The organism is Rhizobium sp. BK316 (assembly GCF_014193695.1).
GTDB lineage: Bacteria > Pseudomonadota > Alphaproteobacteria > Rhizobiales > Rhizobiaceae > Rhizobium.
The window spans coordinates 1,754,927-1,812,597 of record NZ_JACHZR010000001.1; the positions used below are offsets into that span (position 1 = coordinate 1,754,927).

Genomic DNA, 57,671 nt, shown 5'->3' on the forward strand with positions numbered 1-57,671 from the left:
TGTAGGAACCGAAGCGGCGACTTCCGTTGCCGTGAAGGCGCCGAAGGAATTATGCGCCACCCAGCCGGCGGCGAGCAGCACACCAACGGCAGCGATGCGCTGCATCGAATGCAGGATGCGGCCATAGGAAAGGCCACGTTCCAGCCTGCGGGCGGCATCGCGCGTCTCGGGGTGGCCGAAGGCGCTTTCGCCGGCGAGCGCCAGGCGCAATTCGCCCTTCACGCTGAGATCGGCCATGACCTTTGCGGCAATCGCCGGGTTCTCGGAGAGGTAGGATTCCACCTGAATGCGCCGTGCGACATCGAGCTCGCCGTCCACATAGGCGTCGAGATCGGCATCGATGATTGGATCAATCGCCTTCATTGCCGTTCCCTCCAACTAATTTCAGATGCGCAATGCGCGGCATTTTCTCCTCGAACTCCCGCAACTGGGCGCGGGCGCGGGAAATGCGCGACATCAGCGTGCCGACAGGAATGCCGAGCGCATTGGCCGCTTCCTGATAGGATAGGTCCTCGATCGCCACGAGATGCAGCGCTTCACGCTGCTCTTCCGGCAGATCGAAAAAGGCGTTGCGCACCTGCTGCAGGCGCACCGCATGCTCCTGGCCTGCGGGCAGCGACTGCTCCGCCTCGACTGCCGCTTCATCATGGCGGCGTGTCAGCGAGCGGGACTGCCGCACGCGGTCGATATGCGCGTTGTGCAGAATGGAAAGCAGCCACGTGCGCAGGTTTCCGCCGCTGCGGAAGCTCTTGCGCTTCTCGAAGGCCCGCACCAGTGCATCATGCACCAGATCCTCCGCCTCGTCCGAATTGCGCACCAGCGAGCGCGCGTAGCGACGAAGCGCTGCGAGCTGACCGATGACATCGAATGGGCGTTCTTTCCGTTCCATGATTGAGTATACGAAAGCATCGCAGATTTTATTCCGTGCCGATGCGGAATTTTTTTCGAGCGGCCGGAAAGGGCATGCCGGTTTTCCGTAAACGCCAAAAACCTCCGCCACTTGCCATGGCGGAGGTGGTGTTTTGCAGCCTCAATACAAGGGATCAGCCCTTGGGCATGATATTCCGGGGTCAGCCCTCGGGCATGATCCCCGGCTGGTCGGCGGGGAATTTCGCAATATCCTGGACGCTGACATTGAGGTGCTGGGCAACGAGGGCGGCCGGCGTATGGGTCAGCCACGAGGAGAGCCCGACTTCCTGATATTCGGCGACCTTGAAGACGGCAACGAATTGCAGGTCGGTCTTGCCGGTATTCTCGATGATATGGCCCTGGCTTCTTTTGACATAGCCAATGTCGCCGGGCCGGAAATCGGCGGTCTGGCTGCGTGGTCCGGCATCGAACACCGTCATGCGGCCTTCGCCCTTGATCCAGTACTGCCATTCGTCGGCATTCGGATGCCAGTGCATTTCGCGCACGCCGCCGGGCTTGATCGTTTCGATCGCAGCGGCAATCGTCTTGGAAACCTTGAAGATGCTGCTGTCGGCAAGCTGGATCGTGCCTGATGCATTCTGCTTCAGCGGCGCCGATGCCGCCAGCCGATAGGTGAAGGGGTAGGGCGGCAGGCCGGCGGAAGCTACGGCCTCCTGGTCGGCCGAAAGCGGACCTGGCTCCTTGCCCTGGAAGATCCAGAGATCCTGCAACGGGATGTTCTTGAACGTGTCCTGCGGCACGCCGAAATTCTTGGCGAGCAGTTCCGGCGAGGTATGCGCCAGCCAGTCGGTCAGGAGCAGGGTGCCATATTCGGACTGCTCGCCCTCATCGAAGACGAGGACGAATTCGGCGCCTTCAGGCCCGAGACCTTGCAGCGAGTGCGGGTAACCTGCCGGAAAATACCAGAGATCGCCGGCCTCGACGTCCTGCACATAGGCCCGCCCCTGCGGATCAAGCACAGTCACCCGGCAGCGGCCGTTTGTCATGATCGCCCACTCGGCAGCCCGGTGCCAATGCATCTCACGGATGCCGCCGGGGCCAAGGCGCATGTTGACGCCGGAGACCGCTTCGGAAATTGCAAAATCGGATTGCGTCACTTGCCGTGCCCAGCCGCCGTTCTGAATGCGCTTCGGCGCATTGTTGAACGACCCCCAGAAGAGCTGCATATCGCCGACATCGGTTGCCGGCGGATTGCCGAATGAGGGGAACTGGTCATTAAGGGCGGGGTTCTTCGGACCGGGATCGGAGAGCCCGGCAGGATTGGCGTTGATTGCGCCTTCTGCCGGCTGATCGGGATTGCCGAAGCTCGCTGCGTGCGCCGCACCCGCCGCAAGTGCCGTTCCGCCCATCGCTCCGAGCGCTAGAACCGTGCGTCTAGAAAGAGGTTCCATGGTTTTAATCCTTTCGTGTCGATTGGGAGGGTTATTCCGCCGGGGCTTGGGTTGGGGCGCCGGTGGTGGCGTGCCGTCTGCGGCTGACGAATTCGCTCAGTTTTTCCAGGTAGAGGTAGACGATAGGGGTGGTGTAGAGCGTCATCACCTGGCTGATGAGCAGGCCGCCGACCATGGCATAGCCGAGCGGCTGGCGCAGCTCCGAGCCGGTGCCGTGGCCGAGCATCAGCGGCAGGCCGGCAAGAAGTGCCGCCGATGTCGTCATGATGATCGGGCGGAAGCGCAGGAGACAGGCCTGGCGGATCGCGTCTTCCGGCGACAGTCCCTGCTCGCGCTGGGCGGCGATGGCGAAGTCGACGATCATGATGCCGTTCTTCTTGACGATGCCGATCAGCAGGATCACGCCGATCAGCGCGATGACGGTAAAGTCGAAGCCGAAGACCCAGAGCATGGCGAGGGCACCAAGACCGGCAGAGGGAAGCGTCGACAGGATCGTCAGCGGGTGGAAATAGCTCTCGTAGAGCACGCCGAGGATCAGATAGATCACGGCAATGGCTGCAAGCACGAGCAGCGGTTCGCTTGCAAGCGAACTCTGATAGGCCTGCGCATTGCCCTGGAAGGTGCCGATGACGGTTGCCGGCTTGCCGAGATCGGTCTCCGCCTTTCCGATGGCGGCGACCGCCTGGCTGAGTGCGGTACCCTTTGCCAGGTTGAACGAGAGTGTGACGGCCGGGAACTGGCTCTGGTGGTTTACGGCAAGCACAGCCGTCGGCTCCGTCGTCTGCTTGACGAGCTGGTTCAAGGGAACCTGCTCGCCGGTCAGCGGCGATTTGATATAGAGACCGTTGATCGCCAGCGGCGACTTCTGGAACTCGGGGGCGAGTTCGAGAACCACATGGTAGCTGTTCAGGTCGGTGAAATACTGGGTGACCTGGCGCTGACCGAAGGCATCGTCAAGCGTGTCGTCGATTGTTTGCGGCGCAATGCCGAAGCGCGATGCTTGGTCACGGTCGATCGTAAGCGTGACAGTAGCGCCACTATTTTGCTGGTCGGTGGCGACATCTGTCAGTTCCGGCAGCGTCTTGAATTTTGCGAGCAGCTTTGCTGCCCAGTCGTTCAGCTCGCCGGCATCACCGTCCTGCAGCGTATATTGGAACTGCGTGGCCGATGCGCGTCCGCCGACATTGATATCCTGCGCCGGCTGCAGGAAGAGTTCTGCACCCTGCATCTGCGCGAGTTTCGGACGAAGCCGGTTGATGATCTCGCTTGCCGAGGCATCTCGTTGATCTTCAGGCTTCAGCGTGATGAACATGCGGCCGTTATTGATAGTCTGGCCTGCGCCGCTGCCGACGGCCATGCCGACGGTCGCAACCCCGGGATCGCCGGCAACGATTTTGCCTGCCTCGAGCTGGTGGCGCGACATCTCAGCGAAGGAAATATCCTGGGCGGCTTCGAGTGTACCGGTGATGAGACCGGTATCCTGGATCGGGAAGAAGCCCTTGGGAATATTGATGAACAGGAAGCCGGTTGCGGCGAGCGAAGCGAGGAATACCATCATGGTCAGCCGGTGATGGCGCAGCGCTATATCGAGTGTGGAGCGATACGCCGCAAGAAGTCCGTCGAACGCCTTCTCGCTCATGGCATAGAGCCTGCCATGGCGAGCGTCTTTTTCCGGCTTCAGGAAGCGGGAGCTCATCATCGGCGTGATGGTCAGCGAAACGATCGCTGAGACGACGATCGTCATCGTCACTGTGATTGCGAATTCCCGGAACAGTCGACCGACAATACCGCCCATCAGAAGCAACGGAATGAAGACGGCGACGAGAGAGATACTGATCGAAATGATAGTGAAGCCGATTTCGCGCGCGCCGTCGATTGCCGCCTGTTTCGGCGTTTTGTCCATCTCCATATGGCGATGGATGTTCTCGACCATCACGATCGCATCGTCGACGACGAAGCCGACGGCGATACTCAAGCCCATCAGCGAGAGATTATCGAGGCTAAAGCCAGCGACATACATCAGCGCCAATGTGGCCAGGAGCGCCAGCGGCACGGTGACGCTCGGGATCACCGTCACCCAGACATTGCGCAGGAAGATGAAGATCACCATGACGACGAGGGCAATGGTAATGACAAGCGTCGTTTCGACATCCGCCACCGAGGCGCGGATCGTGGTCGTCCGGTCGCTGAGGATGGAGAGGTGGAGGGCGGCCGGTGCGATCGCTTGCAGCTGCGGCAGGGCCGCGCGGATCGCACCGACCGTATCGATGATGTTGGCGCCCGGGAGCTTGAAGATCGGCAGGAGGATCGCCCTCTTGCCATCGGCCCAGGCCGCCAGCTGATCGTTCTCCGGTCCGTCGATCGCCTGGCCGATATCGCTGATGCGGACCGGAGCGCCGTCGCGATAAGCGACGATCGAATCGTTCCAGGGGGCGGCCTTCAGGAGCTGGTCATTATCATAGATTGTGTAGGTATGCTCTCCACCCTGCACGCTGCCTTTCGGTGAGTTGCTGGTGATGCTGGTCACGGCGCTGCGGATATCCTCAAGCGAAAGTCCCATCTCGGCGATCTTGCCGGGATCGATCTGCAGGCGCACGGCCGGCTTCTGCTGTCCGAAGATCAGAACCTGCGAAACGCCGTCGATCTGGCTGACATGCTGCGCGAGCACGCTTTCGGCAAAATCGTCGACTTGCGTCAGCGGCAGGGTATCCGAAGTGAGCGCAAGAACCATGACCGGCGGATCGGCGGGATTGACCTTGCGATAGGTCGGCGGTGAAGGCAGGTCCGTCGGCAATTGCCCCCCGGCTGCGTTGATTGCGGTCTGCACGTCCTGGGCGGCGCTATCGACGTCGCGTGACAGATCAAATTGCAGGGTGATCGCGCTCGAGCCGAGCGTGCTCGTCGAGGTCATCTGGGTGACGCCCGGGATCTGGCCGAACTGCCGCTCCAGCGGCTGGGTGACCGCCGATGCCATGGTCTTCGGATCGGCGCCGGGAAGCTGCGTCGAGACCTGGATCGTCGGAAAATCGACCTGCGGCAGGGGTGCCACCGGCAGGAGAGGGTAAGCGACGATACCGATGCCGAAAAGGCCTGCCATCATCAGCGAGGCGGCGATTGGCCGCTCGATGAACCAGGAGGAGACGGACATAGCCTACTCCTTGCTGGCGGCTTGCGCAGCGGCCGCCTGTTGGATGCTGACATGGGTGCCGACGTCCAGGCGATACTGGCCCGATGTCACGACCTGTTCGTTGCCGGTTAGGCCCTTTTCGATGACGGCGCGGCCATTCTCGATCGGGCCGGGGGTGACCTTGCGCACGGCAGCCGTACCGGCAGCGTCGATGATGTAGACGAAGAAGCCGTCTTCTCCGCGCTCAAGTGCTGCGGAAGGAATGGTCACGGCCTTCTGGAGCGTCTGCTGCTTGACCCTCAGCGTCACGAATTGACCGGGCCACAGCGCATCGTCCTTGTTCTGGAAGATCGATTTGATGCGGATCGTGCCGCTTGCCTGATCGATGACGTTGTCGATGAGTGAGAGCGTGCCTGACGCAAGCTGCTGCGACTGATCCATCGACATCGCCGTCACGTCGACCGGGCCGGCCTTCAGCGCGTTGCGCACTGCGTCGAGATCGTCCTCACGCAGCGTGGAGATCACAGTGATCGGCTGCGTCTGGGTGATGGTGACGATCGGTGTCGTGTCGGTCGTCTGGACTTCGTTGCCGGGATCGACCCGACGTATACCCGTGCGGCCGTCGATCGGTGAGCGGATCTCGGTATAAGAGAGCGACACGTCAGCGGCCTCCTTGGCCGCCTGATCCTGCGCGAGCTGTGCCTGTGCACTTGCCACCATGCTTTGCTGCTGCTCGACGGTTTCCTGCGTGACGATCTGCTGCTGGCCCAGTTTCTGGTCCTTGCCGAGCAGATATTGGGCATTGGCGAGATCGGCCTGGTCCTGCTTGATCTTGGCGGCCGCCTGATCGTCGGCTGCCTGGAAAGGGCGAGGGTCGATGATGGCGAGCACATCGCCCTTCTTGACGGCCTGTCCCTCGTCAAACATCACGCTCTGGAGTTCGCCATCGACACGTGTCGTGATATTGACCGTATAGTTCGCCTGCACCGTGCCGAGACCGTCGAGATAGACAGGTACGTCGGTAACGGCAGGGGTGGCGACCTCGACCGGCACGGCCGGCGAGCTGGGCTCCGGGGCGGCAATGGTTGGCTCAGTCCCTGCAAGCCAGAAGGCTGCGGCCGATCCGCCCGCAATGGCGAGAATGGCGGCAGCAGCAAGGATCGCCGGTTTCCGGCGACGACGGGGTTCAGTCACGATGCGGATGGATGTCACTGCCGGCTCCATGGGCTAAAGGTCGAACGACGCTGCAACGGCCGCCGGCGTTGGCGGCCTCTCAATCTGCTTCCTGAATTGAAGGGCGGGTGCCTGCGCCAGGGGTCAGACTGCCGATTATCGGCAGGCCGACCGGCGCTTCTGTGTCCTGCCGGATCAATTCAATGCGAGAAGGCTACGTCCGGGCGGGCATTGGCGCATCTATACGCAGGTCTAGTTGCCGTTCCCCATAGGTATACGCCTTGCATCCGGGCAGCTGACGGCACGCGGAAGGACCGGCGTGAAAAGCACTCGCACCGGCTCTCTGCGCCTATTCAAAGGAAAATCGAGTGTGGCCGATCAGCCGGCTGTGGCCGGCTGCGTTTCGGCCGTTGATGGGTTCTTCCGGAAATCGGGATGCAGCGGTCCGAAGGGCATGGCGCCCATGCAGGCCACAAGGGCAATGCCGGCAATCGCAAAGCAGAAAGAGAGGATGAAGACGTCGGCATAGGCGAGCACGCTCGCCTGCGCGTGGACTTTTGTCGCGATGGTGGCGAGAGCCTCCAGGTTTCCGTGATGGCCGGTGCCGAATAGCGTCTCCAGTTTCGCCAACGCGGTCCGAAGACTGTCCGAGGATGACGAAATCGGCCCGGTCAAGATATTGGAATGATACTGCTCGCGTTGCCGCAGCCAGGTGTTCAACAGGCTGAGCGCCAATTCGACACTGCCGAGCCGGATCACCTGGATATAGGCGGAGACCGCTGTCGAGCGCTTGGGATCGGAGTTGGCGATCAGATAGACGACTGTCGCAAAGAAGGCGAAGGATTGCCCGGCCGTATGCAGCAGGACGACCGGCAGGAAATTCCACGGCGCCCATGTGATGGAAAGATGCGCCCCCCAGAGGGAACCGAGCGACATGGAGGCCAGTCCCATCATGATGCAGAGCCGCGCATCGATCCGGCGCAGCAGGAAGATCGCAAAGGCAATGAACAGAAAGACCGGGATGACGGCGCCGAAGATGTAGAGTTCGGAGATGGCGATCGGCCGCAAACCGACGACCGTCTGCAGGAAACCCGGAATGGAAATCGCGGCGCCGGAACTGGAAAACGTGAAGGCGATGATGATCGCGTAGCCGATGCCGATGTTGCGCGACAGGATCACGCTCGCATGCGCCCAGGGGTTCGCGACGACGCTCTCGTTGATGAGGAAGCCGATGAAGAGGATGGCGCCGCCTGCGAGCAGCGAGGTGACGATGCCGGAGTTGAACCAGTCCAGCCGGTTGCCCTGATCGAGACCGACGTAGATCATGGTCATCGAGCATCCGAGCAGCATCATGCCGCCCCAATCGGCGCCTTGGAGCAGGCTGAGATTAATCTCCTCCCTCGGGGCGCCGATGATGAGGAGCAATGCGATGATCGGCGTGACGATCACATCCTGCCAATAGACCCACTGCCAGCCGAGATAATCGTCGTAGAGGCCGACCAGCACGAAGCCCAGATTCTGCGACAGCGGCACGCGAAGCGCGTAGATCGAAAGGCCGATCAGCCAGTATTTCATATCCAGATTGCGGAAGATCACCATGATCGTGGCGGGTATGAAGACGCCGAGCAGCAGGGCTCTCGCCGCATGCAGCGCAAACAACGGGACGCTGTCATGGACCATGGGAATGGCAAACGAAATGCAGGCATAGACCAATGTCGTCGGGATCATGACCCGCCGCACGCCGAAGACGGTCGCAAGCCAGGCCACGGCAGACGAGATCAAGATCTGCGGTGCGTTGGCGACGGTGCTGAGCCATGAGGCTTCATCGAAACCAAGCGAATAGGCGCCGCGGATATCCGGCAGACCGACGGCGAAAACGCGGGTGTCGAAGCCGACAACGAAGGAGGCGAGCAGCAGTGCTGCGACGATGAGAACAGGGTGGCTGGTCGTCGTGCCGCTGGTCAGCGGACCAAAGGCGCGCGGTGTCGCGCTCATTGCTCTTGGTCCGACTTCGTATCGACCGTGACGACGGCAGACATTCCGGGCTTGAGCCGATCCAGCAGCGGCTGGCCGGGATCGAAGACGATCTTGACCGGGATGCGCTGGACGACTTTCGTATAGTTTCCGGTCGCGTTGTCGGGCGGCAGCAGCGCAAAGATCGAACCGCTCGCCGGAGACAGGCCGCTGACGGTGCCGTGAAATATCTGACCGGGGAAGGTGTCGATGGTAACGTCTGCCGTCCTGCCTGGGGTCATGCGGGAAAGCTGCGTTTCCTTGAAATTTGCGGTCACATAGACGCTCGGAAGCGGAACCTCCGAAATGACGCTCGTTCCGGCGGCCACCAGGTCACCTTCGTGGACGAGCCTGCGGCCGATGACGCCATCGAAAGGCGCGTAGATCCGCGCATAGCCCTGATGAATGAGAGCCGTGTCGAGCGAAGCCTGCGCGGCGTTGACCTGCGAGCGCAGCAGCGGATATTGCCCGTTCAGCACATTAAGCTGCGCCTTCTGCTGCTCGATCGAAGCGGCTGTCGATTTCACAGAGGCCTGGGCTTGCAGATAGGCGGCTTGTGCCTGCTGCAATAGCTGCTGCGAGGTCGCTCCGCCAAGGCTTGTCTGGCGGTGGAACTCCTGTTCCGTTTGCGTCTGCTGCGCCTCGGCCGATGTGTTCTGTGCCTCGGCCACCTGTACGACAGCCCTTTGTAGCTCGATCTGGTTCGCCAGATTGGCAAGCGACGCGTTTGCCGCGGCAAGATTGGCTTTGGCACCCTCGACCGCCGCATCATATTCACGCGGGTCGATCTCGGCGAGCAGCTGGCCTTTCGTCACCTTCTGATAATCGGTAACCGGCGTGCTGCGGACGATGCCGCTGATCTGGGCGCTCAAGGTGGAGACGTCGGAGCTGACGATGGCGTCGTCGGTCGATTGCGATGCCGCACCTGCGACCCATCGGTTCCAGTCGACGGTTGCCACGGCCACCCCACCACTGACAAGGGCAATGGCGAGAAGCGGAATGGCAAGGCGTCTCAGCGAGATCACGGTTGCCGGCGGAGAGCGGACCGGGTCGGCCGGAATGTCCGGCAAAGGGGACGGTTGTAACGGGCTAAGGCTGGTGATGGTGATCGGATCGGCCATGAGACGCCTCATTTCTCATTGCGGTCGGTGGAGATCTTTGCGCGGACGCGAACCGGGGCCGGCGAGAACGAGACGTGGCCGCTGCCATAAAACTGCAGCCAGTAGCCAAGCGCCATGAAAACCGCGCCGCCGATGAGGTTGCCGATCGTCACCCAGATGAGATTGTGGATTGCCGCGGCAAGCGTGATGTTGGCCGGATGCTCGCCCATCAGCGCCATTGAGAAGGTGAACATGTTGGCGACGCTGTGTTCGTAACCGGCTGCCACGAAGATGGTGATCGGCCAGAAGATCAGCATGATCTTGGCAGCGGCATTTTCCGTGCGTCCCGCCATCCAGATGGCGAGACAGACGAGCCAGTTGCAGAGAATGCCGCGGGCGAGAAGCTCGAGCGATCCAGCCGACATCTTGGCGGAAACAACGGAAAAGAACGCCTGGCTTCCATCGCCCAGAAGCACGCCGCCGCCGGCCAGGTGGAAAAGGCCGGCGAGAACGACCGCGCCGATCAGGTTGCCGATCCAGGAACTCGCCCAGACGAGCAGCATATCCGAAATACGGCTGCGCCGGGTCAGTACCGCAAGCGGCATGTACATCGCCGTTCCTGTGAAAAGCTCGCTGCCGGCAAAGACGACGATTGTCAGGGCGGACGAGAAGACGATCCCCATGACGAGATGCGCCCAGGCCGGATCGGCATGCGCGCCGGCGGTGAACATGATAATATCGCCGAAACCGATATAGGCGCCGGCCATGGCTGCCCCGATCAGGAAGGCAGGAAAGTGGCTACGGACCGCTTCGGCTTTCTCTTCGCCGGACTGGGCAAAGTGATCAATCGAATCCTGATACATGACGGTACCTCGTCTCTCTGGTGATCGAACCGGGCTTCGTCCCGGATGCTCGAGACGTTAGTCGCGCATGCCGCATTGCTGAATCATACCTACGTCTAGGCTGTCTTCAGCCAGGTCCAGACATGTGTTGTCATGCTGGCATGCCGCTTCGGTCGTGACGGATAATCGGGCAATACTGAAAAAAAGAGGCCGCCTCCCGAAACGGAAAGGCGGCCATGTGCGGATCCTCGGGCAATCCGTGGCTTCGGGCGGAGGGGAGGGACACCGGGAAGCCCTAACCGAGATTTCTATCGCCTGTCAGGAGGAGGCTTCAGGCGATGGAATGGAAGATACGCCCATCCTGAAGCAGGCGGAACTAAACTTACGTATTGGCCCGCCTAGACCAGCGCGCGATTTCATCCGGTCGGGCGGCTTCCCTATTCTTTTCGTCGATCGGCGAGCCCTCGTCGACGATGTCGGGCAGCATCCGCGGTTCCCTCGGACACGCTATGCCGCCGATAGCGACCTTAAACTCCGAATAGGATCTATCATGAAAACCATTCTTCTTTCCTTCTTCGCAGCCGGCATGCTGGCCGCCCCTGTCGTTGCAAACGCCGCCCAGGCCGATGTCGGCAAGCTGGACTGCGACGTTTCCAAGGGCATCGGTGTCATCGTCGGCTCCAAGCAGGACGTCGACTGCACCTATACGCCGAGCGCTGCCGGTGATGCCAGTCAGCATTATGTCGGCACGATCACCGATTTCGGTCTTGACGTCGGTAGCGTAGAAAAGGGCCGGATGGTCTGGCTGGTCTTTAGCGCCACGCGTGAACCGGTTGCCGGGCTGCAGGGCACATATGCCGGCGTGACGGCTGATGCCAGCGTCGGGATCGGCGGAGGGGCCAATGTGCTGGTCGGCGGAACGCGCAAGACCGTCTCGCTGCAACCGGTTTCGCTTGAAGGCGATGTCGGTGTCAATTTGGCCGTCGGTGTGGCGGCACTGAAGCTGCGGCTCGCGGACTGAATCTGGTGAACCGAACCTGAAAGGTCGGCTTCGCGGGTAGCGCCTGGGAAGCCGGCAAAGTGTAAAAAGCCGGGATCCCGACTGATACGGCTGGATGACCGGTTCTGCCGTCTTGAATCCAAATGAATGATCCGCTTCCGCGCGTGCCCTCCGCTCAGTTCTCGCAGCAGGGGCATCCCGAATGACCAGGCAACGACGGTCTGAGACCGCTTTTCCATTCTCCTGCATCTGGCGCGGGCGGGCCGAAGAACTCGCCGCTCAGGACGAGTTTCTTGACATCTGAGCAATCAGAAACCTTGCCGTCGCTGGTCCGGGCACTGTAGGGAAGAGCCTGCACGGAGAAGGTCATGAGCAGAACCACGAAACGAGAAGCAGATCTCCTCATCACCGACGAGAAAGAACCGGTAAAACGCAGGCTTCGCGAGCGGAGCGCCGCGGAGCGTCCGGCGGAGCTCGAAAACTTCCTGAATCTGCTGGCTCGTGCGATGCTGCATCCGTCGGCCTCGACGATGGCGAGTTTTGTCGCCGGGAAGGTTTTTCAAAAGCTTGAACGCACGGGAACGCTAAGCCACAAGCAGCTTCAGGATACCGGTATCCCTTCAGGCCTCGAGGCGGCCCTCCAAAACGCAATCGCGACCAGAGGCATTTGTGCCGAGGTGGCGCAGTGCGTTCGGCGCCTTGCTCACTCGCTCGTGTGGATCAGAGGCAGAAGCGGACCATTTGCAAGCCTGAACTTCGAGACCGCCCATGCCCACAGCGTGATCGTCGGACCCGGTGGACTGGAAGACCGGACGGATATCCGCATTGGCCTCACCTATATGGAGCCGTACAGCCGGTTCCCCGATCACGTGCAGCGGTTCTCACGGGCTTTTTTGTTGCTGTCACCCTGCGAACTTTCGATTGCCGGAGCGAGCTGGTTTTCGACCGGAACAGGCGGCGTCTTCGCGGCCGAAGCGGGACAGTCCTTCGCCATGCGTTGTACCACGACACCGCTATTGGCGGTCTGGTGTCACGTCGAAGAGCCCGGACGTGCGCGGAGTTGAACGGAATTGGGTCCGCCAAAGTACCGTTTTCCACGGTTGCACAGCTGTTCAATCGTCGACACATGGTTTCGGTCGGTTGTATATGACAATTTCATGACAGAGTATGTGCCCCGCTGATTTGCAGGGGAATACATAGAATGAAAGAAAAGAAGCGGGTCTACGAGGCCCTCGTGGACGGCGCCATGGAAGGCCTGGTGGGCGATGCGCTTTACGATTTCGTCCGCGGGCGCTGTCCGAAAGCCTCCAGCAAGAAGATCGTTCGCGCCTCGCTGCTGGCGCTGAGCGATCCTCATCTGAAAGACCGCAATATCCTCGATGTCATCTATGCGCTGGCGATCAAGCACCGGCTGGATGACACCACCGCCGAGGATGAGCAGGAAGAGGAAGTCGACGTCTCGGGGCGGTAGGCGGTTTCCCCAGCGAACCTCTTTTACGTGGGCAATGGAGCAGAAGAAACGGACGGACGTCCAACTTTCGGTTTGCGAACAGCCCGGCCCAATGCATGCAGCCTGTCGAATACTTCTAAGAGGGCTCTCTGGATGAGAGAGCTGCCAAGTCTTCTCTTAGCCGAACGGCTAAATCCATCCGTTCGTGAAGAATACTCATTATACCGATATCGCCGTTATCGAGTTCGCGGAAGAAGACATAGCGATGCTCATAGCGGCCGAAGTAAAGCCTTCCGCCTGATATCTGCCGGAACCGTGAGGCGCTGCCGAAGCTGTCGCCATATCATTCGATCCTTGCGCAGCCGCTGCAAATGACCGTGCAAACCAAGGATATCGGCGTCCGCCTGTTTTTCGCCCCACGCCTCAAATGTGTCGCGCCACATCTTGTCCTGCGCTGCATCGGCGCGGGGATAAAATCGATAAGTCACCATGACTAGCGGCGCTTGTTGCGACGGATAACATCCTCGGCGCTGATAGCGACAAATTCACTGTCAGCGGCTCGCATCGCGGGGGCGAGCTCCTTTTGCAGGGCATCCCATGCCTCGTCACGGGTCTGCAAATCGCGCCGGATCAACGCGCGGATATATTCGCTTGCGTTTTCGTAGAGGCCGTCGTCGCCGATCTGCTGCCGAATATGATCTTGCAGCGCGCCACTGACCTTCACATGGATGCTACCTGATGCCATCACCTTGACCTTCCGTTCTTCTTCCAATGTGGTCAGCGTGGCATATATTGTCGATGTTCATCACCATGTCGGCTTACTGGAGACTTAGTGACAAGCGTCAGGTGGCGGTGTCCGAAAGTTCTTCGAGGATCGGACAGTCCGGACGATCATTGCCGTGGCAGGCATGGACGAGATGTTCGAGCGTATGCCGCAGCTCCGTCAGCTCGCGGATCTTCCGGTCGATTTCCGAAAGCTTCGCCTCGGCGATCCCCTTGACGTCGGCGCTCGCCCGGCTCTTGTCCTCGTAGAGTGCGAGCAGCTGACGGCATTCCTCCACCGAGAAGCCGAGGCCGCGCGAGCGCTGCAGGAAGCGCAGCTTGTGCACGTCCGAGGCCGCATAATCGCGGTAGCCGTTTCCGCCCCGGCCGGGGCGGATGAGGCCGATGTCTTCGTAGTAGCGGATGGTCTTTGAAGGCAGGCCGGACCGTTCCGAGGCTTCGCCGATATTCATCACTTGATTCCTTTACAGCTGTTCGACCCTCAGCCTCAGCGCATTGCCGATGACCGAGACGGACGAGAGGCTCATGGCAGCGGCCGCAATCATCGGCGAGAGCAGCAGGCCGAAGATCGGGTAGAGCACGCCGGCGGCCACGGGGATGCCGAGCGCATTGTAGCCGAAGGCAAAGCCGAGGTTCTGGCGGATGTTGCGCATGGTGGCTTCGGCAAGCCGCCTGGCACGGACGATGCCGTTGAGATCGCCCTTCACCAATGTAATGCCCGCACTTTCCATCGCAACGTCAGCGCCCGTACCCATGGCGATGCCGACATCGGCAGCGGCGAGTGCCGGCGCATCATTGACGCCGTCGCCGGCCATGGCGATGACAGCGCCTTTCGCCCGGAGTTCATCGACCAGCGCCTTCTTGTCCTCAGGCAGAACATCGGCGCGAACCTCGTCGATCCCAAGGCTTCCTGCCACCGCACGGGCCGTCCGCTCATTGTCGCCGGTCGCCATGATGATTTTCAGGCCGCTGTCGTGCAGCGCCTTGATGGCGGCAGCCGTTGTCGGCTTGACACGATCGGCAACGGCGACAAGGCCGGCCAGCACGCCATCCACGACCACGAACATGACGGTCTTGCCTTCGCCGCGCAGCGCCTCGGTCTTCTCGGAGAGCGGCGAGGGATCGATGCCGAGATCGGCAAGCATGGCGGCATTGCCGAGCGCGACGGATGTGCCGCCCGCCTTGCCTTCCACGCCCTTTCCGGTCCTTGCCTCGAAACCCGTCGCGTCGCGGAAGGTGAGGCCGCGTTCTTCGGCACCGGAGACGATTGCCTCGGCGAGGGGATGTTCCGAACCGCGTTCCAGGCTTGCAGCAAGCGCCAGCAGATCGTTTTCATCAATGTTGCCCAAAGCCACAACCTCAGTCAGCTTTGGCTTACCTTCGGTCAGCGTGCCGGTCTTGTCGACGATCAATGTATCGACCTTCGAAAAACGCTCCAATGCTTCCGCATCCTTGATCAAGACACCCTCCTGCGCGCCACGGCCGGTGGCAATCATGATCGACATCGGCGTCGCAAGGCCGAGTGCACAGGGGCAGGCGATGATCAGCACGGCGACGGCGGCAAGCAGGGCATTGGCCAGCCGCGGCTCCGGCCCGACGAAGGACCAGACGAGGAAGGCAGCGATGGCGGCCGCGACGACGCCGGGAACGAAGATCGCCGAAACGCGGTCGACAGCCCCCTGGATCGGCGCGCGCGAGCGCTGCGCCTTCGCCACCATGTCGACGATGCGCGACAGTGTCGTGTCGGCGCCGACCTTTTCGGCGGTCATGATCAGCGCGCCGTTCTTGTTCATGGTGCCGCCGGTCAGTGTGTCGCCCACAGTCTTTTCCACCGGCAGCGATTCGCCCGTGATCATCGATTCATCGATGGTCGACTGGCCCTCGATGACGGAACCGTCGACCGGCACACGTTCGCCAGGGCGTACCCGCAGCCGGTCGCCGGCCTGGATCTCGTCGACAGGCACGTCGCGCTCACTGCCATCGGCATCGATGCGGCGCGCGGTTTTCGGCGCAAGGTCAAGCAGCGCGCGGATTGCAGAGCCGGTGCGTTCGCGCGCCTTCAATTCCAGCACCTGCCCGGCGAAGACCAGTGCAATGATGACGGCGGCTGCCTCGAAATAAACGGGAACAGAGCCGCCATGGCCGCGGAAACTATGCGGGAAGAGATCGGGCGTCATGGTCGCCACGACGCTGTAGACATAGGCCGTGCCGACGCCGAGGCCGATCAATGTCCACATGTTCGGACTGCGGTTGACGAAGGATGCCCATGCCCTGCGAAAGAAGGGAAGGGCTGCCCAGAGGACGACCGGTGTCGCCAGCAACAGTTCGACAAAACTCGCAAGCGGTTCCCCGAGCGCTTCGCGCGGCCACGACAGGCCAAGCATCGGACCCATGGTGAGGATCAGGAGCGGGATCGAAAGAACCGCACTGACCCAGAGCCGCCGGATAAAATCCACGAGTTCCGGGTTCGGGCCTTCATCCTCGGGCGGAATGCCCATCGGCTCCAACGCCATGCCGCATTTCGGGCAGTCGCCGGGATGGTCGCTGACGATCTCAGGATGCATGGGGCAGGTATAGAGCGTTCCCTTGGGCATGGCGGCTGCCGGGGGTTTCCTGCCATTGCGATAGGTCTCGGGATCGGCCTCGAACTTCGCCTTGCAGCCTGCCGAGCAGAAGTAGAATTTTTCGCCCTCGTGCTTTAGGAAATGCCTGGCGCTGGCGCGATCGACGTTCATGCCGCAGACCGGATCCTTGGCCGTAAGATAATCCTGCGGTGCCGCTTCGAATTTCTTTCGGCAGCCATCGCAGCAGAAGCGATAGGTGTGACCCTCATAATCCAGAGAAGGCTTGCTGGCATTCGGATCGACCGTCATGCCGCAGACGGGATCGCGCACCACCAGCTCTTCAACCTTTTCGTCGTGGCCGCAGCCGCATTGCGCACCGGCATGATGGTGATGGTCGTGAGCATGTCCATGGTGGTTGTGGCCGTGATGATGATCGTGCTTGGTATCCATAATGCTTTCGCCTTTCATGCCCTTCTGGCATCCGGACGCCTTTATCAGCCTTCCAGCAACTGGAAGGTCAACAGCTTTTTTATCGGTGCGGAGTTTTACGGAATTAGGCAGCAACTGCCCCCAAGGAGCAGGTTTTCAGTCTCACTTGAGTATGTCTGAAGTGTTGACCGTCTTCGATGGCCGGGATGGCGTAAGTTGTAAATCGCCGCCTTTCACAGTATATAGGAATGAGGTATTTCTATAGGAGTGTACGATGTCGTCTACAGTTTCGGCGAACGTCGATGGCAAGACAGCCACGAAGTTGAAGATGGTGGCTTCGATGGAGAACAGATCCGTATCGAATGCGGTATCCAGCGCAATTACCGTATTCGTTGGACTTCCGAAGGGAGTGCGGGATTTCTTGCTCGAGCTAAACGCGCAAAACGATCAGGAAACCATTATCAGACTTGGCCGCGAGATGATGGCAGCGGCGGCAAAGGTACGCCTTGAGAAGGCAACTAACGACCTCGCAGCCGAGCACCGGTTCGGGGGACGGGAACATGCAGGCAGCGAGATTGACTTATTGGAAGAAGCTACTGCATTGAGCCGAGCCGCAGCACGTCGGAAGTAATGCATGGATCGTCCCGTCCGCGTGCTCCTCGATGTCAACATCTTCGTTGGCAACATAATGGCTTACGACCGTGGTCATAAAGGAACGGCGACACAGACGCTTGTGTCCATGGTGAGCGGCCAACAATGGGGCATTGCGAACCCGGCGCAATTAATCATCTCGTTCGAGATGATCGATACCCTCGAAATGGTGCTCCGCCGCCTGAAATACTCTGAGGATCGAATCAAGTCGTACTCCGGATCTATCGTTGACATAGTAAAATATGGCCCAGATGCGCTCGACCCATATCTCATTTTGGGTGGAGAGGAGCGTTTTGCTATGCCTGACGTGGAAGATGCCGGCGTGTTAGCTACAGCCGTTGGCGCCAAGGCCGACATTCTCGTCACGGATAACCTGATGGATTTTACTACGAAGGACGCTTCCGCCGTAGAAACTCAAGTGGTGAACACGACTTCTTCGGCCCGACGAACCCTGCAGGCTCTGAGATATGAGATCGGAAATGTGGACCTGATCGTCGCGCACCCGTTCGATGTGATGCAATGGATGCGCTTGGGCTACGATTTTACGCCCAGCACACTTTGGGATGTCATTCAGAAATCTGAGAACGAGTTTGGTCTGTGACTGCAGGGACAGTGCTCCTGCGTTGCAGATTTAGATTTGGTGGCAGTAGCGACATAATTCCGGATTTTTCAAGGTTACTGTCAAGCCGGCACGATCAGGGCCGCCGGCTGGTCTCCGAGAAGGGTGGCAAGCGTAATCTTCGTTCCCGGCTCCAGCATCTTGCCGGTCAGGAGATCTGCCTTGAGACCGTGAAGCGGTGAAGGCACGGATATTACCGTATCGTCCCAGAATTCCGACCCGGCAAAGAGCACGCCGGGATCGAGCCAGCCGAACATCAGTCTTGGCACGACGGTGACAGCGAAGTCGTTATGGTGCAGGCGGGCAAAGGCGACGACATGGTCGCTTCTGATGCCGCTGACGGCCAGCGGCAGATATTCCCCCTTAGTGAAAAGCTGGCCGTGCTCGAGCCGGAGTCCCAGGCCGATCTGGATGACACGCTGTTTCAGCGCCGCCGCCTGCAATCTTGCCAGCGGACCACCCTCGGCAAGCCAGCCTGCGAGTGTCTCGAAATCTGGCGGCCGCCTGTTGTCGGGGTCGACGAAACTGAAATCGAAACCTTCGGCCCCTTGATAGATATCCGGAATGCCCGGTGCCGTCAGCTTGATCAATGTCTGCGACAGGCTGTTGACGTAACCGGCCTCGATGAAGGGCTGCAGAACACGGGCGAAAGCCTCGGTGAAGGCGTCGTTGTCGGGTGAGACGAGTGCTGCCGCATAGGCGCGGACCGCCTCCTCATAGTCATTGTTCGGCGCCGTCCAATCGGTACGCAGCTTGGCTTCGCGAATAGCCTTTTCCGCATAGGCGACGAAACGCTCGCGCAGCCCATCCGCATGATGACGGTCGAAATCCTCAGGCCACGCGCCGGTAAGCGCCTGATAGAGCATCCATTCCAGATCGGGCTCGGGTGCTGCACCGTCCGGCAGCTCAATACGGTGACTTTCATTCAGTCTGCGCCAATGTTCGACGGCGTTGGCAAAGACGTCGGCGCCTTCGCTGACAGTATAAAGCCGCGCCCGCGCATCCTCGCCGCGCTTTGTGTCATGCGTCGATGTTGCCGAAAGACCCGAGGGCTGGGAGCGCGCCCGATCCTGCATGTGTTGGTGAAACGCTTCGATGCCGCCGGGCACATGCTCCGGCTCGCCACCGACCTCATTTACCGCCAGCAGCCGGTTGTAGCGATAGAACAGCGTATCCTCCATTGCCTTGGCCATGACGGGGCCGGAGAGCTGCTGGAATCGGTGGCGGAATTCACGAGCCGCCTCGTTGTCGACCTTACCCTCGAGGATGGCCACGATGCTTTGCAGCGACTGTGCATGGTCCAGATATCCGGCAGCCGCCAGCTCGGCTTTTTTCAGCAGGTCCGCATCCCGCGCATCGAGAGGGCCGTCGGTCCCGTAGGTGCGGTAGACGGGAAAGGCGATCAGAAGCTCGCGGATCGCCTCGGTCATTTCCCTGTTCGACAGTTCGGGGAGGAGGCCGGCTGCTATGCGCGCAAGGCGGGCCGCCTCTCCGGCGAAATTCCGCTCGACCATCAACCGCTTGGCCGTCCGTCGCCCGGCTTCGAAATCGCCATTGCCACCTGCCAGCCGGCGATAGGCTTCATCGAGCTTCTGCAAGCCATTGCCCTCCACGAAGAGCCCGCTCAAGGCGGCAACGAACTCGTAGCCCGTCGTTCCATGCACCGGCCAGTCGGCCGGCAGCCCTTCGCCGGGGCCAAGGATTTTCTCGACGACGATATAGGTGTCTGCGCCGACTGCTTCCCGCAAGCGGTCGAGATAGGCTCTCGGTTCCGCCAGCCCGTCGATATGGTCGATGCGCAGGCCCTGCACGTGGCCCTGACGCACGAGATCGAGAATCAGCCGGTGGCTCTCTTCGAAGACCCTGATATCCTCGACCCGCAGGCCGACCAGTCCCGTCACCTCGAAAAACCGCCGATAGCTCAGATGCTCCGAAGCCTCCTGCCAGCGCTGAAGCTGCCAGTGCTGCGCCGCATGCAGCCGCGTCATGAAGGCATGATCCTTTGAAAGCTCCGCAAGCTTTCTGCTCAGGCTTGTGAGATCGCCGGCCTCGAAGATCATGTCGCGCAGCCCTCGATGCAGGTCATCGCCACCGATGGAGCCTGCCAGTTCGGCCATCCCAGCGAGAACAGGATCATCCAGTTCCGTCGAGAGCTGGGCGTAGCTTTCCATGCTCAGCGGAAAGAGGGCGTCATAGTAGCCGATCGCCAGATTGCCATGCGTCTCGTCGATAGTGATCGTCAGTTCGCCGGCAGAAACACTTTCATCGAAGCTCTTACCGAGCTGGGGCAGGGTCAGTCGTTCGCTCCATTCTATATCGAAGTGGCCTGCAAACGGGCTATGCTTGCCGAATTCCAGGACGCTCCGCCACCAGGCGTTCTCCAGCGAAGCAGCCATATGATTCGGCACGATGTCGAGCATTAGGCCCATGCCCGCTTCTGACAGCGCCTCCGTCAGGCGATCGAAACCCGCCCTTCCGCCGAGTCCCGGATCGATCTCGTTGGCGTCGGTCACGTCGTAACCGTGCGTCGATCCTGTCGTGACGGTGAAGACCGGCGAGGCGTAGAGGTGGCTGATGCCAAGCGACTTCAGATAGGGGACAAGCCCGCAGGCACGATCGAAGGTCATGCCGTTGCGGAACTGGACCCGGTAGGTCGCGGAGGGAAGCGTCATGGGGTCGTTTTTGCCGTTTGAAGGGGACATCTTCCAACGGTTGTGAAGCGCTTTTGTTCCCCTTCTTTAAGGGTAGGTTCGTTGATGGGGTGCTGTCACATTGATTTTTCGCCAATCGAATTGCGGTAGTCGGGCTTTCGCCGCGGGCGGCAGAACGGACGGCTACGACGTTATTTTCATTGACGAGTGTTGATAAATATATCAACATAGACCATATGCCAGACAATGGCCGTACAGTATCGTGGATTAAGGCCGCCCGGAAAGACTTTGAAGATTTTCCGCCCGGCGCACAGGTCGAAATGGCGCGGGCGTTGACCGTGGTTGCCGCTGGCGGCCATCCCGAGATCGCAAAGCCATTGACGGGCCTCGGGTCGGGCGTACTCGAGCTGGCATTGAAGCACCGGGGCGACGCTTTTCGTGTCGTCTACGTGCTGCAGATCGATACGGACATATGGGTTGTCCATGCGTTTCAGAAAAAATCGAAGTCGGGCATTACAATACCGAAGGCCGAAATTGATCTGATCCGCGAACGCCTGAAACGACTGAAGGAGGCTTTACGATGAGCGACGAATTTGAACTTGTTCGCGGCAGTGGCAACGTCTTCCGCGACTTCGATATGCCGAACCCGGAACTGGAGCATCTGCGGGCTACGCTGGCGGCACAGATTATCAAGACGCTCGACAGGCGGAAGCTGTCGGTGCGGGAAGCCGGAACGCTGACCGGAATCAACTATACCGAATTCTCGCGCATCCGCCGCGTCAAGCTGGACGGCTTCACCGTTGACCGGCTTTGGAAGATGCTCGATCTCCTCGGCCAGACGGTGGACGTGAAGGTGAAAGTCCATTCGGCAAAGCCGCCGCGGGCTGCACACGCTCATGCGTAAGATCTGCAGCCGCTGAAAACGGCTGTCCAGGAAACGAAAAAATGACCGTCCTGCTTTGGAGATCGGAACCGGATGAGCGACGCCTATCTCCAGGGGATACTGGCCCGCGTGGCCGAGGCGAGGGACATGAGCGCCGCTTCGTCAATGACGCCCTCATTTTCCTGCAGGCGCGGCAGCTGGGTGCGAGCGTATTGACCGGCAACGTGCGGGATTTCGACTTCCTGTCGCAGATTGTACCGAGTGCTCGCGTCATCCTCTATCGAGTGCCTCTGTAGCCGCGCTCATGGGGAACGCTGGGCTCCTACTGATGGGCCATTGTCCGGGGGCCAAGGTCACGTTTCGTGCTCTGCCAACAGAACGCTTCAATCAGGCCAGGTAAGGCTCTAACGCGTGTCGCGTTTAATCGGCCTCATATCCGGCAGCCCTGAAGTAGTTTCGGCATTCGATCACGGAGAAGAGGTTGCAGATGTCGCCAAGTGCCTGGGCAATGGTGTCGAAGCTGCCTAGAAGACGCGCCGCAATGAATCGACAGCGGTCATAGTGGGTTCTTCCTGGCAGAAAAGACCGATACCTTGGCGGAAGCTCACCACCGAGACCCATTCAGGCAACCGTTGCACATGATCAGGAAAGTGCGACAGTTAGGGACTATGCTGTTCGAAAAACCGACGCGCGATCTGCTGAATGACATGCTGTTGCTGGGAGAATGATGTTCGCTTCAACCTCAGCGCACGCTTTTCTAAAAGATGCCAGGATAGCCAACCGAGTAACATGGCAGCAGGCAGGGAAACGGCGAAGACCGCCCACCATGTGCTGTACTCACCTAGAGCATTGTTCACCACTTGCTCCACTGGCCAGCCATACAGATAGGTCCCATAGGAGACGTCGCCAAACCGGCCGAGAGTCGGCAGGCGTATGCCCGGCGAGGTCGCGATCTGGACAAGCGGATAGGCGAATAACATTGGCCCATAAGGATAGGCGGGCCAGAGGACGAGGCAGAGCACACCAAGCACCACGAAGATCAGGGCCAGTACAATGCTTGGCTGCCATTTTGCCGCGACGAACCAGAGAAGTGAACCGCAGAGGAAGTAGGGAGCGATATAAGTGAAGTCCGTTATCAACTTTCTATCTGGCCACGGACTATCGAAGAAAAGCTCCAAAATCACGCCGACGGCGACGGAAGATGCGATGAGCGGGGCTCGCAGAAGCCCGATGGCCATCAATGCCGCAAGGATGAGGTAGCAGAATATTTCCTGCGGGATCGTCCAAAGAGAGCCGTTGACGAAGGTGGCAAGCCAGGAGATCGCAGGATCATAAAACTGTACATGGGGCAGGATCATACCATAGTTCGGATCGAGCACCGCATGCACCGTCGTCTTCACATGAAGCGAGTTACGAAGATAAGCGCTGATGCCTAACGGGCTGAAAAAGGGACCCAAAACATAGACGCTGAGCAGGGTGCAGACGACAAGCGCCGGATATATCCTCAGCGCACGCCGCCAGAGAAAACCACTCGCGCTGCCTGACTGCGCGCTCTGCGTGACGAGGAAGCCGCTTGTGATGAAAAACACATAGACCCCGAAGATGCCAAGGATATTGCCCCCTCCGATCAAACGCTCGAAGGGTTCGTTCGCCGAGGTTTTCTCCGAGATAAGGAAGGCATGCGAAAAGATCACCGTGGAGGCTGCGACGAGCCTGATCAGGTTGAAATTTGGGTAATATGCCTTCTTTATCTCGCGCCTATGCATGCGAGCCCCCCGCGCTTCCAAAGCTTAATAAACCATTAAGGTGAGTTTCCAATGTTGTCACGCGCCGTTGCAAATCCGGGGTTAAGCCGAGATACAAGCGATCTTTACTGATGCGGCCTATGCGTGGGCCACTGTCCTTGTCCATCAGGACCTGATTTTTAACGCGATTGCCTGGCCGGCGCTGCAACGGGACACCTGATCGAGAACTTCTTCTGCAAGCTCAAAGAGTTCAAGGCCATCGCCATGAGAAGCGATAAAACCGACAGAAACTTCTCCGCCATGATCTACGCTTGCGCCGCTGTCATAAACTCAAAATGAATCTCAACAAGCCCTAGTCGACGAAGACGCCGACGCTTGCCGCTCGGCCCATGGAATCGATGACCGTCAGCTTTGAATACCCGCCGCCATCAGGCATCCAGCTCTGCGTGCGCCGGCGTGAAAGTTCGGGCAGCGGCTTGCCGTTGGCAAGCCAGCGGAAGGGCGCGCGGCCGCCCTGCAGTTTGAGCATCAGTGGCGAAAGATCGCCTGCTTTTGCTCCAAGATCGACATGAGCGCCCTCCGGCGGATAGACGATCTGGGGTGACGGCTCGCGGCCGGACGTGACCAGCAGTCCGTTGGCATTGACGGCAAAACGGCGCTGGCTGATCGGCAGATCGGTCTGTGCGATGCGCACGGCGCCTGTCGGCGGGCGCGGCAGTGGTGTGGTGGCGATGCCGGATTTTGCAAGCGCCTCGAAGAGGATGGGTGCGGCAGTGCCATAACCCGTCAAACCGGGTACTGCGCTGTTATCAGGCCGTCCGACCCACACACCAAGCACATAACGTCCGTCATAACCGACCGACCAGGCATCGCGATAGCCGTAGCTCGTGCCGGTCTTGTAGGCGATGCCGCGCTGCGGCGCGCCGGCAGGCGGTATGACGCCCGAGAGTATGTCGGCGACATTCCAGACGGCGACCGGCTCCAGCAAGGGCTCGCCGTCGATCTTGCCCGGCGCATTCGTCACACCATCGCCGATCCTGACCGGCTGGCCGCGATTGGCAAGGGCCGTATAAAGCTGCACGAGATCCTTCAGCGTGATGCCGACGCCGCCAAGGCCGATTGCCAGACCCGGCGTCTCGTTTGGCGGCAGAACGGGGCGCACTTCGGCGCGGCGGAAACGCACCATGAGCCGCGACGGGCCGACGGCATCGAGCAGCTTGACGGCCGGCACGTTGAGGGAGAGCTGCAGGGCCTCGCGCACCGTCACGTCGCCCTGGTAGCTCATGTCGAAATTACGCGGCCGGTAGCCGAAAAAGTCGGCCGGCCGGTCCTCGATGATGGTCTCCTGGCTGACCAATCCCTGCTCGAAGGCAAGGCCATAGATGAAGGGTTTGAGCGTCGAGCCGGGCGAACGGTTGACACGCGTCATGTCGATCCAGCCGGAGCGGCTGGCATCGAAATAATCGGCTGAACCCACCTCGCCGACGATCTCGCCGGTTTCGGCCTCCGCCATCACCATGGCGAGCGACAGTTTTGGTCCGAGCTTCATCGTCGCGGCGCGCGCGACGGATTCGAGGCCGGTCTGGACCTGCTTCTTCAGCGTCGTCTGGTGCCGGATCGCCTTCGGATCCTTGCGCAATGCGGCCTCCGCGACATGGGCGGCAAGGGCAGGAAGCTGCAGGCGGCGGGCGGGAATGGCAACATCCTCGGCGCGCTCGGCCTCGCCATCACCGACGACTTCGGCCACGGCGATACGGTCGAGCACCCGCTTGCGCGCCGCTTCGGCTGCCTTAAGGTTCCGGTCAGGGCGGCGCTTTTCGGGCAATTGCGGCAGCGCGACGAGCAGGGCAGCTTCTGCCACCGTCAGCCGCTTCGGCTCCTTGCCGAAATAGGCAAGGCTTGCCGCGCGCACGCCTTCCAGATTGCCGCCATAGGGCGCATGGGTGAGATAGAGATCGAGGATGTCGCCCTTCGAAAGCCGCCGCTCGATCTGCACTGCGCGCAGGATCTGCAGCAGTTTTGCCGAGAACGACCGGCTCTCTCGTGGCTCGATCAGCCTTGCCACCTGCATGGAGAGCGTCGAGGCCCCGGAGACGATGCGGCCGTTGCTGGCAAATTGCAGTGCCGCGCGCCCGAGCGCCCAGATATCGATGCCGGAATGCTCATAAAAACGCTGGTCCTCATAGGCGACGAGCATACGGATGAATTGCGGATCGACGTCGGCAACGCCTGTTTTCAGCCGCCAGCGGCCTTCCGGCGTTGCAAAGGCGCGCAGCAATTGCCCATCGGCATCGAGCACTTCGGGCGAGACGGCTTCGGCTTGCTCCAGCGGCGGGGGAAAGGCGCGGTCGGCGGCGTCGAGCGCGAAGAGGCCTGCACCGGCAATGATGATGCCGGCCGCAGCCCCGATCGCAAATTTCTGCCACCGCCTCATTGTTGAGCCGCAACGACCTCCATCTTGCCGGTCGCGGTCCGCGCGGACATATCGGGACGATACATGTCCTCGACAGTTGCTGCCGGATGATCGTAGACACCGGGTGTCACGGCGCGCACCACATAGGCGACATTGAAATCACGCGCCGAATTTTCGCCGCGGTTGAAGGCGGCGACGAAACGGTCGTAGCGGAATTCCGTATGGGCGGCGGACATCTCACCGACCCAGTCGAAATTCGTCATCTGGGCGCTGTCGACGAGGCTCGGATTGTCGATCTCGAAGCCGGCCGGCAGGAGATCGGTGATGACGATGCGCGAGGCCCAGTCGTTCTGCTCGGTCACATGGAGGACGACGACATAACGCTCGTTCTGCTGCGCCTCGCTGACAGTCGCCTCCTCGCCATCAAGCGTGTAATAGGTCCGCTCGATGGTAAAGCCGTTGCCGCCAGCAGGCAGCGGTTTGACGGGGGCGGCAACCGTGGTGACGACGGCCGAAACCGTATCGCTCGTGGCACTCGTCAATGTCAGCGGATGGTCGATCAGCGCGTCACCCGTCATCTTTGCCATATAGGCGCCGGTTCGCTCAGCGCCGTTGACGTTGATCTTCAGATCGTCGTCGCCGTTCTGCAGGGCACGCGCCGCCAGAAGCATCCATGCCTGTTCCTGGGTGCTCGTATATTTGCTGCGATCCCATTCCCGAGCGACCGCCTTGGCAAGTTCCGGAATGACGGGCGGAACCGGCCGGCTTTCGGCCGCAAGCGCCAGGATTGCTGCGCCATCGCGCAGCACCGAGCCGTAATCGGTGCGCGAGAAGTTTACCCGGGTCACCATCGACTGCTTCGACATCTGCAGCGCATCGACAAAGATGTTCTTCGAGCGGGTCGCGTCGCCATAGAGCGCCAGTGCCGCAGCGATATGCGCCTTGGCAAGCGGTGTCGGGAAGTCGTTGATCATCGTGTCGGCATAGTAGCGCAGGTCGCTGACGGCAGCCTTCTTGTTGCGGGCGAGCACGTAGAGGGCGTAGGCGATTTCGTCGCCTTTGCCCTTCACGTCCGTCGTATAGGAGAGCGAATTCTGGAGATTTTCCAGCGCCTGCACCGGGGCGCGATCCGGCACGTCGTACTTCTGCTCGCGTGCCCGTGTCAGGAAGTCGGTGACGTAGGAATCGAGCCAGAGATCGCCGGAATCCGGTCCCCAAAGGCCAAAGCTTCCGGCATAGGCCTGATAGGAGAGTAGTTTGTAGATGGCATCCTGCACGCGCTTGTGGATGTCGTCGTCGGTCTCATCCATACCGGCCTGCTTGGCTACTTCGGCCAGATAGAGCAGCGGCAGGGCACGGCTCGTCGTCTGCTCGGCGCAGCCGAAGGGGTAGCGGTCGAGCGTCATCAGGAGAGCGGGAATATCGAAGGCGGTCGAGCGGGTGACGTTGACGGCGATCGAAGCGCCCGGAAGCACGCTGTCTGCCAACAGGTTCTTGTCGATGGTGAGGCTCTTGCCTGGTGCCAACGCAATGACGCGCCGTTCGGTGACTGGCAGTGAGGACGGCCGCACCGGGACGTCGACCACCTGGTCGAGCGACAGGCCGGAGGCATTGGACAGGTTGATTGTCACACTGCCATCGCCCGGCGCGCCGCCGACGAGCGTCAGCGTCAGGTCGGACTTGGCGCCGGCTTGAAGCTTCAATGTCTGTTCGGCTGGCCCGTCGATGTTGAGCGCGCTGTTGCCGGTGAGCGTCAGCTTGTAGTCGCCGGCGGGTGCATCGGTATTGGCGATGTCGAGCCTGAGGTTAGCCTTATCCCCGGGCGCCAGGAATTTCGGCAGGCTTGCCGTGACGACGACAGGGTCGCGGATGATGACGTCTCTGGCGCTGTGGCCGACACCGGCCTTTGTCCAGGCAACCGCCATGACACGCGCCGTTCCGTTGAACTGCGGTATATCGAAACTCACCTTGGCCTTGCCTTCGGCATCGAGTTTGACCGGACCGGCGAAGAAGGCGACGAGCTTTTGCGTCGGCGGGCTTGCCTGCAATGCGATCGCGCCGCCGTCGCCGCCGGTGCGCAGCTTGCCGGTCGCGCCCAGCGAGCCGTCGATCAGCCGGCCGTAAAGGTCGCGGATCTCGAGGCCGAGCTGGCGTTGGCCGAAATACCAGTCTTCCGGGTTCGGCGGCTCGTAGCGTGTGAGATTGAGGATGCCGACATCGACGGCGGCAACCGTGACATAGGCTTCCTCATTTGCGCCGGCGCCTTCAACCTGCAGGCCGATATCGAGCGGCCCGCGCGGCAGCATCTTCTCAGGCGTATCGATCTTGACCTGCAGCGCCCGCTCGGCCGGATCGACCTTCAGCCATTTGATGCCGATCGAGCGCGCCGGCATATGGGTGTCGAGCGAATCGCCCGGCCGGAACAGGGTGGCGGTCACATAGGCGCCGGCACCCCAGTCGGCGGTAACGGGAATATCGACCTCGCCGCCGGTCTCGCCCATCGTTGCATTCTGCACGGCAATCAGCTTTTCGGTGCCGGCCGTGATCATCAGCTCGCCGCCGTAACGCGACGTGACCTTCAGCTTGGCCGTCTCGCCGACATGATAGCTGTCCTTGTCGAGAGCGATTTCGAGGCCATCGGGTGTTTCCGTCGAGGTCGACGCCACGAACCAGCCGGCATCGAATTCGACGCTTGAGGTCGGGCCGTCTGCATCGGGGCTTTCGACCTCGAGCCGGTAACGGCCCCAGTTGACCGGTGCCTGGATCTTGCCGCCATTTTCAGCCGTCGCATCCACCGAGCCGGAGGCGACCTCTTCGGGCGTATAGGTCGGCTCGTATTTCCAGGCAGTGCCTTCGCGATACCACTGATAGTCGCGGCGCAGCTTGTAGAATTTCCAGCGCAGGCCCTTCATTTCCTGCTTCTGGCCCTGGGTGTCGAGGCCGATGACCGTGAAATTCGCCAGTGCATTCTCCGGCAGATCTCCGTCGAATTCCGGCTTGATGCCGATTGCGGTCGCGTCGGTCTTGACCGGGATGTCCAGCGATCGCTCGATGGCGCGACCACCCGGCTCCTGCATGCGCAGATAGACGGTGGCGTTGAGGAGCTGGGTTGTTGCCGGCAGTTCGCCGATCGTCAGGTCGGTGGAGGCTTCGCCATTCCCGTCGAGTTCCGGCAACCCGTCGATCGGCTGGCGCGAATCCTCGCTTGCCTCCTCGTCTGCAAGGCCGAACTGGTAGCCGGGATAGGCAGCATTCGTGCGCGTCGGCTTGACGACGACATCGCCTTCGATGGTGAGGCCGGCAGCCGGGGCGCCGTAGAGATATTTGCCGGAAATAGTGATCGTCGCGGCCGTATCCGTGCCGATTTCCTTGGAGTCGGTCTTGATCTCCATGTCGGTGCGATCAGGCACGAAGTCGTCGACGAGGAAGGTCTTGGTGGCGATCGCCGAGCCCTTCGGATCCGTATAGACATTCATCGTCCAGGTGCCACGCATGGCGTTTTCCTGCGTCTGCAGGTCCACCTGATAGCCGCCAAGATTGCTTGTCTGGCTGACGATGCGCCGGTCTTCGACGCCGTCGGGCCGTGAGAAGATGAAGGTGAGCGGCAGGTTCTCGATCGCCTTGCCGTCCGTGTCGCGGGCAAGGGCTGCCGCATGCACCGTCTCGCCGGCGCGGTAGATGCCGCGCTCGGTCCAGGGCAAGACGTCGATCGCGCCCGGCGCGGCGCGGCCGGTGACACCACGGTCAGAAAGATCGAAACCGGCCCGCGTCATGTCGAGGAAAACATAGTCGGACGCGCCGTTCTTGGCGGTGATGACGGCAGGCGTAAGGGCTGCCGTGCCGCGCATCAGGCCGGCCGTGAAGCTGGCGCGGCCGGCCTGATCGGTCGTCGCCGTGCCGAGCACTTCATTGTTCTTGGCAAGCAGCTGCAGCTCGACACCGGCCATCGGCTTGGCAGACGCCAGTGAGCGGGCAAAGACGTTCAGACCATCGGTGCCGGCATAGGTGGAAATGCCGATATCGGAGACGAGGAACCATTGTGTGGCCTGCGAATCCCAGTCCTGCACCGGACCGGTCGGCGGGGTTGCGACGAGCACATAAATGCCGGGCTTGCGCTCGGGCAGCGCCTCGTCGACCGGGAAGGAGGTGACGACATCCTTGTTGAGCTCGTTGGCGATCTCGATCGAACCCTGCCAGACGAGTTCGCCGCTCTGGTCCTGGATGTTCTGGGCGCTGTAGCCGTCGAGCTGCGTCAGGAACTGCGAGCTCGTCAGAAGCGGTGCGATGCCGCGATCACCGATACGGTAGAGCTTCAGATTGGCAGACGCCATGTTGACGGAGACGACGGGCACGCCGCGGCGCGCCGTCGACGGCAGCACGAAGCTGTCGCCGGTGAAACGCACCATCTGGCTGCGATCCTTGATATAGACGTCGATCGTCACAGGTGCTTCCAGAACCTCGTCGACCGAGGAGGGCAGGCCGGTGCGCAAGCCGATCTTGTAGGTCTCGCCGTGGGTGAGGCCCTCGACGCAGATCTGCTTGTCCTTGGCTTCCAGCGCCTTGGGTGCAGCCCCGTTCAGTGTCACGAAGGGCGTATAGTCGACCGTCTTGACCAGCGCCTCGGAGAAGGTGACGCAGGCGCGCGGTGTGGCGCTGTCGGCATCGACGGTATGTTCGGTGATGCGGAAGCCCTGCGTCTGCTTGAGCTGCAGGTAGTCCGCCTGCACATCCTTGGCGCCGACGAGCGCCAGGCTCGCCTTGTAGCTATTCAAGGCATCGCGATAGTTGGCATTCTTTTCCAGGGCCTTGGCAAGCACGGCCAGCGCATCGGCGCGCTTATTGGTCGTGCGTGTCAGCTGATAGCCGTTCAGCGCATCGATTACCGCTTGGCCGAAGATGCCGCTGTCAGGCGCGCCGAGCGAGGTGGCGGCACGCGCCGTCTCGGCCCACAGGTCGCCATCATCAGGCGTGATCGACAGAGCACCATGGAAGGCCTTCAGCGCGTCGGAGAGATTGCCGCCGGTGAGATCGAGGCGAGCACTTGCCGTCAGGCTGTCGACGCCCTGGCCCTGCTGGTCGTCGGCGAGCGCCAGATCGTTGCGGAAATTGCGGGCCTGCTGGACGAGATCGTCGGAGAGGAAGGGCAGGCGGGGGGCAGCGCCAATATCCGGCTCTTTCGGGGCGCTGGCTGCCGTCGTTTCGACGATCCGGCCGGCAATCGCGCCGGGGGCGGCGTTCATCGTCTTGAAATCGGATTTGAGGAAGCACCACTTCACTTTGGGATTATAGGTGAAGGCCTTGCAGCTCTTGTCGCCGATGCAGGCCGCCTTGCACTGATCGAGCGAAAGGTTCTGCTCCGTGCGCAGGTCGAAGCCGTAATAATCGGCATCCTTGACGGTGACGATATCGCGCTTGGCCTCGGCGGCAAAAGCCGGCGAGCCGGCAAAAATCACGGATGCGGCGATGACGGAAAAAGCGAAGAACGAGCGCACAGACATTGGTTCCCCCCGGATGCTGGCTCTGAGCCGGGCGGCACTGTCCCCACTCCCCGGGGAATTGTCAACTCACCTTGCCGCCTGTTCCGGCTTCGCACATTCGCTTTCGTATAATCGTCACATCGGCGTGAGTGAACAGCTTGTGATTTGCGGCTTTTTCGTCGATCGGCAAGAATTTCTCGACACTTTCCCGGAGGTAACCCCCATGCCGATATCCACGTCAGGCAAGGTCCTTGCCGCGCTTTTCGCAACCGCAGTCCTTTCGCTTGGGCTCGGTTCCGTCGCCACCAAGGCGGCGGAAGATGCCGTCGTCATTCCAGCTCCTGCCATCGACGAGGCGGGTAAGTCCGGCATGGAGACGGCCGTCTTCGCCGGCGGCTGTTTCTGGGGTGTCCAGGGCGTCTTCCAGCATGTGAAGGGCGTCAAAAGCGCCGTGTCCGGCTATGCCGGCGGTGAAGCGGCAACCGCCCAGTACGAAACGGTCAGCACCGGCACGACGGGCCATGCCGAATCCGTAAAGGTGACCTTCGATCCGAGAGAGGTGAGCTACGGCAAGCTCCTGCAGGTCTTCTTCTCGGTCGCACACAACCCGACGCAGCTCAATTTCCAGGGACCGGACCAGGGCACCCAATACCGCTCGGCGCTGTTCATCTCCGACCCTGAACAGCGCAAGGTGGCCGAAGCCTATATTGCCCAGCTCGACAAGGCGCATGTCTTCAAACAGCCGATCGTCACCAAGGTCACCGACTATACCGGCTTCTACCCAGCCGAGCAGTATCACCAGGATTTTTTGACGCTGAACCCGACCTACCCCTATATCGTCTATAACGACCTGCCGAAGATCGAGAACCTGAAGCAGATCTTCCCGGCTGATTACAGGCAGGAGCCGGTTCTGGTGCTGAAGGCAAAGGGCTAGGAAGCCTCCAAAGCCAGAATTTCAGAAGGCGGCTAAAGTAGCCGCCTTTTTACGATCAGCTCGAATTGTTAAGAATTTATCAATATTAACAAAATCTTAATTGAAAAAAGCTGCGTTTCATGCCGGAACATATGGTCGCATCGCCCGTTTAAGCTGCGAGCCTCGCCGAAGTAACCTCTCTTCAACGACGAAGACTCTCCTGAAGTAAAGCGTAAAGGGGATCTGTCATGGCCACGAATGTCATGCGTAGCTGGCAACGGGAACATCTCATGGAGCTGCGAGTGCTGATTGTCGAAGACGAGTTGCTGATCGCCCTCGACCTCGAAATGACGATCGAGACCATGGGCGTGCATGTCGCAGGCCTCGCATCGGATCGCGAGGGGGCCTTCAGGCTTGCCCCGCTTGCAGACATCGCCTTCGTCGATGTCAATCTCTCCGACGGCGCAACCGGCCCTGAGATCGGCCGGCAGCTCGCAGAAGACCACGGCATTTCCGTCGTCTTCATGACTGCCAATCCGGAAGTCGTCGCAGATGGTGTCCGCGGCGCGGTTGGCGTGGTGCAAAAGCCTGTCATGCCGAGGGTAATCGAACAGCTCCTCAGGTATGTCGCCGCTCGCCGTGCCGGCATCCTGGCGGTGGTGCCACCGCAGATGACGGTGTTTGCGTCATAGAGTGAGGCAGTTGGCTCCTATCCAGCTGGTATTGCGTTTGAGAGTCCGAGCGTGGCGTGGGGCCGGTGTAAAATCACTGAAATTCTATTTATAACGCAAAGAGCACCAGTGAAATGGGTCGCTACATCCGCTCATACCCGCACACATTCTGACGCGTTGCCCTGGGTCCTACGACGCTTTTGAAGACTATGAATCGCCAGATTACTGAGCTAGAGAGTACCGCCAACAAAACCGTGGGGCGATTTTGCCGTCTGCGATTTCGTCGGAGTAGTGGATCGGAATGACTTACATTGACATTTCCAGGGTCGTGATAGCGAAGGACGCGGTGATGCGCCTCGCAATCGAAGTCATCGACAGCAATGGTCTGAAGATCGCTGTCGTTGTCACCGATGAGGGAAAACTGACTGGAATCATTACCGACGGAGATATCCGACGGGCGCTGCTTTCAGGTCATGGATTGGATACGCCAGTTCAAGAATTTATGAGACAAAATCCTCGTTCGGCAATGCTAGGTACTGAAAAGAGCATTTTGCTTGGACGCCTCCGCCACGAGCAAATTCTTCACCTTCCTATCGTCGACGAGGCTGGCATACTGCGGGATTTGGCGTATCTCCCAGCGTTTGAACAGCTCTCGTACCAAGAGAACCAGGTGATAATAATGGCGGGAGGGCTGGGGACTCGACTTCGGCCGCTAACCGAAAATGTTCCCAAACCGTTGATATCGGTCGGCGGCAGGCCACTCATCGATATTATTGTTGATAATCTGGTGGCACAAGGCCTCACAGATATTACGCTGTGTGTGAATTATCTTGGGCATATGCTTGAGGATCATCTCGGTGACGGTTCCAAGTTTGGAGCGCGGTTCACTTTCGTGCGGGAAAAGGAGCGGATGGGAACTGCGGGAGCATTGTCTCTTCTGCCGGGGGCTCCGACAAAGTCCTTTTTCGTGATGAACGGTGACATACTCACGACGGTTGATTTTCAGGCTATGCTTGACTTTCATAGAACATCGTCTGCGGTGGCGACCATGGCGGTCAACAATCACAGCTATGAAGTGCCATTTGGTGTCGTTGAAGTTTCCGGTCGCCATCTGACCAAGTTGACGGAAAAACCCAAATGCAACTTTCTGGTCAATGCTGGGATCTACCTGCTTGAGCCCCAGGTTCTGGAGTATGTCCCGGACAGACAGTTTTTCGATATGACAAACCTCTTTGAATATCTGATCGAGCGTCAGTTGCCGGCTGCTGTTTTTCCAGTCCGAGAGCCCTGGCTCGATGTTGGGCGCCATGAGGATTTGATTAGGGCGAATGACAGTTTCGGGGATGGTGATCCCAGCAAACAAGCACCGAAATGGCCGTGATCTTAAAGCAGGAAATTTAGATGCCCATTGAAGCTCATAAAAGCGGCAAGAACAGCGAACTCGCGTTTATCGCGACCGGAAGAGAGAATTCTATCTTCTCTGAGGATATGAGGCGTTTTGAAGGGCAATTGCGAGATAAGCTCAAAGGCAAACGAGTACTTGCTATCGGAGCTGCCGGATCAATCGGTTCCGCTACGATATCCGTCATTTCGGGGTTCGAGCCATGTGCTCTTCACGTGATCGATCAGAATGAGAACGAGTTGGCGGAGTTGGTTCGGACACTCCGCTCCAGCCCAGGAGGCTTTGCCGTTCCGGATTTTCGGACCTTGCCGCTGGATTTTGGCTCTCCAGCGATGAGACTTCTTATTCATGACCAATCTCCCTACGACTTCGTTTTGAATTTTGCGGCAATTAAGCACGTGAGGTCGGAGAAGGATTCCTTCTCAATGCTGCAGATGTTTGACACGAACTTGCTCAAACAGGCTCGCCTATTACGGTGGTTGAGCGAAGTGCAGTTCAAAGGCAGATATTTCTCCGTTTCTACTGACAAGGCAGCCAATCCAAGCTCCTTTATGGGCGCGAGCAAACGCCTCATGGAGCATGTGATGTTCAGCGGCGAGGCTGTGAAGGATCTCGGCGCGGAAATTGTCTCTGCCCGCTTTGCAAATGTCGCGTTCTCAAACGGTTCGCTTCTTCAAAGCTTCCAGCGGCGCATCGAACAGGAACAGCCGCTGGCTACGCCAGTCGATACACGGCGCTATTTTGTCTCCATGGAGGAGGCCGGTCATCTCTGCACTTTGGCAGCAGTGTGCGCGCCGGGTCAACACATCGTCGTTCCCAAGCTTAGTCCCGATGAACATCTCGTTTTGCTCGAAGACGTCGCAAAGGCATTCCTCGAGCATTTGAAGCTGAAGCCAGTGATTTTCAGCGATGAAATCAAAGCGGTGCGGGCGACGAGCTTGCTTCGCGGCTCCGGTTCTTGGCCACTTCTGCTGACGCCACTCGATACCGCAGGTGAGAAGGCCTACGAGGAATTCGTCGCAAACGGTGAAAGCGTCGTGGACGGCGGGTTTGCGGGACTTTCCCTCGTCAAGTACAAAAGTGCTGCTAGCGGATCGATTGGAAGATTGATCAACAGCCTAGAAGCCCTTTTCGCCGCAGCCAGTATGCCGACTTGGCCACAGCAGATCGACAAGGATCGGTTGAAGGAGCTTGTGGCTGCGGTCGAACCGTCCTTTCTGCAGACCCACAAGCCAAGTGAAAAAACTCTGGATTCACGGATTTAGGCTCAATGATACCGCTCGCAGTACCGAACCTGGCCGGCCATGAGGCCGAATATTTGCAGGAATGCATAACGTCGACATTTGTCTCGACGGTGGGACCATTCGTCACCCGTTTCGAAGAAATGGTGGCCGCTGCGTCCGGTGCCAAATACGCCGTTGCGACATCCGCAGGGACCACCGCGCTTCATGCGGCCTTGCTATCGGTTGGCGTTGGGCGCGACGATTTGGTCATTGCGCCATCATTCACGTTCATCGCTTCGATTGCCGCAATTGCCCATTGCGGAGCGCTTCCGTGGCTTTTCGATGTCTCTCCCGAAAACTGGTCGATAGACGTAACGTTGTTGGCTAACAAACTGGAGAATGAGACGCATCGTCGCGCGGACGGCGTGTTACTTCACACGGAAACGGGGCGCAGAGTTTCGGCAATATTGCCGGTTTTCACGCTCGGTATTCCCGCCCAGATGGATGAGATTAACGAGTTGGCGAAGGCCCACTATTTGCCGGTTGTTGTTGACGCGGCCGCCGCACTGGGTACCATCTACAAAGACCGTCCATCGGGAAGTCTGGGCGCAGACTTCACGATGTTCTCATTCAATGGGAACAAGACTGTCACCGCCGGCGGCGGCGGAATTATCGTTACGGATGATCCGGAAAAAGCACGCCTCTTTCGTCATCTGACGACCACCGCCAGAGTCGGAGCCGATTACGATCACGACATGGTCGGCTATAATTACCGAATGACAAACCTCCAGGCGGCGGTTGGTTGTGCTCAGATGGAAAATCTGGGCAGATTTGTCGAAGTCAAGCGGAATATAGCACGGAAATATAGGGAGGCCTTCTCTGACCTTCCTGGAATCGCGCCTTTTCCGGATCCGGAATATGCGCGAAGCGGGCATTGGTTTTCCGGGATCGTCGTGAACAGCAGAGACCTAGGACAGTTGGCCGATATCCGCGTTCGTTTGCGGGAGGCCGGCATAGACGCCCGCCCCTTCTGGAAACCAGCCCATCTGCAGGCGCCCTATGTAGGGGCGCCGAGGACGGAAATGACGGTATGCGACAACCTCTGGCAACGGATCATGACGCTGCCATGCTCAACCGGTCTGTCGGTCGCCGATCAGGACTTCGTCGTCGACAAGGTCAGACGACAGTTCGCCAACAACTGACGAAGCTGCAAATTTTTTCGGATTTATTGCTGCTTGTGGTCCTCATGGAAGGCGTTTCCTCCGCGGCCTATGATCAGGAGTGCGAGCACGAATATCGCATTTGTCGGATGAAATATGCTACCCCATGTCATCATAAGCCAGATAAGTAGCGACAGCATCGACACCCCCCAGACGTCGTTTTTTTTTGCGTGAGTGTAACAGCGCTCGCCGAGGAAATAGAAAAATCCCAGGGCCGGTAGACCATATGTAGCGAGCAGACGCGTCGGTAGGGATACAGAGTCAGATCTTATTTGATTTGCGTTTAGAAGTTTTTCTGTTGCGCTCTGAGCCAAGCTACTTCCGTATCCCATCAGGTAGTCGCTTTGCCAAAAGATCTGCAGGTGTTGAAGCCACAGCCAGGGCCGGTAAGCTTGTCGGTAGATCGCTTCCAGCGAAAGCCCGCTCTGATTGCGCAGGAGTAACCGGGATATGAGGGGAATATCTTGTAGATGATAAAGGACGAACGGGGATAGACCGACGATGAGGATAAGTCCCAACGTCATAGTGAACGCCACCGTAACACGAAGCCTCGCATTATCAGGAAGTAGCGTCAAAACAACGGTGGTGGCGCTGAAAAGCACGAGACCGATCAGCGCTGAACGCACGAAAGACAAGATAGTGAAATAAGCTGCGGCAACAACGGTTGTGATGTTGAGCCATCGAAAACGCAGATGCTTCAACACAATCAGAAAAGCGAAAAGTGAGATGATGCCGGAAGTCGCAATGTTGGGGACCATCGAAATGCGCCATGGCCCGTAAGCGGGCGCAGTTTGGCCAGGCAAAATGCCCCAGGCATTGATATCAATTCCCTCTCGGTCTTGTGGCGGTAGCGCAATATCGCCAGAGCCGTCAGCGCCCAGTGGATCCCCGTGGTATTCGTGCATCAACCAACTGTACTTTTCGAAAGGCGGCTGCAGGACAAAGCTCAAACTGCCGAGCCCGTAAAATACCAGGATGATCACGAATAACCATCTGACGTTGATGCGCACCTCCGAGCGGCTCGCCCATGCGCTAACCCACGCGAGCAAGACAATTGGGGGAACGACACCTAAATCCCCTCTTGAGCCGAACCAGATAGACGCCGTTACACCCATGACGGCGATAGGCCTCGCACAACCAAATATGAGGTTTTCTACTGTTTGTCTGAGTCTAGGTAATGGTGCTGCAACTGCTGGCAGTGTAAGCAGCCAATAAAGCGGTTCTCCTCGCGAGACGATCCTTTCCTGCCCCATGTAAATTGTGAGTAGCAGCGAATAAGCCAGGAACAGAAGGATGTCGCCGCCGTTCTTGTACCATGCCCAGACCGATTGGGCCTTAGGGTGCATTAAGATGTCCGCGAGGGCGTTCAGTTTTCTGATACCGGTATTTTCCACTGGCCTGTCGTCCCTATCTCATCGCCAATGCGGGAATTGCGTCTCTTACGCAGATTGGTCGCGGTGCGTTTTCTACTTCTCCCCAAGGGCACTCCGAACCGAGAAGCTGAGGCACTATATGGCGGCGGTAACCCCCGACCCTCATGCAATCGGTAGGGTGTAATCTCCCGCAATGGGCTCGCCGCGCAAATCGATCGTCGCGCCCCCACGTTCGTTGGAAAGGTGGGCAGCGATAAGTAATTTCATGGCAAGCAGGCCGTGCTCCCCTGTCGGGTAGTCAGCGCCCGCAAGAAGAGCTTCGAGAACGGAGCGAGTAGGCGCGACAGCATCGGCCGGAGTAATTGTTATAGATTCGGATTCGTAAGGCATGCCATAGCGTGTTGTTGGTTCATTTCTGTATTCCTCTTTACGAACGACGAAAGAGAGAGTACCGGCCAATTCATCAACTGAGATGCGTCCATGGCGGCAATTATAAGTCACGTTCATGCCGTGCCCCTGATCGTGGGAGCAGTCCATATAGAAGCGCTTCCCAGACGGTGTTTCCAGGCGGATGCTTCCGGAGGCATCCCTAAACTGGGGGCCACGAGGATTGGCGAGTTCGTCCTTCGAAAACCAAGCAGATACTTTAACCGGATCTTCGCCGCACAGATAACGAAACATTTCAAAATAATGCGTGCCGTTCATCGCCATGCCAAAGTTTCCGGCACTTACGATAACGCTCCCAAGGCCGCCAAAAGCCTCAGACTCGATCATGGACTTCGGGAGCGTGTATTGTTCCATGAAGCGCATCTGATGATTGATTGCCAGTTTCACACCTGCGGAATTACAGGCGGAGATCATCATTTCACAATCACGCAAGTTGGTCGCCATAGGCTTCTCGCACAGGATCATTTTGGCGCCATTTCGCGACGCCCTGACGACAAGCTCACAATGCCCGGGAGCCGTTGTTGCAATGATCAGAAATTCCGGTCGGATCTGATCGATGAGTTCAATTGCCGATATGAAGCGGCGCTCTTCCGGGATCCCATACTTATTTCCGGCGGCATCGCAAGCTTCACGATTTATATCGCTTATCGCCACGATCGGAAGTTGGCATTGTTCCAAGACGCTGGCATGCCGCATTCCCATTCGTCCAAGGCCAATGAGGGCTGTAATCATGGTTTTTTCTCAGTCCGCTTTCGTGTTTGTCTGCGATCTTTACTTCACTGGATAGATACCGAAATCGAGATCTAGGCGAAAGACTTAGCGTGTTTCGGGCCATCCGAAATGATGGGCGGCAACGAAGGCAGCGACTGCGAAATCAAGTGGCGTATCGATATCGAAGCTGCATTCATCAGCCATAAGCCAGAACCCTGTCCGTTCAGTGATAGCGGGCCTTTCATCAACGATGGGTTGCCGACGCCAAGCATAGATGGATCCGTTGAGCTCATAACAATTGGGCAGATCTTGTCGACGTCCATATTGCATCCCGGGCTTTGAGAGCTCGATGCGGCCATCTACAGTTTCCTCAACAAGTGTGTAATAAGGCGAAGCCTTTGCGCGCGCCACGGACACAACGTTGAGAAGGTCGGCATTCGCTTCTAGCTTCTGGGCGGCCCCAGGAATATCCGCAGGAGTCCTTAATGGAGAGGTCGGCTGAAGATCGAAGAACATCTCGATCTCCCGCCCGGCTTCCATTTCTGCTGTGCGAAGAGCATGACTGAGAACGGGGGGCTTCGCGACAAAGTCGGTGGCAAGCTCGTCCGGCCTCTTGACGAGCAGATTTGCGCCGGCCTCCCGACCGATATCAAGATAACGATCGCTGTCGCTGGAGATCGCGACAATATCAAAAATTCCTGATTGGACAGCCTGTTCAACTGTGTGCGCAAGAAGCGGCCGACCGGCAAAAGGTTTGATGTTTTTGTCTGGCAACCCCTTAGACCCTGAACGAGCCGCCACGACACACATTTTCATTTCAATGAACCTCAGGTTGACTTGTGCCGCTCTCATAGCAGAAACGGAATAGCATTGTCCCGTGTTGATTTGTCTGACGGAAATTGACAAGGATGACGCGATCCAATCGGGCGAGGCGCCTATTCCAGATCGCCGGGAAAGATCCGGACAATTACAAAGGTATTCATGTGAACACTAAAATATGCCGTATCGCCCTCGTCGGTGCAGGAAGCATGATCGCCGAGCATGCAAAGGCTTTTGTGTCCCTGCCAAATGTCGAGCTCGTCGGTATCAGCAACAGGACAAAGGCCAAGGCTCAGGCGATCGCCAACAATTGGAACATTCCGATTGTGAGTGATGACCTTGATGAAATGCTTGCCAGCACCCGGCCCGATTTGGTGGTGATGGCAGTATATGAGCCGGCCATTTTTGAAGTTGCAACTCGAATATTGGCGCATCCCGTTGACGTCTTCATGGAGAAGCCGATCGGCTTGAACCTTGAAGAAGCGCGTGCGCTTCACGGGCAGGTAAAATCTTCGGGCCGGCGTGCGTGGGTTGGTCTCAATCGGCGCACACTTGCTTCCACACGGACCGCGCTTGCAGATCTTTCTGCAAATCCTGGCCCTCGCTTTATCTATGTTCAGGACCAGCAAAGTCTCGAAACCGCGCGGGCCATCGGCCACAATTTGGCGGTGGTCGACAATTGGATGTATGCTAACTCAATCCATCTCGTTGATTACTTAATGACTTTCGGCCGCGGTGGCGTGACTGACGTAAAGATATTGCAACCGTGGAAGGCCGGCGAGCCGGGGGTTGTGCTTGCGCACGTCAGTTTCGCCTCGGGAGATCGCGGTATCTATCAGGCTGTATGGAACGGTCCAGGACCTTGGGCCTGCACGGTTTCCGCGCCGCATAGGCGATGGGAGATGCGGCCTCTCGAAAAGGCGATATTTCAAAATGCAGGCGAGCGCAGCCTAAATGAGGTTCAGGCTACAGAAGCAGACCTGCAATTTAAGCCAGGCTTTCGAGTGCAAGCTGAAAAGGTGCTGGGTGCCTGGCGCGGGGAAAATACGGGAGCAGCAACGATCGACGACGCATTGGCGACGACTGAACTCGTTGCCACGATCTACGATCTCGGTGACGAGGTGATACGGTGACTAAACCCCGGATATGTGTGACGACCGGTACAAGGGCTGATTACGGCCTCTTGTATTGGCTCATGCGTGATCTGCACGACGATCCGGATTTCGAGTTGCAGATTGCCGTGTCCGCCATGCATCTGTCGCCGGCATTCGGAGAGACCGTTCGCTTCATTAGGGCCGACGGTTTCAAAATCGACGCTGAAATACCTTGTCTTGACGATGATGATAGCGACGCCGGCATGGCACGCGCCTTCGGTCGCGCCATTGACGGCTTTCGCGGCGCATTCGAACAGCTCGAACCCGATTTTCTGGTCATACTGGGGGACCGATTTGAGGCGCTTGCGGCTGCGACTGCTGCAACGTTTCTTCATATCCCTATTGGCCATATTCATGGCGGCGAAGTAACTCTAGGTGCCATGGACGATACCTTCCGGCATGCGATTACAAAAATGGCGCATGTTCATTTCACGGCTGCCGGACAGTACGCTGATCGAGTGATTCGGATGGGTGAGGCGCCGGAACGAGTATTCAACATTGGTGCGATCGGCCTCGATAATTTCAGGCGGCTTTCCATACCCGATAGATTGGAACTGATGCGAGAACTCGAAATCGAGCCGGAACGCGATTATGTGTTGATGACCTACCATCCGGCGACGATGGATTCTGCGTCGCCTGTTGCTGCCCTGGAGCATGTCCTTGAGGCACTGCAGTCTTTTCCGGATTTGGCCGTGATCATTACGAAAGCCAACTCCGATCCAGGTGGCCGGAAAATTAATGCGAGGCTTGAGACATTTCATTCCCAACACCCGGATCGGGTCAGGTTGGTTGCATCACTAGGCCAGTTACGCTACCTCGCGGCGATGAAACATGCGAGCGTAGTCCTCGGTAATTCATCAAGTGGCCTCATTGAGGCTCCTGCAGTGGACGTCCCAACTGTTAACGTAGGCCCACGGCAGCTGGGCCGGCTGAAAGCGATGTCCGTCATCGACACGCTCGAGGAAACCGGGGCAATCGTAAGGGCCATGACCGAAGCAATGTCGCCCGCTTTTCGCGATGCCATTAAAGACAGCGCCCCTCCTTATGGCAGGCCGGGTGACGCTACCGGTTTAGTATTGTCAGCTCTTCGCAAAATCGATTTTGCCCGGCTGCTACAAAAGCCCTTCTATGACCTCCCCGACCAGGCCCCGAAGGAGTAGTTTTTGATTGTTCATCGGATCCGTCAACGTCTATGAAGCTTCCATTGCCAATATTCTGGAAGAAGAAAAAGCCTTCGCTGCTCGTTGTGGGGGGAGGCGGACATGGTCGAGTTGTCCTTGAAGCAGCCTTAATGAACAATCATTTTGCTCGTGTGGTGGCCGTCGATCCCAAGGAACATAAAAACTGGTCGCTACAGATTGCGCGCTGCGTCGAAGACGAGAAGGAAGTTGTGCGCGATAATGAAACGTGGGTATTTGTTCCGGCGGTAGGAAACGCTGTCCTGCGCCAGAAATTGTTCAATGCCTATCTGGCAAAGGGATTTGCGCCCGCTTCGATCATCCATCCGGCCTCCACAATCAGTGCTTCAGCGCGGTTGGGTCGAGGGGTCGTGGTGCTCGCAGGTATTGTTGGTGTTCAGGCAACGATTGGTGATGGCGTCATCGTTAACAACGGAGCAATCGTCGAACATGACTGTGTGGTGGGCGATTTCTCGCATCTTGCACCGGGCGCCGTGCTAGCTGGAGGTTCATCCTTGGGCAGCGGTTGCTTTCTCGGAGCAAATAGTTCTGTCCGGCACGCGACGGCTATCGTAGGCAATGTAACTGTCGGACACGGAGCGGTGGTTACGCGCGGTATTGCTGCTCCGGGTGTTTACGTGGGTAACCCGGCAAAGCTTATGTCGGATTCGAAAAAAGTCTTGGAGTAAAAGCAGTGACGGTGAAGAATCGTTGTTTCATTATCGCTGAGATTGGCGTCAATCATAACGGTAACCTGGATCTCGCCCGCAAACTTATCGATGTGGCGGTGGAGGCGGGCGCAGATGCTGCCAAGATTCAAACGTTTAAAGCTGAGGATTTGATCGTCGCAGGTACCAAAACCGTCGAATACCAGCGCCGGAACGGTGCCGAAGATGATCAGTTCAGACTACTTAAATCTCTTGAACTGTCTCACGATCAGCATCGCCAGCTTGTCGAGTACTGTGCCCTGAGGGGTATCGAGTTCATGTCGACCGGCTTTGATATTGCGTCGCTTCAATTCCTCGTCGAGCTGGGAATTAGGCGGATAAAAATTCCATCCGGCGAAATCACCAACACTCCGCTTGTAGAGGTTGCTGCCCGGACTTGCCTTCCGATCATCATATCGACTGGAATGGCGACTCTTGACGAGGTGCGAGACTGCATTCGGGCTGTAAGGGATGTGTGGCAAGCGCTAGGGCACGACGGCGATCTATGCGTTTTGCATTGTACGACAGCGTATCCGACCGCGTTGTCGGACGTAAACCTGGCGGCCATGCATACAATGCAGAAGACGCTCGATGAAAAGATAGGTTACTCCGATCATACCGCTGGGATTCTTGTGCCGCCTCTTGCTGTGGCGGCAGGCGCGCGCGTCCTAGAGAAGCACATTACACTAGATCGCAGAATGCAAGGCCCCGACCATGCGGCATCGATCGAGCCTGGGGAGCTCAAGCGAATGGTGTCTGAAATCCGTCTGATTGAGACCGTTTTGGGCGATGGCGTCAAAGCTCCGAAGCCCGTCGAACTGGCTACGCGCGCGCTTGTGCGCAAGGGGCTGAAATTTGCGGCGGAGTTTCCAAAGGGTCATGTTGTCTCGGCGGCCGATTTTGTCTCGCTTCGTCCCGAAACCGGTTTGCCACCGGCTCGCTTGAAGTCTCTCGTCGGCAAAACACTCGTCAAGGCGGTCGCCATTTACGATGCTGTGGAAGAAGAGCACTTCGAATTTTAACCGAACTTACCTTCTTGCGCGAGCAATTCATAACCGTTAACCAACCAGCAATTCGAAATAATAGGATGACGGCAATGCGTTTTATCCACTCAGATCCGCGCACCGACGAGCTGGACCTTTCGAAATACCGATTGGACAAAAGCAATCCGGACACCCTTTACGGATTGCCCCAGCATGTCGCGTTCTGCTCTCGATGCGTGATCTCCAACCAACGCCCTAACTCCACGATTGAGCACAAGCATACCAAGGACAGCAAGAAACAGACGATCAATTTTGATTCCGACGGTGTTTGCGACGCATGTCGGGTGGCGGAGCAGAAGGACGGCAATATCGATTGGGAAGCGCGGCGCCGGGAATTGCAGGTGCTGTGTGACAGATATCGCTCGCGGAATGGCCACTATGACTGCCTGGTGCCCGGTTCGGGCGGCAAGGACAGCTTCTACCAATCGTGGATGCTGAAATACGAATTCGGCATGAACCCACTCACGGTAACGTGGGCGCCCCACGTCTATACCGAATGGGGCTGGCGCAATTTCCAGCGCTGGATCCACTCGGGTTTTGACAACTACCTTCTGACGCCCAACGGCCGGATAAAGCGCTTGATCACACGCCTTGCGGTGGAGAACCTGTTCCATCCATTCCAGCCGTTTATTTTCGGCCAGAAGTCATATGCGCCGAAAATGGCGGCGCGTATGAACATACCTCTGATCTTTTACGGTGAGAATGAAGCGGAGTACGGGAATCCGATCGCGGATATGACATCTGCAAAACGCGACTATTCCTATTTTTCGACTTCGGATGACAGTGAGATCTTTCTCGGCGGCACGTCCATTCAGTCGCTGATCAACGACTATGGTGTTCGAGCGCCGGATCTCGATGTCTACCGTCCTTCCAATCCGGACGAACTGCGGGAGAAGGGTATCGAGGTTCATTATCTCGGTTACTATCTTAGGTGGCATCCGCAGTCGGCTTACTATTTCGCTGTCGAGCATGGTGGTTTTGAAGCGTCGCCCGAGCGGACGCCCGGCACCTACTCGAAATACAATTCGATCGACGATCGTATCGATGATCTTCACTATTATACGACGTTCATCAAATTCGGTATTGGTCGCACGACCTACGACGCTGCGCAGGAAATTCGATCCGGTGACCTGGAACGCGAAGAGGGCGTGGCTCTCGTCCGACGCTACGACGGCGAGTTCCCCGAGCGTTTTGCCGATGAGCTGATGGAATACCTCAGCTTGCCGGAGAAGGAATTCCCCGATGCCTCAAAGCAGTTTGAAGCGCCGATCATGGATCGTGCCTATTTTCATGCGCTGTCGAACCGCTTCCGGTCGCCTCATCTTTGGGCCTATGACAATGATGGATGGAAGCTGCGCCGCAGCGTATTTACCCAGAACTGAGTGTCGGGAATATGAACATTCGCCTTATCGCACGTCTTGATGTCAAGCTGCAGCACCTGATTAAGGGTGTGCAAATGGAGGGCTGGCGTAAGATGGGCAACCCTGGTGAACGAGCGAAGCTCTATTATCATCAGGGCGCTGACGAGCTCTTGTACATGGATGTTGTTGCAAGCCTTTATGAGCGCAACAATCTGACGGACATCGTTCGTGAGGTGGCACAGGAGGCGTTTGTGCCGATCACTGTCGGAGGCGGAATAGGCGATCTCAAGTCGGCCAAGCAACTGCTTGACGTCGGTGCCGACAAGGTGGCGGTAAATACGGCTGCGACCAAGCGGCCCGCAATATTACAGGAAATTTCCGATACCTATGGCTCCCAGGCGATGGTTCTTTCCATCGAAGCAAAGCGGCTGCCGCAAGGTGGTTGGGAAGCGATGACGGAGAATGGGCGCAACCATACCGGGCTGGACGTCGTCCGGTGGGCTGTGAAGGGTGCGGAACTTGGCGCAGGCGAGATCCTCATCACGTCGATTGATCGCGACGGTACGATGAAGGGTATGGATACCGAACTCATCAGAGCCGTCACGCGAGAGGTCGACATTCCCGTAATTGCTTCCGGAGGCGCAGCAGTCGGCACCCATGCAACCGAGGCTGTCCGGTCGGGCGCGACGGCTGTCGCCTTCGCGAAGGCCCTTCATTCCGACTCAACTGATTTTGGGAAATTGCGGCAAGAGCTAAAGCAGGTTGGAATACCGGTTAGAACACCAAAGAAGGTAGTGGTCGGCGTATGAACCAATCAGTAGTTGTCGTTGATTACGGCATCGGTAATGTTTTCTCCGTTTGCAACGCTCTCAAGCAGATTGGCGCTGAGCCGCAGTTGACGCGCGACATCCCCACAATTCTGCAGGCTGAACGAGTAATCCTGCCTGGTGTGGGCGCCTTTGGCCGTGCCATGGATGCATTGCGGGGCTTTGGTCTCGACGAGGCCCTCGGCAGTTACGTCGCGACAGGCCGTCCTTTTCTTGGGATCTGCATCGGCATGCAAGTCCTGATGGATTCATCGCTGGAGTTCGGAGCCCATGCGGGTCTGGGTTTTATTCCGGGAACGGTAGAACGCATTCCGTCGGTGGATAAGGCTGGCGATCCTTTGCGTGTGCCGCATATTAGCTGGAGCAAGGTGAAACCGGCGACGGGCGTTCTCCCGGAACAATGGCAATCTACGCCGCTCTCTGGCGACGAGGATCACCAGGAGTTCTATTTCGTTCATTCTTATCATTCGAAGCCGAGCGATGCTTCGAACCTTCTCGCCGTCGTTGATCACGGAGGCAACGACGTGACCGCGGCAATTACGAAGGACAATATTGTCGGCGTGCAATTTCATCCTGAGCGCAGCGGTTTGGCGGGCCTGAATCTCCTCGGAAGGTTTATGGGATCTCTTTAACCACAACAACTCTACGAAAGATCGCGCCTGGCATGCTCTATCAGGTTGCGAAACGCTCAGACGGTGGCTAAGGCAGTAACTCTCAAGAGGAAGTCTCTAGAATTGGATAGGCGCATGCTCAATTTCGCTCTCGTCGGATGTGGTCGGATTGCTGTTCGCCATTCAGAACTCCTGGGCCTCAACCAGATTGAGGGGGCACGTCTCGCCGCAGTCTGTGACATCGTTCCGGAAAAGGCCCGTGCCATCGGAGAGCGGTTCAATGTCCCCTATTTCACCGATATGCATGAAATGATGCGTGAGATTGACGTCGATGCAGTTTCAGTCCTGACTGAAAGCGGCAATCACGCCACCGACGTCATTGCACTTGCAAAATACGGCAAGCCTATCATTGTCGAAAAGCCGATGGCCTTAACTCTTGAGGACGCGGATGCGATGATTGCCGCCTGCGATGCAACGGGGTCGCGATTGTTTGTCGTCAAGCAGAACCGCTTTAACGTCCCTGTGGTCAAGCTTCGCGAAGCGCTTGAAGCCGGCCGCTTCGGTAAGATGGTCATGGGTACGATCCGGGTCAGGTGGTGTCGCGATCAGAGCTACTATGATCAGGATCCGTGGAGAGGGACTTGGGCTATGGATGGTGGTGTTCTGACCAATCAGGCCAGCCACCATATTGATCTGCTTGAATGGATGATGGGCGATGTCGAAAGTGTCTTTGCGAAAAGTACGACCGCGCTTGTCGATATAGAGACGGAAGATACGGCTGTTGTGCTTCTGAAGTTCAAGAACGGGGCACTGGGTCTCATTGAAGCAACCACCGCAACTCGACCCAAGGATCTTGAAGGCTCGATTTCGGTTCTGGGCGCAACAGGAACCGTTGAGATCGGTGGCTTTGCCGTCAACAAGATGAAGGTCTGGAATTTCACAGATGGCCGAGACAATGTCGATGAAATCATGGACAAATACTCGGTCAACCCGCCGAACGTCTATGGCTTCGGCCACCAGATGTATTACGAGCATGTTGTTGATTGCCTGGTGAGTGGCCGGCAGCAGGATGTGGATGGGCGCATTGGTCGCAAGAGCATTCAACTGATCCACGCGATCTACGAATCCATCGAGACCGGCAAGGAGGTATTCCTCCCGGTGGTGCCGCGTCATTCCAAACTCGGGCGCGGCAAGAATGGCTGAACTGACACGCAGAACGGTTGGTATTGCTTCTGACGTCCAGTTCGGTGGCAATGTCACCGTAGTCGAACCCGTCAATTTGTACGGATGCGAAATCGGCAGCGACGTTTTCATCGGCCCTTTCGTCGAAATTCAGAAAAGCGTCTCCGTCGGCTCTGGAACACGCATTCAATCACACAGTTTCATCTGCGAGTTCGTCGATATCGGCAGCGATTGTTTCATCGGTCATGGTGTGATGTTTATAAATGACCTTTTTGCTTCCGGCGGACCGGCCCGTGGTGACAAATCGAAGTGGAAAAGCACCCGGATCGGCGATCGGGTGTCGATCGGGAGCAATGCCACAATTTTGCCAGTTGCCATATGTGATGACGTCGTCGTCGGCGCGGGAAGCGTCGTGACACGCGATATCTCTCAGCCGGGAATCTACGCTGGAAACCCATGTCGTAAACTGCGGAATCTACCATGATAAAATTCCTCGACCTGCACGCACAATATCTTTCGATCAAGTCCGATATCGATAATGCAATCGCCAAGGTCCTGGCGAGCAGCGCTTTCATCGGCGGTCCGAACGTCAAGGAATTCGAGCAGGCCTTTGCCGATTATGTCGGGACTGAATTCTGCATCGGTGTGGCAAATGGGACGGATGCGATCGAGATCGCGCTCGAAGCCCTGGCACTTCCTGGTGGCTCGGAGGTCATCATTCCCGGCAATACCTTTATCGCCAGTTCGGAAGCTGTCACGCGAAGCGGTTTGAAAGTAGTTTTTGCCGATGTCGATCCCGGCAACTATACGCTGACCGCAGAGACGGTGCGGGCAAAGCTCACGCCGCGTACCAGCGCCATCATGGCCGTCCACCTCTATGGTCACCCGTGCGATATGGTTGCCCTTAAGAAGGTTGCGGACGAGCATAGTCTGAAAATCCTTGAGGATTGTGCGCAGGCGCACGGCGCGACGTGCCACGGCAAGACCGTTGGCACGATCGGCGACATCGCCACGTTCAGCTTTTATCCCGGGAAGAATTTGGGCGCCTACGGCGACGCAGGCGCAATCGTGACAGGAGATGCCGATTTGGCAAAGCGTGCCCGCATGATTGCCAATCACGGGCGCGTTGCGAAATATGACCACGACTTCGAAGGGAGAAATTCCCGCCTCGACGGTCTCCAAGCGGCAATTCTGTGTGCAAAGCTGCCGAACCTGCCGGCGTGGACGGAAAGACGTATTGCAATTGCCGATCGCTATATCGCTGAGCTTTCCGACGTACGTGAGATAGTCTTGCCGCGTCGCGCAAATTGGGCCAAGCAAGTCTACCATCTCTTCGTTATCCGAACCGATAGACGAGACCAGTTGAGCGCGTGGCTGGCAGAGAAGGGCATTGAAACAGGCGTCCACTACCCGGTCGCCTTGCCGAAGCTGAAGGCCTACGATTATCTCGGCCAAGGCCAGGAGGATCTTTTCGTCAATCAGGCTGACAAGACGCTTCTCAGCCTGCCGATTGGTGAACACATGTCCGACGCCGACGTTGTGACTGTGTCGACTGCGATCAAATCCTTCTTCGGTTGATTTGATGTTCAACCTGCAGGTCATTCGTTCGGTATTCGTATTCACCGCCACGAATGCATTGGCCTCGGGGCTTCCACTGCTTCTTTTGCCGATCCTAACGCGTGTGCTCTCGCCAGAGGACTACGGCCTCGTCGCTATGTATTCCGTGTTCTTAACTGCACTTGGAGCGCTGACCGGACTGAGCGTTCACGGCGCTGTCGGGATGCGTTACTTTGATCGTGCCGAGATTGATTTCCCCAAATATGTGGGTTCGTGCCTGGCAATATTGGTTGCGACGACGAGTATCGTTTTCGTTTCAGTCACCCTTCTCCAGGTTCCCTTAATCGCTTTGACCAATCTGCCGGGAAAATGGCTGCTGATCGCGGTGTTAACCTCTGGGATGCAGTTCCTCCTGCTGACAATGCTTTCGATCTTCCAGTCTGCAAAGCAAGCCGGCATGTTCAGCCTGCTTCGAATTGGTCAGGCTGTAATTGATGCCTTGTTATCTCTGGTGCTTGTCGTTTCTTTTGGGCTTGCGTGGGAGGGACGGCTCATCGGTATGTCCTTGGCGATCGCCATTCTCGGCGCAATATCGCTGGGGATGCTATTTTACGGTCGCTGGATCGATCTCAATATTCGCGTCGACTACGTGCGGAACGCCTTGAAGTTCGGTGTTCCCCTCGTCCCCCATGTTGTCGGCGGCATGCTTATCGCCATGGTCGATCGGTTGTTGATCACCAATTTTCTCGATCTCGCGAGCACTGGCATCTATATGGTCGCTATCCAAATTGGATTGGGTGTGAATTTGCTTTCGGACGCTTGCAGCCGTGCCGTGTCTCCGTGGCTGATCGAGGCGATTAAGGACAATAGACATCAGAAGAATGTACTCATTGCGAAATTCTGTATGATCTACTTTGCTGCTCTTCTCATCTTAGCGATGATGGTGGGGTTTCTCGCTCCCTGGATCCTTCCGTTCCTTGTTGGCCAGGCGTTTATGAACGCGTCTTCTTTTGTAATGCTCATTGCACTGGGTCAGGCTTTTGGAGGTATGTATCTGGTTGTCGCCAATGTGGTCTTCTATCGCGAAAAGACGGCATATCTTGCGGGCATTACAATATCTTGCGGCATATTGAATCTCGCCCTGGCTTATTTGCTCCTGCATGTCGAAGGCCTGCAGGGTGTCGCCCAGGCCTATGCCGTTGCTCAGCTCTTGATGTTCTTGTCAGTCTGGATTTTTTCGCAAAAGTTGCATCCACTACCATGGTTCGAAGCAGCGCGGACCCTGTTCCGGGGGAGGCGGGTCGCGTGACCAAGGACACTAATCTTACGGAAGCCGAGGTCAGCGCAATCGTGCGCTCATTTGAAGAGCGATGGGATCTTTTCTCGAAAGTCGTTGATGGTGTATGCCTGTGGCAGCTGATCCGCTTTGAAGTATCGTTGCGGAAGCAACGGGGCGGGCTAATTCGCGCTCCCTTGTCGCGCAAGCGACTGGTCATTGGCGTACTTTTCGGTATCCTGCAGTATCTTTTACCGGGCAGACGGTACCACTACCTATGCAAGACCTATGATTCAGCTCATCGCGGAATCCAAGCAGACCAAGCGGTGGACATCTACTTTGACGCCTTGTGTGACGAGATCCATGGAGGGGCTAAGATGTCTTCATACGATGCCGCCGGCTTTGAAGACAGAACCTCTATTGCAATACGTCGTCCAGTCTTTGACGATACGTCTATCATCGTCTTAAGCGCAATTCTCGGGCGTTATTTCCCGTTTAAGTCAACGGATCCGGTCTTCAATCTGCTTGCCGAAGCACTTGGCCAGGAGTTCGGCTACAGTGATTATACGGCTGGACGCTTGGCAAGGCACTACAATGTGTTTCGTTGGCGATCCTATCTTTACGGCTTAGTCCTCAGAAAATTTGCGCCAGCTGTTGTTCTGGTGCCTGACAGCGGGCAATTTGCATTGATGGATGCATGCCGAAACCGGGACGTGGCATTTGTTGAGCTGCAACACGGTGTATTCACCGCGGTTCATCCCAATGTTCTTCCCAAGGAATTGTCGTCTAAGACGGATGTTATCAAGCCTTCGATCCTAGCGGCCTATGGCAATTTTACCCGCGAGGTGCTTCAGGGGACGGCATTGGAAGCGGAAGGCCGGATCGAGGCTGTCGGCGCGCTTTCCATCGAGCGTGCAAGGCTACTGCGCGATTCGATGTTCCAACCGTCTGAAGAGATCAAAGTTACAATCACCACCCAAGGTGTTGCAGCGCAGCAATTATGTCACTTTGTCATTGTATTCCTGCAAAACGCAAGTGTGCCGATCAAGATCCATATTAAGCTTCATCCCGCCTATGACGTCGAAGAGGAACTGTATGCTCAATATCTCGGACACGAACCACGTGTGGAGATCATTTCGGGAAAGTCAACTCGTTCAACCCATGAGTTGATCGCTCTTTCTGATCTGCATTTGAGCATATCCTCAGCTTCGCATTACGATGCACTTGGAATTGGTACGCCGACTGGGATTATTCCTTTTGAAACCTATCAATCGGTTGCCGCGATACTGCAGCATGACGGTGCGTTTCTGGTAGACAATCCCGAAAGGTTTGCGGCAATTGTCTCCAGAAGAGGTTGGCCAATAGTTCCCGTCAAGACAAAGGATCACTTCTTTGCGCAAGGTTTCTTGGGGAATATGACACGGTTGCTGCATCCACAGGCAGAAGGTTACGAAGCGACGAAATGATCGAAATCACCATCATCGACTACGGCACTAGTAATCTTGGTTCCATGCAAAACATGCTCAAGAAGCTGGGTGTCGGTTCGCGTTTCGCAACTACTCCGGAAGATGTGCTTGCTGCGGAGAAGATTATCTTGCCAGGGGTCGGCTCCTTCGATGCGGGCATGCGGACGCTGAAGGCTACCGGAATGATCGAGAGTTTAAATCACGTGGTTCTCGAGAAGCGGGTTCCTATTCTGGGGGTCTGTCTCGGCATGCAGATGTTGGGCGCCGGGAGTGAAGAGGGCGTGGAGACTGGCCTGTGCTGGATCGATGCTCGTGCGATTCGGTTCGACAATGCAAGCAACCCCGAGATGCGCGTACCTCATATGGGCTGGAATGAGGTCGATGTAAGAAAAGTCTCGCCACTGACGGAGGCAACTCCCGGGCGGCCGCGGTTCTATTTTGCCAACTCCTACCACGTCGTTTGCAATGACCCCGCAGACGCCCTGTTGGAAACCGAATACGCTGGCCTGCGCTTTACATCGGGCATCGAAAGAGGCCACATTCGTGGCGCGCAGTTCCATCCTGAAAAGAGCCATCGCTACGGAATGTGGTTGCTCAAGAATTTTGCAGAAAATTGCTGAGGTTGAGATGCTCGCGACAAGGGTAATTCCCAGTCTGCTCCTAAAAGGTTCCGGGCTCGTCAAGACGACAAAATTCAAGAACCCCGTTTACATCGGCGATCCGATAAACGCGATCAAGATCTTCAACACCAAGGAAGTTGATGAATTGGTGCTTCTGGATATCACCGCGTCGAAGGAGGGCCGGGGGCCTGCGTTTGAAACGATCAGGAACATTACAAATGAGTGTTTCATGCCGCTTTCCTATGGCGGCGGCATTCGATCGATCGATGATATTCGCGCGATCCTGAAGGCAGGTATCGAGAAGATTGTCGTCAATCATGCGGCGATCGCTGACCCGGAGCTCATCAAGAAGGCCGCAACGGAGTTTGGAAGCCAAGCCGTCATTGTCTCCATCGACGTGAAGAAGTCACTGTGGGGAGGTTACCAAGTCTATTCCTCAAGCGGTGCAAAGGTTTCGGAAAAAGATCCGGTTCGATGGGCCAGAATGGTTGAAGGACTGGGGGCCGGCGAGATCTACCTCACCGCCGTTGACAATGAAGGCACAATGAAAGGTTACGATCTGGAACTTATCCAGTCTGTTTCCAGTGCGGTTAGAATTCCGGTTATTGCCTCGGGTGGCGCCGCTACGATAGAAGACTTTCGAATGGCAAAATCTCAAGGCGGAGCTTCCGCTGTGGCCGCTGGTGCCATGTTTGTTTTTCAGGGGCCGCATCGTGCGGTTCTCATCACCTATCCGCCTCGCGATGCGCTGGAGCGCGCGCTCGGCTAAGCTGCTTTCAGGAGATCCGTGCCGATGATCGTTTGCACGCGTTGCATCATGGACACGACCGACCCCGACATCAAGTTTGACGCTGATGGGGTCTGCAACCATTGCTATCGGTATGACACCGTTTCCAAGACCCGCCTCGTCGCAGCGGAGGAACGCGAAAGCCGGTTGAATGCCTTGGTGAGCGAGATCAAGCAGGCCGGTGCCGGCAGGGACTACGATTGCGTCATTGGTGTGAGCGGCGGCGTCGATAGCACCTATGTCGCCTGGCTCGTGAAGGGCCTTGGATTGCGTCCGTTGGCCGTTCACCTCGACAACGGCTGGAATTCCGAGCTTGCTGTCGCCAATATCGAAAAGACCCTGAAAACCCTGAATATCGATCTGCACACACACGTGCTCAACTGGGACGATTTTAAGGATCTACAGCTGTCCTTTCTCAAAGCCTCAACGCCTGACGGAGAGGTGCCGACCGACCACGCGATATTTGCGCTCCTTTACAGATTTGCCGCGAAATATGGGTTGCGCCACGTTATTACTGGCACGAATGTAATCTCAGAGGCGATTCTTCCCGAGAAATGGGGCTACGGCTACTTTGATTGGCGCTATGTTAAGAGCGTCCACCGCAAGTTTGGTAGTGCGAAACTCAAAAACTATCCTCACTTCTCGCTGTTGGATTTATTTTACTACGTTTTCTTAAGAAAAATACGGATGGTTTCCGTCCTGAATTTCGTTGAATACGACAAAAAGAAGGCGATGAGAGTTTTGGGGGATGATCTTGGTTGGGTGTATTATGGTGGAAAACACTATGAATCCATATATACACGCTTCTACCAAGCGTATATTCTCCCGCGGAAATTCAATATTGATAAGCGGAAGGCTCATTACTCGAATTTAATACTGTCTGGACAAATGACTCGCGACGAAGCCATCGAGGCGATGCTGCAGCCCGTCTACCCGGCACACATGCTGGAAGAAGATCGGGAGTACACGATCAAAAAGCTCGGCATGGCGGAGGAGAGCTTTGAGGCGATGATGCAGGCTCCGTGCAAGACGTTTGAAGATTATCCGAACAGTCACGGCTTCTTCGAGTTTGCCAAGAAGGTGGTGAACGCGACGCGTCAATATATCGGCTGATCCGTTCCGATGCGCTATAGACCCGAAATCGACGGCCTGCGGGCGATATCCGTTGTCGCAGTCGTTATTTTTCATGCAGAATTCTTCTGGCGGGGCAAGCAAATTCTCCCGGGAGGATATCTCGGGGTCGACGTATTTTTTGTCATCTCCGGCTATCTGATTACCAGCATTCTTCTCGATGAGTTGGCTGGCGGTCGAGTGGATTTCTCGCGTTTTTATATGCGCCGCATTCGACGTATCTTGCCCGCTCTTTACGTCGTTATCGGCATTTCGACACTGGGTGCTATTTGGCTTCTTCCACCGGATTCGCTGAAGGAGTTTTCGCGAAATGGCTTGGCCGCTCTGTCTTTTGTCGCAAATATATATTTATGGCTGACGCAGGATTATTTCTCTGAGGCGGCTGGTCTTTCAAGCCTCCTCCATCTCTGGTCGCTTTCTGTCGAGGAGCAGTTCTATGTCGCCTACCCGCTGTTGCTTGGTCTCATTTATGGATTTAGTCTTGGGAAGCCTGCAAAATATCTGATCTGTCTTAGTGCATTTTTGCTTTTTCTCGCGCTTGGATTTCAACATTCGCAACCTGCGGATGTGTTTTATCTTGTCCAATTTCGCGCATGGGAGCTGTTAGCCGGCTCTATAGTCGCTGCTGTTCTTCGGCATCGGGCGCCACTCGTTCTAACTGGGTTGTCGGGGAGCTGGCTTTTTCCGCTGCTTGGAGGCATGGCACTCCTGGCGGCTTTCGTTTTCGGTCAACCATTGGGCCTTACCGGTTACGCCTTTACCGTGCTTTCAATTTTCGGCGCCTGCAGCATTATAGCTTTCGCAGGGAGCGGCGATTTGATGAGCCGCCTGCTCTCATCCCAGCCTTTCGTTGGCATCGGGCTCGTTTCCTATTCCCTCTACCTTTGGCATCAGCCGATATTCGCTTTTGCTCGTCATTACGCCATCGGCGAAATTTCGTATTTCCAGCGAGTTCTGTTAATCGCGACCGCAGTGGCCATGGCGATTTTGACCTGGTTGCTTGTTGAAAGGCCGTTCAGAAAACCGAGTTCGTTCAGCAATATGACTGTGCTGGTGACGTGCGCCGCGACCACTGTGGTCCTTGCGATCGTCTTGTCGGTAAATCTGATCACCGACGGGTTGCCACAACGCTACACAGCAGATCAGCAAGAAATGATTTCAGTGTCAGCTGAACGCGGGACATTGAGCCTCAAGGGGCAAGACTGCAAATCGGCATCGATTGAAAAGGCTTGCATGATTGGCTTACGGAGCGTTCCTCCTACGTGGGCGGTGCTCGGTGACAGTCATGCCGAGACCCTTTCGGACGCATTGTCGCGGCTTTTTGAAACGCTTGGTGTGTCCGCCGAAATGCTCACCTATCCTGGCTGCCCGTATGTATTGGGCGTCGATCCTGTCTATACGCCGGAGCACTGTGCGAATTTTGCAAGCGCCGTTTTGAATAAGCTAAGGCACGACCGCATCACCACCGTCGTGATAAACGATCGGATCAACGCCTATATGGAAGGGACTCGGTTTGACAACCGTGAGGGTGGCGTAGAACCGGGTCAGCCGATCCCGGTGGAGGTAAAGGGGGTAACGCCAGCAAACGAACTCGACCGTATCTTTGGAGTCCAAGGCGCGCTTTCGAGCACGATACAGACCTTGCTCGATAATGGACTGACCGTGATCTACATCGCGCCAGTACCGGAGGTCGGCTGGAACGTGCCCCATACAGTACTCAAACTGACAGCGACAGGAGCATTGCCGCTTACCACGGCGCGGCAAGCCTATCTTGATCGCACTCGAAGAGTGTACGACGTTCTGCAGAGTTTTGACGGCCGCTCGAACTTTCTCGCAGTCTATCCGGACGATGTTTTCTGTAGCAAGGAAAGCGGGCGCTGCATCACCCATACCGCCAACCGATTGCTGTACACGGACACGGACCATCTTAGCCGGGAGGGCGCTACCATGCTCGTTGATTATATGACAGAGCAGCTACGGAAGTCTCGCATGATTCCAGCGGAGCGATAGGACGGCAGACGTGAAAGTCCTCTTCATACATATGATCGGCACCTTCGGCGGTGCCTCACGCAGCCTCACGGAGGCTGTTCGGGCATTTCCGTCGACTGTCGAGCCGCACTTCGTCACCCCCCGTGGCACCGTCATGCCGTTTTTCAGCAAGCTGGGAAAGGTTATCGCTGTCCGTGGTTTGAGCCAGTTCGACAATACCCAGTATGGCTATTATCGGGGCGCGCGATGGATTGTCCTCTTGAGAGAAATTCTCAACATTCCCGCAACCATCGCGGCAATCAGGAACGCTCATCGCCAATGGCCTGACATCGATCTGATCCACATCAACGAGTTTACCGGCATTTTCCCGATGTGGATTGCAAAACGACTCTATCAGGTACCAGTCGTGGTCCACGTCCGTTCTGTAGCACGTAGCGATGATCGTTCCTGGCGCACCAGGTGGGTGAATTCGTTTTTGCGGCGAAACGCCAGTGCTATCATTGCAATTGACGAAACGGTTCGTCAAAGCCTGCCCGCAGACTTGGACGTGGAGGTTATTCACAACGCCTTCACGCCGAAGCCAGTTGCTGATCCCGATCCCGCCTTTCGAGCTGCTATAGCCAAAACGCGATCGGGCTCGCTGAAAGTTGGCTTTGTTGGCAACCTTTTGAAGGTGAAGGGTATCCTCGATTTGGTCGAGGCGGCGCGGATCATCAGAGATAGCGGCATTGACGTCGAATACGTCGTTATCGGCGATGACGC

At 57.6% G+C, this 57,671-nt stretch carries 48 protein-coding genes and 1 pseudogene (2 of these 49 running past the window's edge); 30 read left to right on the forward strand and 19 right to left on the reverse strand.

Annotation, left to right across the window (positions count from 1 at the left end):
- From FHT87_RS07930 to FHT87_RS07965, 8 genes are all read right to left on the reverse strand, one after another.
- Positions 1-363: the 5' portion of an anti-sigma factor gene (locus FHT87_RS07930; protein ID WP_183726972.1), read on the reverse strand. Its footprint begins 405 nt before the window's first position; only the first 363 of its 768 coding nucleotides appear in the window; it begins with the start codon at positions 361-363; its stop codon lies off the left edge, out of view.
- Positions 350-889: a sigma-70 family RNA polymerase sigma factor gene (locus tag FHT87_RS07935; RefSeq protein ID WP_183726974.1), complete on the reverse strand. Its 540-nt coding sequence runs from the start codon at positions 887-889 to the stop codon at positions 350-352. The genes FHT87_RS07930 and FHT87_RS07935 overlap by 14 nt, the downstream gene beginning before the upstream one ends.
- Before the next feature lie 181 nt (positions 890-1,070).
- Positions 1,071-2,321: an oxalate decarboxylase family bicupin gene (locus tag FHT87_RS07940; RefSeq protein ID WP_183726976.1), complete on the reverse strand. Its 1,251-nt coding sequence runs from the start codon at positions 2,319-2,321 to the stop codon at positions 1,071-1,073.
- A gap of 31 nt (positions 2,322-2,352) precedes the next feature.
- Entirely contained in the window at positions 2,353-5,469 is a 3,117-nt protein-coding gene (locus FHT87_RS07945) for an efflux RND transporter permease subunit (protein WP_183800812.1), read from the reverse strand.
- A 3-nt stretch (positions 5,470-5,472) separates the two neighbouring features.
- Complete coding sequence (locus tag FHT87_RS07950) at positions 5,473-6,660, reverse strand: efflux RND transporter periplasmic adaptor subunit (protein ID WP_183800815.1); 1,188 nt, start codon at positions 6,658-6,660, stop codon at positions 5,473-5,475.
- Positions 6,661-6,999: 339 nt separating this feature from the next.
- The gene (locus FHT87_RS07955; RefSeq protein ID WP_183800818.1) at positions 7,000-8,616 is read right to left on the reverse strand and encodes an MFS transporter; all 1,617 of its coding nucleotides are present in this window, start codon (positions 8,614-8,616) and stop codon (positions 7,000-7,002) included.
- Entirely contained in the window at positions 8,613-9,755 is a 1,143-nt protein-coding gene (locus FHT87_RS07960) for an HlyD family secretion protein (RefSeq protein ID WP_183800821.1), read from the reverse strand. Before FHT87_RS07960 ends, FHT87_RS07955 begins: the two co-directional genes overlap by 4 nt.
- Positions 9,756-9,763: 8 nt before the next feature.
- Entirely contained in the window at positions 9,764-10,597 is an 834-nt protein-coding gene (locus FHT87_RS07965; protein WP_183726986.1) for a formate/nitrite transporter family protein, read from the reverse strand.
- A 529-nt stretch (positions 10,598-11,126) separates the two neighbouring features.
- On the opposite strand from FHT87_RS07965, the gene FHT87_RS07970 reads away from it, so the two are divergent.
- From FHT87_RS07970 to FHT87_RS07980, 3 genes are all read left to right on the forward strand, one after another.
- Positions 11,127-11,597 carry a DUF992 domain-containing protein gene (locus tag FHT87_RS07970; protein ID WP_183726988.1) on the forward strand — a complete coding sequence of 157 codons (471 nt, stop codon included), beginning with the start codon at positions 11,127-11,129 and terminating at the stop codon, positions 11,595-11,597.
- A gap of 347 nt (positions 11,598-11,944) precedes the next feature.
- Complete coding sequence (locus FHT87_RS07975) at positions 11,945-12,640, forward strand: dimethylsulfonioproprionate lyase family protein (protein WP_183800824.1); 696 nt, start codon at positions 11,945-11,947, stop codon at positions 12,638-12,640.
- A 137-nt stretch (positions 12,641-12,777) separates the two neighbouring features.
- Positions 12,778-13,047 carry a hypothetical protein gene (locus tag FHT87_RS07980; protein ID WP_183726992.1) on the forward strand — a complete coding sequence of 90 codons (270 nt, stop codon included), beginning with the start codon at positions 12,778-12,780 and terminating at the stop codon, positions 13,045-13,047.
- Positions 13,048-13,162: 115 nt separating this feature from the next.
- Here the strand turns inward: FHT87_RS07980 and FHT87_RS31155 are convergent.
- The 4 genes and pseudogenes from FHT87_RS31155 to FHT87_RS07995 all read right to left on the reverse strand — a co-directional run bounded on the left by FHT87_RS31155 (position 13,163) and on the right by FHT87_RS07995 (position 16,823).
- A pseudogene (locus FHT87_RS31155) lies at positions 13,163-13,517 on the reverse strand (type II toxin-antitoxin system RelE/ParE family toxin).
- Positions 13,518-13,519: 2 nt separating this feature from the next.
- Complete coding sequence (locus FHT87_RS07985) at positions 13,520-13,771, reverse strand: transcriptional regulator (protein WP_183801103.1); 252 nt, start codon at positions 13,769-13,771, stop codon at positions 13,520-13,522.
- Between the two features lie 97 nt (positions 13,772-13,868).
- Positions 13,869-14,261, reverse strand: a complete 393-nt coding sequence (gene cueR, locus FHT87_RS07990; RefSeq protein ID WP_183726994.1) for a Cu(I)-responsive transcriptional regulator — start codon at positions 14,259-14,261, stop codon at positions 13,869-13,871.
- Positions 14,262-14,273: 12 nt separating this feature from the next.
- Complete coding sequence (locus FHT87_RS07995; RefSeq protein ID WP_183800826.1) at positions 14,274-16,823, reverse strand: heavy metal translocating P-type ATPase; 2,550 nt, start codon at positions 16,821-16,823, stop codon at positions 14,274-14,276.
- Positions 16,824-17,076: 253 nt separating this feature from the next.
- Here FHT87_RS07995 and FHT87_RS08000 point away from each other — a divergent pair, with 253 nt between their 5' ends.
- Positions 17,077-17,433: a hypothetical protein gene (locus FHT87_RS08000; RefSeq protein ID WP_183800829.1), complete on the forward strand. Its 357-nt coding sequence runs from the start codon at positions 17,077-17,079 to the stop codon at positions 17,431-17,433.
- 3 nt (positions 17,434-17,436) lie between these two features.
- Positions 17,437-18,054, forward strand: a complete 618-nt coding sequence (locus FHT87_RS08005; protein ID WP_183800831.1) for a PIN domain-containing protein — start codon at positions 17,437-17,439, stop codon at positions 18,052-18,054.
- An 80-nt stretch (positions 18,055-18,134) separates the two neighbouring features.
- Here the strand turns inward: FHT87_RS08005 and treY are convergent, their stop codons facing one another.
- Complete coding sequence (gene treY, locus FHT87_RS08010; RefSeq protein WP_183800834.1) at positions 18,135-20,744, reverse strand: malto-oligosyltrehalose synthase; 2,610 nt, start codon at positions 20,742-20,744, stop codon at positions 18,135-18,137.
- A 215-nt stretch (positions 20,745-20,959) separates the two neighbouring features.
- Between treY and FHT87_RS08015 the strand changes: the two genes are divergently transcribed.
- The 3 genes from FHT87_RS08015 to FHT87_RS08025 are packed head-to-tail and all read left to right on the forward strand — an operon-like array spanning position 20,960 to position 21,902.
- Complete coding sequence (locus FHT87_RS08015; protein WP_183800837.1) at positions 20,960-21,307, forward strand: type II toxin-antitoxin system RelE/ParE family toxin; 348 nt, start codon at positions 20,960-20,962, stop codon at positions 21,305-21,307.
- Complete coding sequence (locus FHT87_RS08020) at positions 21,304-21,627, forward strand: helix-turn-helix transcriptional regulator (protein WP_183727000.1); 324 nt, start codon at positions 21,304-21,306, stop codon at positions 21,625-21,627. The genes FHT87_RS08015 and FHT87_RS08020 overlap by 4 nt, the downstream gene beginning before the upstream one ends.
- A 41-nt stretch (positions 21,628-21,668) precedes the next feature.
- Positions 21,669-21,902 carry a hypothetical protein gene (locus FHT87_RS08025; protein WP_183801112.1) on the forward strand — a complete coding sequence of 78 codons (234 nt, stop codon included), beginning with the start codon at positions 21,669-21,671 and terminating at the stop codon, positions 21,900-21,902.
- Between the two features lie 363 nt (positions 21,903-22,265).
- Here FHT87_RS08025 and FHT87_RS08030 read toward each other — a convergent pair whose 3' ends face one another.
- The 3 genes from FHT87_RS08030 to FHT87_RS08040 all read right to left on the reverse strand — a co-directional run bounded on the left by FHT87_RS08030 (position 22,266) and on the right by FHT87_RS08040 (position 31,262).
- Positions 22,266-23,372, reverse strand: coding sequence for an acyltransferase (locus FHT87_RS08030; RefSeq protein ID WP_183800840.1), 1,107 nt, complete (start codon positions 23,370-23,372; stop codon positions 22,266-22,268).
- Positions 23,373-23,703: 331 nt separating this feature from the next.
- Entirely contained in the window at positions 23,704-25,785 is a 2,082-nt protein-coding gene (pbpC, locus tag FHT87_RS08035; RefSeq protein WP_183800843.1) for a penicillin-binding protein 1C, read from the reverse strand.
- Positions 25,782-31,262 carry an alpha-2-macroglobulin family protein gene (locus FHT87_RS08040; protein ID WP_183800845.1) on the reverse strand — a complete coding sequence of 1,827 codons (5,481 nt, stop codon included), beginning with the start codon at positions 31,260-31,262 and terminating at the stop codon, positions 25,782-25,784. The genes pbpC and FHT87_RS08040 overlap by 4 nt, the downstream gene beginning before the upstream one ends.
- Before the next feature lie 202 nt (positions 31,263-31,464).
- On the opposite strand from FHT87_RS08040, the gene msrA reads away from it, so the two are divergent.
- From msrA to FHT87_RS08065, 5 genes are all read left to right on the forward strand, one after another.
- Positions 31,465-32,175, forward strand: coding sequence for a peptide-methionine (S)-S-oxide reductase MsrA (gene msrA, locus FHT87_RS08045; protein WP_183800848.1), 711 nt, complete (start codon positions 31,465-31,467; stop codon positions 32,173-32,175).
- Between the two features lie 227 nt (positions 32,176-32,402).
- The gene (locus FHT87_RS08050) at positions 32,403-32,846 is read left to right on the forward strand and encodes a response regulator (RefSeq protein WP_183800851.1); all 444 of its coding nucleotides are present in this window, start codon (positions 32,403-32,405) and stop codon (positions 32,844-32,846) included.
- Positions 32,847-33,126: 280 nt separating this feature from the next.
- Positions 33,127-34,206 (forward strand): nucleotidyltransferase family protein, encoded by a 1,080-nt coding sequence (locus tag FHT87_RS08055; RefSeq protein ID WP_183727012.1) that lies wholly within the window; start codon positions 33,127-33,129, stop codon positions 34,204-34,206.
- Positions 34,207-34,226: 20 nt separating this feature from the next.
- Positions 34,227-35,492 (forward strand): polysaccharide biosynthesis protein, encoded by a 1,266-nt coding sequence (locus tag FHT87_RS08060; protein WP_183727014.1) that lies wholly within the window; start codon positions 34,227-34,229, stop codon positions 35,490-35,492.
- 5 nt (positions 35,493-35,497) lie between these two features.
- Positions 35,498-36,652: an aminotransferase class I/II-fold pyridoxal phosphate-dependent enzyme gene (locus FHT87_RS08065; protein WP_183727016.1), complete on the forward strand. Its 1,155-nt coding sequence runs from the start codon at positions 35,498-35,500 to the stop codon at positions 36,650-36,652.
- Between the two features lie 23 nt (positions 36,653-36,675).
- Here the strand turns inward: FHT87_RS08065 and FHT87_RS08070 are convergent, their stop codons facing one another.
- The 3 genes from FHT87_RS08070 to FHT87_RS08080 form a co-directional block, all read right to left on the reverse strand.
- Positions 36,676-38,064: a hypothetical protein gene (locus FHT87_RS08070; RefSeq protein WP_183727018.1), complete on the reverse strand. Its 1,389-nt coding sequence runs from the start codon at positions 38,062-38,064 to the stop codon at positions 36,676-36,678.
- A 141-nt stretch (positions 38,065-38,205) separates the two neighbouring features.
- Positions 38,206-39,222 carry a Gfo/Idh/MocA family oxidoreductase gene (locus tag FHT87_RS08075; RefSeq protein WP_183727020.1) on the reverse strand — a complete coding sequence of 339 codons (1,017 nt, stop codon included), beginning with the start codon at positions 39,220-39,222 and terminating at the stop codon, positions 38,206-38,208.
- An 84-nt stretch (positions 39,223-39,306) separates the two neighbouring features.
- Complete coding sequence (locus tag FHT87_RS08080) at positions 39,307-40,107, reverse strand: acylneuraminate cytidylyltransferase family protein (protein ID WP_183727022.1); 801 nt, start codon at positions 40,105-40,107, stop codon at positions 39,307-39,309.
- Positions 40,108-40,109: 2 nt separating this feature from the next.
- On the opposite strand from FHT87_RS08080, the gene FHT87_RS08085 reads away from it, so the two are divergent.
- The 17 genes from FHT87_RS08085 to FHT87_RS08165 all read left to right on the forward strand — a co-directional run.
- Positions 40,110-41,153 (forward strand): Gfo/Idh/MocA family oxidoreductase, encoded by a 1,044-nt coding sequence (locus FHT87_RS08085; RefSeq protein ID WP_183800854.1) that lies wholly within the window; start codon positions 40,110-40,112, stop codon positions 41,151-41,153.
- A 17-nt stretch (positions 41,154-41,170) separates the two neighbouring features.
- Positions 41,171-42,334, forward strand: coding sequence for a UDP-N-acetylglucosamine 2-epimerase (gene neuC / locus FHT87_RS08090; RefSeq protein ID WP_210277792.1), 1,164 nt, complete (start codon positions 41,171-41,173; stop codon positions 42,332-42,334).
- A gap of 32 nt (positions 42,335-42,366) precedes the next feature.
- Positions 42,367-43,041: a NeuD/PglB/VioB family sugar acetyltransferase gene (locus FHT87_RS08095; protein ID WP_183727033.1), complete on the forward strand. Its 675-nt coding sequence runs from the start codon at positions 42,367-42,369 to the stop codon at positions 43,039-43,041.
- Between the two features lie 5 nt (positions 43,042-43,046).
- A complete protein-coding gene (locus FHT87_RS08100; protein ID WP_183727035.1) occupies positions 43,047-44,081 on the forward strand; it encodes an N-acetylneuraminate synthase family protein in 1,035 nt (344 codons plus the stop codon).
- A 74-nt stretch (positions 44,082-44,155) separates the two neighbouring features.
- Positions 44,156-45,484 carry an N-acetyl sugar amidotransferase gene (locus FHT87_RS08105; RefSeq protein WP_183727037.1) on the forward strand — a complete coding sequence of 443 codons (1,329 nt, stop codon included), beginning with the start codon at positions 44,156-44,158 and terminating at the stop codon, positions 45,482-45,484.
- Entirely contained in the window at positions 45,448-46,272 is an 825-nt protein-coding gene (locus FHT87_RS08110; protein WP_246698056.1) for an imidazole glycerol phosphate synthase cyclase subunit, read from the forward strand. The genes FHT87_RS08105 and FHT87_RS08110 overlap by 37 nt, the downstream gene beginning before the upstream one ends.
- Positions 46,269-46,922: an imidazole glycerol phosphate synthase subunit HisH gene (gene hisH / locus FHT87_RS08115; RefSeq protein ID WP_183727039.1), complete on the forward strand. Its 654-nt coding sequence runs from the start codon at positions 46,269-46,271 to the stop codon at positions 46,920-46,922. Before FHT87_RS08110 ends, hisH (FHT87_RS08115) begins: the two co-directional genes overlap by 4 nt.
- A 114-nt stretch (positions 46,923-47,036) precedes the next feature.
- Entirely contained in the window at positions 47,037-48,104 is a 1,068-nt protein-coding gene (locus FHT87_RS08120) for a Gfo/Idh/MocA family oxidoreductase (RefSeq protein ID WP_183727041.1), read from the forward strand.
- The gene (locus FHT87_RS08125) at positions 48,097-48,567 is read left to right on the forward strand and encodes an acyltransferase (protein ID WP_183727043.1); all 471 of its coding nucleotides are present in this window, start codon (positions 48,097-48,099) and stop codon (positions 48,565-48,567) included. Before FHT87_RS08120 ends, FHT87_RS08125 begins: the two co-directional genes overlap by 8 nt.
- The gene (locus FHT87_RS08130; protein WP_183727046.1) at positions 48,564-49,661 is read left to right on the forward strand and encodes a DegT/DnrJ/EryC1/StrS family aminotransferase; all 1,098 of its coding nucleotides are present in this window, start codon (positions 48,564-48,566) and stop codon (positions 49,659-49,661) included. Before FHT87_RS08125 ends, FHT87_RS08130 begins: the two co-directional genes overlap by 4 nt.
- A 4-nt stretch (positions 49,662-49,665) precedes the next feature.
- Complete coding sequence (locus FHT87_RS08135; RefSeq protein WP_183727048.1) at positions 49,666-50,949, forward strand: oligosaccharide flippase family protein; 1,284 nt, start codon at positions 49,666-49,668, stop codon at positions 50,947-50,949.
- The gene (locus FHT87_RS08140) at positions 50,946-52,382 is read left to right on the forward strand and encodes a hypothetical protein (RefSeq protein ID WP_183727050.1); all 1,437 of its coding nucleotides are present in this window, start codon (positions 50,946-50,948) and stop codon (positions 52,380-52,382) included. The genes FHT87_RS08135 and FHT87_RS08140 overlap by 4 nt, the downstream gene beginning before the upstream one ends.
- Positions 52,379-53,002 carry an imidazole glycerol phosphate synthase subunit HisH gene (gene hisH, locus FHT87_RS08145; protein ID WP_183727052.1) on the forward strand — a complete coding sequence of 208 codons (624 nt, stop codon included), beginning with the start codon at positions 52,379-52,381 and terminating at the stop codon, positions 53,000-53,002. The genes FHT87_RS08140 and hisH (FHT87_RS08145) overlap by 4 nt, the downstream gene beginning before the upstream one ends.
- Positions 52,926-53,771, forward strand: coding sequence for an AglZ/HisF2 family acetamidino modification protein (locus tag FHT87_RS08150; protein ID WP_348647577.1), 846 nt, complete (start codon positions 52,926-52,928; stop codon positions 53,769-53,771). Before hisH (FHT87_RS08145) ends, FHT87_RS08150 begins: the two co-directional genes overlap by 77 nt.
- Positions 53,772-53,795: 24 nt before the next feature.
- Positions 53,796-54,902, forward strand: a complete 1,107-nt coding sequence (locus FHT87_RS08155; protein WP_183727332.1) for an N-acetyl sugar amidotransferase — start codon at positions 53,796-53,798, stop codon at positions 54,900-54,902.
- 9 nt (positions 54,903-54,911) lie between these two features.
- Complete coding sequence (locus tag FHT87_RS08160) at positions 54,912-56,930, forward strand: acyltransferase family protein (protein WP_183727054.1); 2,019 nt, start codon at positions 54,912-54,914, stop codon at positions 56,928-56,930.
- 10 nt (positions 56,931-56,940) lie between these two features.
- On the forward strand, positions 56,941-57,671 hold the 5' portion of the coding sequence (locus FHT87_RS08165; RefSeq protein ID WP_183727056.1) for a glycosyltransferase family 4 protein. The gene runs 478 nt beyond the window's last position; the window shows 731 of its 1,209 coding nt (coding positions 1-731); the start codon lies at positions 56,941-56,943; its stop codon lies beyond the right edge, outside the window.

Excerpts from the sequence above, each read along its gene's own strand:
- FHT87_RS07935 (WP_183726974.1), bottom strand. The coding sequence starts at position 889 with ATGGAACGGAAAGAACGCCCATTCGATGTCATCGGTCAGCTCGCAGCG.
- FHT87_RS07940 (WP_183726976.1), bottom strand. The coding sequence starts at position 2,321 with ATGGAACCTCTTTCTAGACGCACGGTTCTAGCGCTCGGAGCGATGGGC.
- FHT87_RS07945 (WP_183800812.1), bottom strand. The coding sequence starts at position 5,469 with ATGTCCGTCTCCTCCTGGTTCATCGAGCGGCCAATCGCCGCCTCGCTG.
- FHT87_RS07955 (WP_183800818.1), bottom strand. The coding sequence starts at position 8,616 with ATGAGCGCGACACCGCGCGCCTTTGGTCCGCTGACCAGCGGCACGACG.
- FHT87_RS07960 (WP_183800821.1), bottom strand. The coding sequence starts at position 9,755 with ATGGCCGATCCGATCACCATCACCAGCCTTAGCCCGTTACAACCGTCC.
- FHT87_RS07965 (WP_183726986.1), bottom strand. The coding sequence starts at position 10,597 with ATGTATCAGGATTCGATTGATCACTTTGCCCAGTCCGGCGAAGAGAAA.
- FHT87_RS07970 (WP_183726988.1), top strand. The coding sequence starts at position 11,127 with ATGAAAACCATTCTTCTTTCCTTCTTCGCAGCCGGCATGCTGGCCGCC.
- FHT87_RS07975 (WP_183800824.1), top strand. The coding sequence starts at position 11,945 with ATGAGCAGAACCACGAAACGAGAAGCAGATCTCCTCATCACCGACGAG.
- FHT87_RS07980 (WP_183726992.1), top strand. The coding sequence starts at position 12,778 with ATGAAAGAAAAGAAGCGGGTCTACGAGGCCCTCGTGGACGGCGCCATG.
- FHT87_RS07985 (WP_183801103.1), bottom strand. The coding sequence starts at position 13,771 with ATGGCATCAGGTAGCATCCATGTGAAGGTCAGTGGCGCGCTGCAAGAT.
- cueR (WP_183726994.1), bottom strand. The coding sequence starts at position 14,261 with ATGAATATCGGCGAAGCCTCGGAACGGTCCGGCCTGCCTTCAAAGACC.
- FHT87_RS07995 (WP_183800826.1), bottom strand. The coding sequence starts at position 16,823 with ATGGATACCAAGCACGATCATCATCACGGCCACAACCACCATGGACAT.
- FHT87_RS08000 (WP_183800829.1), top strand. The coding sequence starts at position 17,077 with ATGTCGTCTACAGTTTCGGCGAACGTCGATGGCAAGACAGCCACGAAG.
- FHT87_RS08005 (WP_183800831.1), top strand. The coding sequence starts at position 17,437 with ATGGATCGTCCCGTCCGCGTGCTCCTCGATGTCAACATCTTCGTTGGC.
- treY (WP_183800834.1), bottom strand. The coding sequence starts at position 20,744 with ATGACGCTTCCCTCCGCGACCTACCGGGTCCAGTTCCGCAACGGCATG.
- FHT87_RS08015 (WP_183800837.1), top strand. The coding sequence starts at position 20,960 with ATGCCAGACAATGGCCGTACAGTATCGTGGATTAAGGCCGCCCGGAAA.
- FHT87_RS08020 (WP_183727000.1), top strand. The coding sequence starts at position 21,304 with ATGAGCGACGAATTTGAACTTGTTCGCGGCAGTGGCAACGTCTTCCGC.
- FHT87_RS08025 (WP_183801112.1), top strand. The coding sequence starts at position 21,669 with ATGACCGTCCTGCTTTGGAGATCGGAACCGGATGAGCGACGCCTATCT.
- FHT87_RS08030 (WP_183800840.1), bottom strand. The coding sequence starts at position 23,372 with ATGCATAGGCGCGAGATAAAGAAGGCATATTACCCAAATTTCAACCTG.
- pbpC (WP_183800843.1), bottom strand. The coding sequence starts at position 25,785 with ATGAGGCGGTGGCAGAAATTTGCGATCGGGGCTGCGGCCGGCATCATC.
- FHT87_RS08040 (WP_183800845.1), bottom strand. The coding sequence starts at position 31,262 with ATGTCTGTGCGCTCGTTCTTCGCTTTTTCCGTCATCGCCGCATCCGTG.
- msrA (WP_183800848.1), top strand. The coding sequence starts at position 31,465 with ATGCCGATATCCACGTCAGGCAAGGTCCTTGCCGCGCTTTTCGCAACC.
- FHT87_RS08050 (WP_183800851.1), top strand. The coding sequence starts at position 32,403 with ATGGCCACGAATGTCATGCGTAGCTGGCAACGGGAACATCTCATGGAG.
- FHT87_RS08055 (WP_183727012.1), top strand. The coding sequence starts at position 33,127 with ATGACTTACATTGACATTTCCAGGGTCGTGATAGCGAAGGACGCGGTG.
- FHT87_RS08060 (WP_183727014.1), top strand. The coding sequence starts at position 34,227 with ATGCCCATTGAAGCTCATAAAAGCGGCAAGAACAGCGAACTCGCGTTT.
- FHT87_RS08065 (WP_183727016.1), top strand. The coding sequence starts at position 35,498 with ATGATACCGCTCGCAGTACCGAACCTGGCCGGCCATGAGGCCGAATAT.
- FHT87_RS08075 (WP_183727020.1), bottom strand. The coding sequence starts at position 39,222 with ATGATTACAGCCCTCATTGGCCTTGGACGAATGGGAATGCGGCATGCC.
- FHT87_RS08085 (WP_183800854.1), top strand. The coding sequence starts at position 40,110 with ATGACGCGATCCAATCGGGCGAGGCGCCTATTCCAGATCGCCGGGAAA.
- FHT87_RS08095 (WP_183727033.1), top strand. The coding sequence starts at position 42,367 with ATGAAGCTTCCATTGCCAATATTCTGGAAGAAGAAAAAGCCTTCGCTG.
- FHT87_RS08105 (WP_183727037.1), top strand. The coding sequence starts at position 44,156 with ATGCGTTTTATCCACTCAGATCCGCGCACCGACGAGCTGGACCTTTCG.
- FHT87_RS08110 (WP_246698056.1), top strand. The coding sequence starts at position 45,448 with ATGGAAGCTGCGCCGCAGCGTATTTACCCAGAACTGAGTGTCGGGAAT.
- hisH (WP_183727039.1), top strand. The coding sequence starts at position 46,269 with ATGAACCAATCAGTAGTTGTCGTTGATTACGGCATCGGTAATGTTTTC.
- FHT87_RS08120 (WP_183727041.1), top strand. The coding sequence starts at position 47,037 with ATGCTCAATTTCGCTCTCGTCGGATGTGGTCGGATTGCTGTTCGCCAT.
- FHT87_RS08125 (WP_183727043.1), top strand. The coding sequence starts at position 48,097 with ATGGCTGAACTGACACGCAGAACGGTTGGTATTGCTTCTGACGTCCAG.
- FHT87_RS08130 (WP_183727046.1), top strand. The coding sequence starts at position 48,564 with ATGATAAAATTCCTCGACCTGCACGCACAATATCTTTCGATCAAGTCC.
- FHT87_RS08135 (WP_183727048.1), top strand. The coding sequence starts at position 49,666 with ATGTTCAACCTGCAGGTCATTCGTTCGGTATTCGTATTCACCGCCACG.
- hisH (WP_183727052.1), top strand. The coding sequence starts at position 52,379 with ATGATCGAAATCACCATCATCGACTACGGCACTAGTAATCTTGGTTCC.
- FHT87_RS08155 (WP_183727332.1), top strand. The coding sequence starts at position 53,796 with ATGATCGTTTGCACGCGTTGCATCATGGACACGACCGACCCCGACATC.
- FHT87_RS08160 (WP_183727054.1), top strand. The coding sequence starts at position 54,912 with ATGCGCTATAGACCCGAAATCGACGGCCTGCGGGCGATATCCGTTGTC.